Genomic DNA, 57,671 nt, shown 5'->3' with positions numbered 1-57,671 from the left:
CGTGCAGTTGCCGAAGGTCATCACGTGGTTATCTCGACCGGTGATAAAGACATGATGCAGCTGATTAATGATTGCGTCATATTAGAGGACAGCTTCACGGGGAAAATCACCGATAGCGCAGGCGTGGTGGAAAAATTTGGCATCAATCCTGAGCAAATGATTGATTTTCTAACATTAATGGGCGACTCCTCTGATGGCATCAAAGGCGTGCCCGGCATTGGTAAAAAAACCGCCAAAGACTTGCTTAATGAATATGGCAATATCGACAATATGCTTAAAAATGTCGCCGACATCAAAGGACGCGCTGGCAAAAATCTGGTCGAATATGTCGAAGACATTCCTTTTAATGCGCAGCTAGCGACTATCGTTACCGACTTAGAAATCGGTCAAGACTGGCAAGATTTGAAAATCAATACCGACCCGTGTGCCCATATCGATGAGCTACGCGCGCTCTATACTGAGCTTGAATTTAGAAACGAGCTGGCATCACTTGACCATCCCAATCATCCAGCTAATGGGAACGGCGCGCAAAGTGTTGCCGACAGTCAGGCGGATGCCGAATCACAAGCACAAATCGCCAAATCTCTACAATCAAGCAGCATCGATAATATCAAAGACAGTAAAAGTCATGATAAAGCGTGGCATACGATTTTAGATGAGCCTGCTTTTAATAGCTTGGTAAAACTATTAGAAGACGCACCACACTTTGTCATCGATACCGAAACCACCAGCGTTTATTGGCGTCAGGCTGATTTGGTCGGGCTATCTTTTGCTGTAAAAGCCCATGAGGCTTATTATGTGCCGCTGACTCATAGTTTAGAAGGCGATGAACTGATTACCAAGCAGCTTGACCGCGATACAGTTTTGACACGCTTAAAACCTATCTTAGAAAATCCAAAAATCGGTAAAATCGGTCAACATTTAAAATATGATGCCCATATTCTTAGCCTTTACGATATCGATCTGTTGGGCAATATTCATGAAAACCCTAATAACTGGGCGATGGACACTATGCTTGCCAGCTATGTGATTAACGCGGCAGCTACTCGCCAAGGTATGGATGATTTGGCACGCCATTATTTGCAAACCCAAACTATCAGCTTTGAGGATGTCGCTGGTAAAGGCGCGAAACAAGTTAGCTTTGATCAAGTGGCTATTGATATTGCTAGCGACTATGCTTGTGAAGATGCCGATATTACGTATCAGCTGTTTGATGTCTTTAGCGAAAAACTGGCTAATGACGAAAACAATTCTAAGCTGCTACACGAGTTAGAGATTCCAACGGCTGAGATACTCTGTCAAATGGAAGCAAATGGCATTTTAATCAAGCGCCCGTTTTTAAATGAGCTATCCAAACGTTTTGATGAAGAGATTATCGCACTTGAAAAACGCGCTTATGAAGTCGCTGGCGAAGAATTTAATCTTGGCTCACCAAAGCAGCTCGGCGAGATGCTGTTTGAGAAACTAGGCGTTCCGGGCGGTAAAAAAACCAAGTCAGGTCAATACTCGACTGGCGAAGCAGTATTGTCAAAAATTGACCATCCGTTGGTTGAAATTGTTCTTGAATATCGCGGCTTATCGAAGCTTAAAAGCACTTATACCGATGCGCTGGATAATGTAGCAGATGCGGATACCGACCGTGTGCATACCAGCTACCATCAAGCCTTGACCAGCACCGGACGCTTATCTTCAACCGATCCTAACTTGCAGAATATTCCGATTCGTACTGCGACTGGTCGACTGATTCGCCAAGCCTTTATCGCCCCAGAAGGTCGCGTTATTTTAGCCGCGGATTATTCACAAATTGAATTGCGTCTGATGGCGCATTTCTCAGGCGATGAAAACTTAACTCGCGCCTTTAACGAAGGCTTAGATATTCACACGGCAACGGCTGCTGAAGTATTAGGCAAAGCCGTTGAAGAGGTCAGCGCCACTGAGCGCCGCAACGCTAAAGCCATTAACTTCGGTCTGCTCTATGGTATGAGTGCCTTTGGTCTGGCGAAGCAGCTACAGATGAGCCGCGGCGAGGCGCAAGATTATATCGATATGTACTTTGAGCGTTATCCAAGCGTCAAAGACTACATGATTAATACGCGTGCCAGTGCTTATGAAAAAGGTTATGTCGAGACGATATTGGGTCGTAAGCTTTATACGCCTGATATCAATCATAGTAATCGCATGGTCAAGCAAGGCGCTGAACGCGCAGCGATTAACGCCCCACTCCAAGGTTCAGCCGCTGATTTGATCAAACTTGCGATGATAGCGGTCGATAAAGTATTGCCAAAAGAGCAAGCAAAAATGCTGCTACAAGTCCATGATGAATTGGTGTTTGAGGTTGATGCTGATAAAGTTTCTGATATTCGCCAACTGATTACCGACGCTATGCAAGATGTCCTGACCACAACGGCTGTTGCAAAAGGTTGGAGTGTTGACTTTGCGGTACCGTTATTGGTTGAAACCGATATTGGTAGCAATTGGGACGAAGCGCATTAATGATTAAAATATAGACTTTACTCTACGAATTTTTTGACAGAAAAGGCTGGGCATTTTGCCAAGCCTTTTTGTTGTTTTAAATTTACTGAATAATGACCGTATCTCAGCAGCACGCTAGATTAAATAGGCGTATTTCATATTCAGCTAACTGTATCAATAATAATCTCAGCATCGCATAATCCATCCATCTTCACTTGGCGAAAAAATTGAAACGCTCTATGACCAATCCATTTAAGCTTAATAACATTGCCTGTTATCTTATCCTTAGTCTAAGCCCATACACGCCAGCAATGGCTAACAATGCTCCTACTACGTCATCAGAGTCAGAGTCATTAAAAAATATAGAAGCTTTAGAAAACACAGAGAATAAGAAAAATATAGCAGCTGCCGCGCCGCTTGATAGTAATAAGTCAGATATTAATGACAAAAGCCTTAACCAATTTGGTTATCAAGCTACGGTTAAAACCAATGAGCAAACTGCTAACCAAAATGATGGTCAATCTATCCATCAAGATAATGAACAATACGCTCAAGCATCCAATACAGAATGGGGCTGGGCAGACGAAAAGCACCAAGAGGCTCAAGAGCAATTGAATGAATGGGCTGATGAAATGGATGGCTGGTTCGGTCAACCTGACCCAAAAAAGCCTGCCACCGCCAGTCTACGAGTAGTGTTAGATACGCGCTGGGCTAATGATCCGCAATCAGGTAGTGATGTTAGCATTGAACCAAGAATTCGTGGGCGCTTACGCCTGCCTATGTTAGAGAAACGTTTAAGCTTGATTATCGGTGATGAAGATTTGGATGAAGACGCCTTCTTGAAGCAAAGCGCTACAGGAAGGACTTATAAGACCAACCCAGACAAGCTCGTTAACACCAGAAAAACAAGAGAAGAAAATGCCTCCATTGCCCTGCGTTGGTCACGCTTTAGTGATGAGATCGAAAATAAACTCGGAGTAAAAACTGATGTCGATGTTGGTATTCGTTCTCTCGATGATGTTTATGTCAAACTCAGTATGGATAAAAACTGGTATGAGAGCGATAAATTGACGGTGAGCAACGACAATTTCTATCGCTATGGTCTCGATAGTGAACACTATGCTCGAGGCGGCATTACTTTGAAATACGGCAGCGATGCCAACCGCTTTATCAATAATCGCACCACCATCAGCTATCGCAATCAAGATGATGAAGAAAGTACCGATTGGGCCAATGACCTCAGACAAGTACACTATTTAGGTAATGAGAAGCAGCTGGCATACGGTATCTCTAGCAGTGGTTATTTTGATGAGGATAAGTCGTCTTTAAACAGCTATGGCCCTGCTATCACCTACCGTCAACCTATTTGGCGAGAGTGGTTATATGTGCAAACAGAGCTAAATTATTATAATGATAAAACTGAGAATAAAGACCATTACCTCGCTGCTCTACTGCGCATGGAAGCTTTTTTTTAGTGCTTATTTTTAATACTTAACAGTGCTCATAAATAGCTCATAAATAACTCCTAAATAAATGGTTATTAGTGATGATTAACGCGTTAAACAGTATCCCATATAAGCATTTAACTGATTAAACTTACTTTATTTATACTTGCGGCTGACCAGTTAGTATGAATTCATAACGATATTAGGCCAAATCTGGCGTTATAATAGCGACCAATCAACGTTAATGATTAAACGATTTTCGGTTTAAAGTGAGCCTTCGCGCTCACTTTTTCATTTGTAAAAACCAGGAGTATTTATTTTGACTTCAGATGGCGTAATCGAACTACCAGGTATCATTATATTATTCGCCTGCATATTCCGCTGTGCTCAATATATGATACAAAGCCAGCTCAAACTAGGTCAATATTTCTGGTTGGCATCCGTATTAGTATTTTTTGCTGTGATACGTCGTGAGTTAAATTACGTGCCTGAGCTCTTCATTCCCAGTGGTTTTTCATTTTTGAACCATTCTTATGATTGGTGGGAAGACGCTGTACTATTAACGGTCTATCTGCTGATTGTGGGCTTGTTGGCCTATAGCTGGCGTTATCTATGGACAGTATTAAAAAAGGTGCCAGTGTCACTATATATCGCTGTGGTTGCACTGGCATTGTTAGAGTATATGGGTGAAAACGCCATTTTCATCCCTGAAAATATGGGTGAAATCGTAGAAGAAATTGCAGAAACCAGTGTTTATGCAATCGCTTTAATTTACTTGTGGCGTTTTAAGCTTATTGATTTTGAAAGTCATGTTTCATATCAGCTACAGCCTCATGAACCCTGTAAAGCCAGCTAGAAAGATTCTTAATTAACTTTAATCAGTTAGAAAACGCTTCGATGAAGCTAAAAACCTATACACGGCTGCCTACCTAACTAATACTGCTGGCAGCCGTTTTTTTACTTTCTATCCTTACATTTTTTGCACATCCTGTGACACCTTACTACTATTAGTTGCGATTATAACGCGGCAAACTTGCATGTATCATTTTGATAATTAGTAACGATCATTTTCATAGCATTTATAACTATAATGAGGACATATCCATGGACAATGCAAAAACCCCACTACCAGAAGAGATGGATCATATCGAAGGCGATAGCAACATTGATGATAACGAAGACGGCAGCCAAGAGATTGATTTAAATAATCCTATGCTGCATATCTTTGATAATGACGATGTGATCGATAATAGCGCAGGATTTCATAATTCTGAAGTTGGTACGGATGCAACTCAAGGACTAACGCCGATACATCGCCAAAATATCGATGAATCTCGAATTGATGAAGTGTTGGTCGAAGACAATTTAGACGATAAAGATTATCCTAGTATCGTTGATATTGCTGATAGAGATGCGGCAAAGATTTCTAATGATGAAAATTTTTAGAAATTATATATTTGCAAAATAGAAAATAATTCAGAAAAAAATACCGAACATTATGTCCGGTATTTTTTTGACTTAAGAAGATAATTAAGCCCAACCATCCAACGTCCCAGCCCACCCTTTTACTAATGGCGCACTCATGGCTTCTAACAAATCTATGTGCGCCTCATCGGCATTCAGCGCTGGAATATAGTGGTATTCTTGCCCGCCAGCATGAAGAAAGTTCTCACGGTTCTCAATCGCCAATTCTTCTAACGTTTCTAAGCAATCCGCTGAGAACGCTGGACTGAGAATTTGTACTGATTTTACACCTGACTTTGCCCACTCATCGAGTATGACGTCGGTATAAGGCTTAACCCATTCCTGCTTACCAAAGCGTGACTGGAAGCTGATAATCCATTCATCAGGTCCTAATCCCAGTTCCTGTGCCACTTGCGCGGCGGTACATTTACAACGTCTAGGATAAGGATCGCCTTTATCCATATACGGCTGCGGAATACCGTGGAAGCTAAACATCAGTTTTTCAGGTTTGCCATGTACCGCTTGAAAGCGACGAATACTATCCGCTAATGCTTTGATATATAAAGGATGGGCGAAGTAGTCTTTAACTATCGTGATATTAGGCAAGTTACGCTGCTTAAGCGACCACTTGGTAATCGCATCGTACACTGCGCCAGTTGAGGTCGCTGAATACTGCGGAAATACGGGTAACATCACAAAGTGGTCAACACCTTCGCTACGCAGTTTGTCCATCACATCAGGCAAACCCGGATTACCATAGCTCATTGCAGAATGAACAGAAACGCGAAATGGCGCAGCCTGCTCAGCCAAACGTGTATCTAACATCACTACTTGTTGGTTCAGGATATTGCGCATTGGCGAGTCGCCATCCCAAATACTGGCATAGGCTGCGGCTACCCGCTTCGGGCGACTCGGCAATACAAACAAATTAAGGATAATCGCCCATAATAATTTAGGAATCTCAATCACTCGCGTGTCTGATAAAAACTGACGCAAATAGCGACGTACTGCAGGCGCAGTAGGTTCATCAGGCGTACCTAGATTGATTAATAAGACGGCAATACGTGGCGGCAATTCAGGTTTCATAATGGCATTATCTATTATTGGGATACGTTATGGTTGGATTCTAAGTCTTAACAAGCAAAAAATGCGTCAATTAATGTAAAAGAGAGTACTGCGCTAAAATAGTAAAGACTAAAATTATTAAGCAGCTAATTTAGCAATAGTACTATTAAGCCTTAATTAACCACGCTTGGCAATTATCAAAATATACTAAGCAGATGACAGTCAATCAAATACCAAATTATGGCTAAATACAAAGGCATATATTTGTCATCAGTGTAGCATTTTAACCATCAAAAACGCAGGGTAAAACGCTTGAGCTTTGGTATTGCTATACCGTTAATGCGCTAGCTATTTACACTTTACTTGAAAGACTGCGTATCAAGGTTGTACTCCTACGTGCATCGCCCTACAATAGACCAGCTTATAACAACAAACTAGTTAGACTAATGACTACCGCCATCCTATGTTCGTTTTATTTATAACCATTTTTTTATCCATAACTGTTGTTTTGTGAGGTAGCTTTGAGCGCACGTTCTGATAGTACCAGTGAGCATTCCACCAACCATTTCGCTAATACGACCGATATCGTCGGCTCGGTAGGTTCAGTTGGCATCGTCACGCCGCAGACTTTTCATTTCGCTGAGCCGTTGACCTTGGAGTGCAATCGCACCCTGCCCTCATTCGATTTAATCTTTGAAACTTATGGCACGCTCAATAGCGACAAATCAAACGCCATCCTGATTTGCCACGCCTTATCAGGTAGCCATCATGCGGCAGGTTTTCATAGTGACGACGATAAGAAAGCGGGCTGGTGGGATAATATGATTGGCACTAATAAAGCCATCGATACCAACCAATTTTTTGTCGTTTGTGTGAATAACATCGGCAGCTGTTTTGGTTCTACGGGTCCAACGACCGTCAATCCAGAGAGTATAAGCAATGAGGGTGAACCGCAGGTTTATGGCCCTGACTTTCCACTTGTTACCATCAAAGATTGGGTCAAAACCCAAGCCATGCTCTCAGACCGTTTAGGTATAGATGTTTGGCATGCCATTGTCGGTGGCTCTATGGGCGGTATGCAAGCGATGCAATGGTCGGTTGACTATCCAGATAGACTCAAACGCTGCGTGGTCATTGCCAGTACGCCCAAGCTCTCGGCACAAAATATCGCCTTTAATGAGGTGGCGCGGCAGTCCATATTGTCTGATCCTGATTTTAAAGACGGACGGTATTTGCAAGCAGGTACTTATCCTCGGCGCGGGCTTATTTTGGCGCGGATGGTTGGGCACATTACTTATTTGACCGATGATGCAATGAAGGCCAAATTTGGCCGTGATTTAAAATCTGGCAAGTTTATGTATGGCTACGATGTCGAATTCCAAGTTGAGAGTTACCTGCGCTATCAAGGCGAACGCTTTAGCGAAAACTTCGATGCCAATACCTATCTGCTCATGACCAAAGCCTTAGATTATTTTGACCCGACGCGTGACTATCCATCAGCAGCAGATTTATCAACAAAATCATCAGAAGCGTTAGAAAACTCTCTCGCAGAATCAGTAAAAGCCGATTCTACCGAGAATGAGCTTGAGAAAACTTTAAACAATAGCACGGATATTGAGCATATTAATATAGCCAATGCAAAAGAGCTGAGCGCGCTGAAAGCCGCCTTTGCTCATACGCAGTGTCAGTATTTAGTGGTGTCATTTACTACTGACTGGCGCTTTGCTCCCGAGCGCTCACAAGAAATTGTCGATGCGCTGATGGCGACCGGCAAACCGGTCAGCTACATCAATGTCGATGCCCCGCACGGTCATGATTCGTTTTTGTTTGATATTCCACGTTATATGGGGGCTGTTAAAGGCTTTTTGACCGCACCATTTATTGCTAATCGCTTAAAAGCCAAGGGAGCACGCTCATGAGAATGGACCATCAATTGGCTGAGCGTTGGATTGCGCCGCACTCACATGTGCTGGATTTAGGCTGCGGTAATGGCGAGCTGCTGGCACATTTACAGCAGAATCGAGGCGTAACTGGCTATGGACTTGAGATTGACGAAGATAAAATTAATGAAGCCATTACTAAAGGCTTATCTATCGTCGAGCAAGACCTCAATGATGGCTTAAGTCGTTTTGCAGATAATAGCTTCGATACCGTCGTTATGGCGCGAGCACTGCAAGCGGTAAAAGCACCTGATGTATTGCTGCTTGATATGCTACGCGTTGCCCGCGAAGCCGTCATCACCTTTCCCAACTTTGCGCACTGGCAAAACCGCCTACATTTGGGCTTAAAAGGTCTGATGCCGGTGTCAGAAGCGCTGCCTTATGAGTGGTATAACACCCCAAACATCCATTTGTGTACCTTTAAGGATTTCGAAAAACTTTGCGCGCAGCATGATATTCATATCATCAACCGCTTTGCGGTCAGTGATTCTGAAAAAGGTCATAGCCCACTGATGACAGCATTAATCAGACAAGCGCCCAACCTGCTAGCAGACGTCGCTATTTATCGGGTCAGTAAACAAAAACCTGATTAACAGCAGGGTTTATGCCCTTGTTATTAACGACAATTTAACTCAATAGGTAATAATTTTAACCTTAATAGAATGTTAATTTATCCTTACGCTAAAGTAACCCTATGATTTTATTGAGGACAATGGGGTATAGGTAAGCATTAAATCGTGTAATTAGTATTTGAGTTTCGTAAGTTTGGGTGTTAAGCTAGCAAAATAGTGTCAGTCGCACCCCGATTATGACCGTTTATCGGCTCGGTTAGCGCAACTGTCACACGACCATTATTAATTATATTGCTAATGATTAGGTAAGTTGGTACTGCAAGAATTCACCTAATTGTTATCGCCGTCTAACTGTCTTTAGCGAGACAATTTCTAGCGGTGCAACTTTTCTTTTGCTTATTAACTGCCTAATTTTGGAGCTGCTATGAAATTATTAAAAGCTGCGTTGTTCACTGCCCTGTTCTCTTGTGCGGGCCTTGCCAACGCTGAGTTAATATCAAACGTGCCACTTGACACTTCACGTTTTGAGCTAATGCCTATCAGTGAGCTGTCTGCCAGCGCTGCCCAAGGTAACAATCACGCCCAGTTTTACTTAGCTAAGCGTTTGCAAAAAGGCGAAGGTATAGCTAAAAACACCCAACAAGCTGTCCAGTGGTATACCAAAGCAGCTCAGCAAGGCGTTGCCCCTGCTCAGTTAAATCTTGCCATCATGTACTTGCGCGGTGAAGGTGTGCAACCAAACCTACAGCAAGCACGCGGTTGGTTAGAAAAAGCGGCAATGCGCGGTGATAACCGTGCCAGCTATACGCTTGCTCTGCTAGACGAAAAGCAAAAAAATCTAGTCGATGCTTATAAATGGTACGACTTGGCTGCCCGTGACGGCATGCTTGATGAAAAAGTCCGTAACAAAGCACGCGGCAAAATCGGTCAATTGGCATTGAACTTATCAAGCTCGGACATCGCTAGTGCTCGTAGCAAAGCCGATACTTGGTTTCAAAGTAAGTAACTTTAAACAATAAACTAAACTTCGATTTTACGCATTGAATATAAAAAAAGCTCAGTATCGTACTGGGCTTTTTTGTTTTCCGTTTTTATTATCTCTCATATCTCTGTGATAATTTAGAACGATAAACCTTCCAAAAATTTCTTAAAATTTGCTACACTACGCGCGCATTAGCCAATTCCACAATTACACTAGTGTTATGGGCTTTATCAATTTTTTAACCGTTAATTTCAAAAAACACCCTAAACCCAATGCACTAGGTTTGCGACCTAGCCAGCAGGAGAAAACATGAGTACCTCACAAATTACTGACATCAAAGCACCAAACCATGCCACCGAATACGATAGTGTCACCAATAATATTGTCGTTGCCGCACTCTATAAGTTCACGCGTTTTGCTGATTTTGAGCAATATCGCGAGCCAATTTTAAACAATATGGTTGAAAATGACGTCAAAGGCACTTTATTAATCGCGAGCGAAGGCATTAATGGCACGATTTCTGGTAGTCGCCAAGGTATCGATAATGTCTTAGACTACCTGCGTCGTATCGAAGCGATTGGCAGCTTTACCTTTAAAGAATCTTATACCGATGCGCAGCCTTTTTATCGCACTAAGGTCAAGCTAAAAAAAGAAATCGTCACGATGGGCGTAGAGAATATCGACCCATTACAATCGGTTGGTCGCTACGTCAAGCCAAGCGAATGGAATGCGCTTATCTCAGACCCTGAAGTTATTTTGATTGATACTCGTAATGATTACGAAGTTCAAATCGGCACCTTCCAAAATGCGGTTAATCCAAATACCGAAACCTTCCGCGAGTTTCCAGAATACGTGGCAAAAGAGCTAGATCCTGCTAAACATAAAAAAGTCGCCATGTTCTGTACCGGCGGAATTCGCTGTGAGAAATCGACAGCATTTATGCGCGAGCAAGGCTTTGAAGAGGTCTATCATTTAGAAGGTGGCATTTTAAAATACTTAGAAGAAATCCCAGCCAGTGACTCTATGTGGCAAGGCGATTGCTTCGTTTTTGACAACCGCGTTTCAGTCAATCACAACTTAGAGAAAGGCAACTATGAGCAATGCTTTGCTTGCCGCATGCCGATTACTCATGAAGAAATGCAAAGCGCCGCCTATATCAAAGGCGAGTCTTGTCCGCACTGTATCGATAAAGCGACTGAAGAACAAAAAGCCCGTTTCCGTGAGCGTGAGCATCAAATGCAGCTAGCAAAAAAACGTGGCGAAGTGCATATCGGTAGCGATGTGATTGATGTGATTGAAAAGCGTAAAGCGGCGAAAGTTGAAGCACGTCGTCAAGCGGAAGCTGCGAATAAAGCCAAAGCTTAATAAGTTAAGCGTTAAACTTTTAAATTATTAGCCATAAAAAAGAGATGCTCTATTAATAGAGCATCTCTTTTTTTATACCAGTCGTAAAATTAAATGATAGTGCTTAATTTTAGAACAAGATACGCACGCGAATCGTTTCTTCAACGTCTTTTAGCTGATCTAGCGCAGCGGTTGAATCGTTATAATCCACATCCATCACCAGATAACCAACATCACCTTCCGTCATTAAGCTTTGCGCTAAAATATTGATATGCGCTTCGGCAAACAGACGGTTAATCTGTGACAATACGCCTGGGACGTTTCTATGGATATGCAGCAGACGATGCGAGCCTTCTTTAAACGGCACAGAAACTTCTGGGAAGTTTACGGCAGTTGCAGTATCACCTTGGTCAGAGTAACGAACAAATTTATCGGCAACTTCAAGACCGATATTCGCTTGCGCTTCTTGGGTTGAACCACCGATATGCGGCGTTAAGATAACGTTGTCAAATTTACGTAGTGGTGACTCAAACTCTTCATCAGCAGATTTTGGCTCTTTCGGGAACACGTCAATCGCTGCGCCCAATACTTTACCTGACTCAAGCACTGCTGCCAAATCATCAATCTCAACACAAGTACCGCGTGCCGCATTAATAAAGTAGCTGCCGTCTTTCATATGGGCAAACTGCTCAGCTTTCATCATATAGCGCGTGCTTGGCACATCAGGCACATGCAAGGTGACGATATCAGCGGTTGATAATAGCTCTTCTAAGCTACTTACTTGCACGGCGTTACCAAGTGGTAATTTAGTCACGACATCATGATAGATGACTTTCATACCGAAGCTTTCAGCCAATACCGACAATTGAGAGCCGATAGAGCCATAACCGACGATACCGATAGTCTTGCCACGTACTTCATGTGAGTTGGTCGCAGATTTGCCCCAACCGCCGCGGTGTACAGTGGCATTTTTTTCAGGGATACCGCGATATAGCATAATGGCTTCGGCTAGTACCAGCTCAGCGACCGAACGGGTATTCGAATATGGCGCGTTAAAGACAGGAATACCCAAATCACGAGCGGCGTCCAAGTCTACTTGGTTGGTACCGATACAAAAGCAGCCAATACCGATAAGCTTGTGAGCGTGCTCAAGCACTTCACGTGTCAATTGCGTACGCGAACGGATACCGATAAAGTGAGCGTCTTTAATCTTTTCGATCAGCTCATCTTGATCTAAGGCGTGACTGATATTCTCGATATTATGATAACCGGCCCCTTCCAATACTTTTAACGCATTGTCATGTAGACCTTCAAGCAATAAAAACCGGATTTTATCTTTTTGTAGTGATAACGCCATGTGAGAACTGTCCTATAATTGTCTTATAAAAATCATCAGTGGGATAAGTCTGATGGATGAAACGAAAACAGTCTGGATATCTTACACAAAATTTGGCAGCGATGTTAGCAGATTAGATGAATTATTGCTTATCAAGCCTGAAAACTTTTTATGCTATAGTGAGTTACTGTATATAAACCTTATAGCCAAACCTTATTAAACTGTTTTTTAATGATTTAGGCTAGATAGCTACATACATAGACGCATGACAGCATATCTGTCTATCATTGCTCAACGCGCTCGCTTATACTTATATAAACCCAATTACTTATATAAACACAGTTAACACCGCTGAGTTATATCCATTTAGCGATATAATAATCCCTTTTATGCATAGCGCTTACGTTTCTACCGAGATTTGACCATGACTTCTTTAGCTAGCCAAAGCAACACTACCGCCCAAAACGACTCTACCACCCATACCGCTGCTGTCCAAAGTATCTTAAGCAGCTTGCTTGATGTGCATCAATTTGACGCCAGCCAAATCAAGACTGATAGCGAAAGTTTAGAACACTGGGGCAAAGACTGGACCAAGCATTTCGCCCCTGCGGCCGCTGCTATCGTCTTTCCAAAGACTACTGAGCAAGTACAAGCCATCGTGCTCCTTGCCAATGAGCACAATGTGGTTTTAACCCCAAGTGGTGGTCGTACCGGTTTGTCTGCTGGCGCAGTTGCCGCCAATGGCGAGATTGTCGTTAGCATGGATAAAATGAACCAAATTGGACAGTTCTATCCTGCCGACCGACTGGTTGAGATTGAAGCTGGCGTAGTCACGCAGCAGTTGCAACAGTTTGCCGAATCAAAAGACCTCTACTACCCTGTCGACTTTGCTTCTGCTGGCTCAAGTCAAATCGGTGGCAATATCGGCACCAATGCCGGTGGTATTAAAGTGATTCGCTATGGCATGACGCGTCAATGGATTATGGGGCTCACAGTTGTCACTGGTAAAGGTGATATCTTGCAGCTCAACCGCGGTATGGTCAAAAATGCGACAGGTTATGACTTGCGCCAATTGTTTATTGGTAGCGAAGGCACACTTGGTTTTGTCACCCATGCACAAATAAAGCTTGAGCGTCAGCCGCAAGACTTAAACGTCATGGTACTGGGTATGGACAGCTTTAATGATGTCATGAATGTACTTTCGGCATTTCAAGCACAAATTGATTTGACCGCTTTTGAATTCTTTGATGATGTGGCGATTGATAAGCTGATGGCTCATGGCCAAGTACAAGAGCCATTTGAGTCACGCACCAAGTTTTATACCCTGCTAGAGTTTGAAGCGCCGTATGAGCCTATCATGGATAAAGCCATGGCGATATTTGAGGATTGCATGGAGCAAGGTTGGGTCGTTGATGGGGTGATGAGTCAGAGTCTAGCGCAAGCGGAAGAGCTGTGGAAGCTACGCGAATATATATCTGAGACCATCTCGGTATTCACCCCTTATAAAAACGATGTCTCGGTATTAATCAGCTATGTGCCTGAGTTTATCGCTGAGATTGATCATATTGTCAGCAGTAACTATCCGGACTTTGAAGTCTGTTGGTTCGGTCATATCGGCGATGGCAATTTGCATCTGAATATCTTAAAGCCTGAGAACATGAGCAAAGATGATTTCTTTGCCGAGTGTCAAATCGTCAATAAACACGTGTTTGAGACGGTACAAAAATACGGCGGTTCGGTCTCTGCGGAACATGGTGTTGGTATGACTAAAAAGCCGTATCTAAATTATAGTCGCAGCGAAACTGAGATTGATTATTTACGCGAAGTTAAAAAAGTCTTTGACCCGAATAACATTATGAACCGTGGTAAGATTTTTGATATGTAATTGGTTCAATTTATTATTATCGTAATAATTTTAATTGCATAAAAAAAGACGCTAAATATTAAGTCTAGCGTCTTTTTTATAAGAATTCTTATCATCAGTCATAAAATGAAGCAGTATGCTTTACCATCGTAATCCTATGGCTTATAAATATAGCAGCACCAAACTAACAACTAACAACACACTCAAAAAACCTTGCACCACTAAAAAGGCTTGATGCGGCGCGGCGATATGGCGCACCATATTGCCAAGCGCATTATAGGTAATATCTGCCGCTTTGATATGTGGCGCGGTATCAAAGGTTTTGATAATTTGCAAAAATTGCTCGGTACGCTCAGCTGACCAACCGTGCGGCGCAAAGGGCAAATAGGGCGACAGTTGCGCTGCTTGTTTTTTGGTGGCAGGCGACCATAACCAACGCTCCAAAAACAGCAAACGCATCCGCCAGTCCGAGAAGCTACGCTGCTTAACCACTTGTAATACTAGCACTTGCAAGTCTTTATGGCGGCTATCAACAAAGATACGCTGCGTCAGCGCCGCAACTTTGGCTTTTTCGCCTTCTATACATTGTAAAAAATGACCATTGCCATAACATAGCGTACCTGTGATGCCGTGCTGCTCATTGTAATCACGCGCATGAGCCTCTACTTCATCAAATATCGCCGCATTTAAGCGCGAAGCAAGCGTCAGGGTGCTGACATAAACCAACTGTACCAATGCAGTGTCTGCTATTTCATCTAATTTGCTAAAGGCATTAGTATGAGTTAGAGGCATAATTAAAATCCTAAAAGGTTACCGTTAAAAGTAACCAAAAAATACGCCACATAAAATGACGCTTAAGCGAATAAAAACTTCGTTCACAAGTGATAGTAAGTCACAAAAACCTAGCAAATAGTTACGCCGTTTGACTGTGATTGACTACGAGACTTGCTATCATAACCACCTTGATAAAGGGCGTGATAAAGAGCATTATTAAATTGGTAGATTGCTTAAAAGTGATTTGTCATAATAAGCAATAGGAAATCGAGACAAAATACAGTGCCAACATAAGCACTTGTAAACAGGCTAAATCGCCTTATTAAAATAACAATGACAGATACAATGTTTATAGCTCATTGGCTATAACTCATTGTAAATGCAAAGATAATTGATTGTAACGATTATATCAGCCTATAGATATGCTTTTCTCGACATTATTAACTGAAAAGTTACCTAAAAATTGGGCGCCGGCGTTTACTTTTCGCAATTGCATCTATGCAAAAACATCTATTAAGAACCTTTTTTACGACTTTTAATAATTGCCTTTTTATAACTATTATTTTTTATCACTACCCTTTTTATCACTATTTTTTTATGAACACCCTTATCAAAATAACATTAACATCGATTGAATATTATTGATTTATTATCACTGATTTACAGAAACGACAGACAGGAACATTATGAGCAAGATAGAAAAATTAGACGACTTTCACCTCACCATTGCTGAGATTAAGAAAAAAGATTATCCGCAACTTAAAGCCTTGATGGATCGTGTCTATGTCAACTTGGGCGGCGCGTGGTCAAAAAACACCATTAACACCTTAATTGATGCCTTTCCTGAAGGACAGATTGCCTTGTTTGACCATGATGAGCTGATTGGCATCGTGCTATCGATGCGCGTTGATTACAACAAGTTCTCTAATCCGCATACTTATGATGACTTAATTGGTCATAAAGAAATTATCAGAGACAACCCTGAAGGCGATGCTATTTATGGCTTAGATGCGTTAATCGATCCTGAATATCGTGGTTATCGCTTGGGTCGCAGACTTTATGATGCGCGTAAAGAGCTGTGCCGCCAGTTAAACTTCCGCGCTATCTTAGCCGGTGGTCGTATTCCCAATTATCACAATCACCAAGACTTGACACCTGGCGAATATATTGAAGCCGTTGAAGCGCGTGAAATTCATGACTCCGCGCTGTCTTTCCAGTTATCAAATGGCTTTATCGTTAAACGTATTTTGACGGCTTATTTGCCAGATGACAAACAGTCTAAAGGCTTTGCGACGTTGCTTGAATGGGCAAACATTTATTATGAGCCGCAAGATTATAAGCCCAATACGCGTAAATCAGAGGTCAGAATCGGCGGTATTCAGTGGCAGATGCGTGAAGTTGAATCACCTGAAGAGCTGTTGCAACAAGTTGAGTTCTTTGTCGATATTATGGCTGATTACAACTCTGACTTTGCTTGTTTACCAGAATTTTTTAACGCGCCGTTAATGGGTCTGTGTGAATCGACTGACCAAAACGTTGCGATTCGCTTTTTGGCCGGTTATACCGAATGGTTTAAAAACGAGATTTCACATTTGGCGGTCAGCTATAACGTCAACGTCATCAGCGGCTCTATGCCTCTGCTCGATGAAGATGATACCTTATATAACGTCAGCTATTTATGCCGCCGTGACGGTACAGTCGAGGAGCAGCGCAAAATTCATATTACCCCGCATGAGCGTAGCGCGTGGGTGATTGAAGGTGGCGATGAAGTCAAAGTATTCGACACTGATGCTGGTCGTATCGGTATCTTAGTTTGCTATGACATTGAGTTCCCAGAGCTTGCGCGCTTGATGGCGCTTGATGATATGGATATTTTATTTGTACCGTTTTGGACAGATACTCAAAACGGCTATCTGCGCGTACGCCACTGTGCCCAAGCGCGTGCGATTGAAAATGAATGCTATGTGATGATTTGCGGTTCTGTCGGTAATTTACCGCAAGTTGAAAGCTTAGATATCCAGTATGCGCAGTCGTCTATTTTCTCACCATCGGATTTTGCTTTCCCGCATGATGCGATTATGGCGGAAACCACGCCTAATACAGAGATGGTATTCTTCTCGGATTTGAACTTAGATAAGCTGATTCATGTTCGTAATGAAGGCTCGGTGCATAATCTACTTGACCGCCGTGATGATTTGTTTAGCTTAAAATGGAAGAGAAAAGCCAAAATTCCAGCCAGCAAATTAACTGATGAAGAGCGCCGTGAAAACTCAGGCAGCGTCCTTATTGGCGATCCATTGCAAGACCGCGCACAAAAGCTTTAAGGGTTTATTTTAAGAAATAGGCATTAAAAATAAGAACGTAGCAATTAAAATAATACGGCTGACCATTCAGCCGTTTATTTTTATCTATCAAAAATTTTAAGAGCAAAAAAAGCAGCCACTATGACGACTGATTCTAATCTTAATATTAAAAATACTATTGATACGCCAAAAAAAACGCCAAAGCAAAAAGTATGTTCTGTTGCTAAAAATCTGTTTATATATGGCTTGGTATTTGCGGTCATTTATATTGCTATTAACTGGTGGCGACAACCCGTCATGCCGGCCAATCCGCAATTACAACTGATTGACTATCAAGGGCAGAGCGTTGACTTAGCAGCGCTGAGTCGCGATAAGCCAACGTTGGTATACTTTTGGGGAACTTGGTGTCCGGTTTGTCGGGTGACCTCACCGACCATAGATAAGCTTGCCGCTGCAAATGACTACCCTGTGGTGACCATTGCGATTAAATCAGGCTCTGACCAAGAGCTACACAGCTACCTTAACGAACATAATTATCGCTTTACCACCGTCAATGACCAAGAAGGTGAAATATTCACCGATTGGCAGGGTCAAGTAACGCCGTCTTATGTTGTCCTAAAAGATGGTGAGATGACGCAAGGCTTGACTGGTATGCAGCCACTTTGGTCGCTGAAATTGCGCTTGTGGTTATCAGAAGTTTTTTAGCGCTTAGCCAATTAGGTATAATCTAATAAATAGACAGTCAAATTTGTGAGACCTATGATTTAATAGACAAGGTATTTATATTGATACAAGTGACTGGTTTTGGTTAAAAATAGGACGATACTGGTCAGCTCTTTTTACCCTACTCGTTTTATCATATAATAGCTGCCGTTATCATATTCACTTTTCTAATTATTCTGCTATCTTTTAAAGATATTTTTTGTTGCAATCGTCTCATTAGTATTTATGATGGACGTGACTATTTACAATCAAGTTATAAGCAATTCATAAGAAACAAGTTGTAAGCAATGCTCTCTAAGCAACTTTTTCTAAGTGAAATACCAGCATCGATTATCAAATATTTGACCCCATATTATATTTAACCTTATGCCTAAATTTCAAACGCAACCTCTAACCACCATTTTATAAGACACCTTCTATGACTGATAAAAGTACTGATACACCAAACCAGGATTATAAAGATACCCTAAACCTTGCTGATACGCCTTTTGCAATGCGTGCAAACCTTGCCAAACGTGAGCCAGATTGGCTTGCTGCGTGGGAAGCGGATGACGTGTACGGCAAAATTCGTCAGGCGCGTGCGGGTGCGACCAAATATATTTTGCATGACGGCCCTCCATACGCCAACGGTCAGATTCACTTGGGTCACGCGGTCAATAAAGTATTGAAAGACATTATCGTAAAGTCAAAAACTTTATCAGGCTTTGATGCACCTTATGTGCCGGGTTGGGATTGTCATGGTCTACCTATCGAGCAAAAAGTCGAAGCCAAAGTTGGTAAAGTTGGTCAAAAAGTCTCTGCGACTGAATTCCGTGGTCTATGCCGCGAATATGCGAGCACACAAGTTGCATTGCAAAAGGCGGACTTTAAACGTTTAGGCGTATTTGGTGATTGGGATAACCCTTATCTAACGATGAACTTCCACCAAGAAGCCAATATCGTGCGCGCACTGGCCAAAATTTATGACAATGGTCATGTGACTCGGGGTATGAAGCCGGTTAACTGGTGCTTGGACTGTAGCTCTGCTTTGGCTGAAGCCGAAGTTGAATACCAAGATAAAGTATCTGACGCTATCTATGTGAGCTTTGATGTGCTTGACACTGACAAGGTTGCAGCATTCAGCGACATCGAAGGTAACATCGCCGCGATTATCTGGACCACGACGCCTTGGACTTTACCTGCTAACCAAGCCATTTCGGTACACCCTGAGCATGACTATAGCGTGGTCGCCACTACAAAAGGTAACTTCTTATTAGCGACTGACTTGGTCGAAAGCGCATTAAACGAGTTTAAACTGAGTAGCGATGGCATCCTAGCTACTGTATCAGGACGCGAGCTTGAAGGCCTGCGCGCCCAACATCCATTGATTACAGATCGTCAAGTGCCACTTATCTTAGGCGATCATGTGACCACTGACAGCGGTACTGGCCTCGTCCATACCGCACCCGGTCACGGTCTTGACGATTATATCGTTGGTCTTAAATATGACTTGCCGGTTGAAAACCCAGTCAGTGGTACGGGCGTTTATCTAGAAAGCGCGGCGGTATTTGCCGGTGAGCATATTTACAAAGCCAATCCGCAAATCATTGCCGCCCTGCATGATAACGGCCATTTAATCAGCCATACTAAAATTGAGCACAGTTATCCACATTGCTGGCGTCATAAGTCGCCGATTATCTTCCGCGCAACCCCGCAGTGGTTTATCAGTATGGAAACCAAAGGTCTGCGTGAGCGTGCCCTTGCTGACATTCCTTCAGTCAATTGGACGCCTGCTTGGGGACAAAACCGCATTGAAGCGATGATGACCGGTCGCCCAGATTGGTGTATCTCACGTCAGCGTACGTGGGGCGTACCAATTACTTTCTTTATGCACAAAGAAACAGGCGAGCTGCATCCAAATACGCTAGAGCTGATGGAAGTGGCTGCACAAAAAATCGATGCGGGCGGCGTAGAAGCTTGGTTTGATGCCAGCTGTGAAGATTTCTTAGGGGCGGAAGCAGCTGACTATGATAAAGCAACGGATACCCTAGACGTTTGGTTTGACTCAGGAACGACGCATTTTGCCGTTCTTGAGCAACGCGATGAATTAACCAACCCTGCTGATATGTATTTAGAAGGCTCAGATCAGCATCGCGGCTGGTTCCAGACGTCACTATTAACGTCTGAGGCGATGTACGAGCGCCCACCGTTTAAGCAAGTATTGACCCATGGTTTTGTCGTCGATGAAAACGGTCGTAAGATGAGTAAGTCACTTGGCAATATCATCACGCCGCAAGATGAGATTAATAAAACCGGCGCGGATATGCTGCGTTTGTGGATTGCGTCGAGCGATTATCGTTATGAGATGAGCGCGGGTAAAACGGTCTTTAAAGGCGCAATCGACATGTATCGCCGTATCCGTAATACCTTACGCTTCTTACTGGCGAATACAGATGACTTTGACCCAGCGACCAACAGCATTGATATTAATGAGCTGGTCAGCCTTGATAAATTCATCATTGAGCGTGCGCAAACGGTACAAGCACAAATCATCAGTGCTTATGATGCGATGGACTTTCACCAAGTCACCCAGCATGTCACCGCGTTTTGCTCGCAGGATTTAGGCAGCTTCTATTTAGATATTATCAAAGACCGTCAGTACACCACTCAGACTGATGGACAGCCGCGTCGCTCTGCGCAAACGGCGATTTACCATATCACCCATGCGTTGATTCGCTGGATTACGCCGGTTTTATCATTCACGGCACAAGAAGCATGGGAAGTATTGGAAGGTAAAAACGGCAACGAAGCAGGATATGTATTTACGGAAGAATGGTATACCTTCCCAGAATTTGAGCTCAGCGCCATCAGTACCGATGACTGGCAACATATCATGCAAGCAAAAGATATGGTTAATAAGCATATCGAAACCGCACGTGGTGAAAAAATCATCAATGCCAACTTGTCTGCTGGCGTTGATTTATATGCCAACGGTGCGATGCATGAAAGCTTAGCCAAGCTTGGTGAAGAGCTGCGCTTTGTGTTGATTACCAGCAATGCAACCTTGAAGCCGATGAGCGATGCACCTGCTGCTAGTCAGAATGCCACCACAGAGCAAGCCGAAAGCAGCAGCAAAGAAGCGGCAGACTTAGTGGTCAAAGTCAGCGCTGCAACAGGTACCAAGTGCGTACGCTGTTGGCATATCCGCGATGACATTGGTACCGATAGCGCACACCCTGAACTATGTGCTCGCTGCGTCACCAATGTCGCAGGCTTGGGCGAGGTGCGCCACTATGCCTAATTCTACGCCTAATCCGACAGACTCATCGGAACATAAGCAGCCGCAGGCTGAGGTTGACCATTCGCCTACTCCTGCTCATGCGACCACGGGCAGCTCAACCACGCCTAAGAGTCGCTTAAATAAGACCCCTAAAATGGTCGCTAATGGCAGTCGCGCCTTTATGTGGTATTTGCTGTCGCTGGTCGTCATTATTATTGACCAGTGGACGAAGTGGTTAGCTGAAACCAATCTGAATTTCCTCGAGCCAGTACCCGTGATTGAGCCTTTTTTAAACTGGACGCTTGCTTATAACTACGGCGCGGCGTTTAGCTTCTTGGCAGATCAAGCTGGTTGGCAAAAGTGGTTTTTTGCGGGACTTGCGCTTATCATGTCGCTGTTTTTAATCGGTTATCTGGTAAAAGCGCCACGTAAAGCTAAGCTGTTATCATTGGGTCTAGCCTTGGTGCTTGGCGGTGCTATTGGTAACCTAATTGACCGCTTGTTACATGGTCATGTGATTGACTTTATTCATGTACATTATGCCGACGTTTGGCATTACCCAATTTTTAACATTGCCGATGTTGGTATTTGTATTGGTGTGGCGCTGATTGTCATTGATATGCTGTTTTTAGAAAAGAAGCGTGAGGTATAGCGTTTTAACGTCTTAGACTGTCGTCGAAAATACGATATTTATACCTTGAAAAGTAACTCCTAATAAAATAGCCACTATCAATAGTGGCTATTTTTATGCGCTAACTTTCTCATTTATCAAAAAATACAAAAGATTTTAGCAATCAATCATCCGCATGTGTTTGTTCGAACTCAGCATGCTCAACTTGATATAAGGCCCCTAGACGTTGCTGCAGATCGGCATCCAAAATCTTTTTGGCTTGTTTAAAAAACTCGTTTTCTTCTTCTTTTAAATGATGATGTACTTTATGAATCAGGTCCGCACAAGTTGTATCCCACTTCTCTTGTCCAATACGCCCGTCATCCAAAGTTTCCATCATCTCATCCATTTCATGATGCTCAGTAATGGCGTGACGAGACAAATCAAGACCTTCGTCATGCTGCATAACCGGTATATATAGATGACGCTCTTCAGCGGCTGCATGCGCTTGTAGCTCTAGCTTAAGCGCTTCATAAACGGCTTTACGCTGTGCTTCACCCTTTGTTTTTTCGAGCTTGGCGCATAATCCCCGTTGAACCTCATGCTTTTCAAGCAGAGCCTCAAAAATATCTTGTTTTAAATCAACTTCATCGGCATTCTTATTGGCATTACTCATTATTTTCCTCTTTAAAATTGTTTATGGGTTAGGTAATCAAATGGTTTTATTCACTTTCTAAGCATTATCATAATAATAAAAACGCCTATTGTCATTTATCAGTTAGCAATAAGCTATTATTGCTAACTGATAAATGACAATAGGCTATTATTTGGTCAATCTTATCTATTTTAACTGGAGGAGGCAATTCAAATCCTATTAAGCCAACTACCCACAATCCTATCAAGCCATCTCCGAGAATCGATCTAAAAAAAGTCTTTCAAAACTTCTAACCCACCACCCGCCAATATAAACAATAACCCTGCCAAATTAATAATAACGGTTAAATAATAAGCGATACGAAATTCAGGCTTTTGTGACTTATGCAGCAAATAGGTTTGCGCCACCATCGCACCGACCCAGCCGCCAAGTGCACTTAACAGATGCAGCGTTGATTCAGGCGTTCGCCAATCGCCACTTTGGGCAGCGGCCTTGTCTTTAGCATACATGCCATAGGTAATGATGCCTAATACTGCATACCAAGCAAGTACCAGCCAGCTTAGCTTATTCATGACCGTCAATAAAACTAAAACCCCATAAAAGCCAATTCCAAGGAATAAACGCTTCTTCTGCCCTGCTTCAAATTCTGCTTGAGCGCTACGTTTATGATTTCGCTGGCGGATTTGACTGTTCTTTTGCGCCATTTTTTGTTGCACAAAGCTCAGTTCTTGCACATCCTTTGCTTGCAAGCGCCCCTGATTGTCTTGCCCTACTGTAAAAACCACTTGCTCGCCAACTTCGGGGCGACGCTGGGCTTTAAACGCGCTAACATGAAAGAATACCGACTCGCCAGCAGCAGTTTCGATAAAACCAAAGCCTTTATCGTCTTGCCATTTTTTAATATGACCTTGTTGTTTAGTGCTTAGGTTTTTCGTTTTCATATTCATAGTTTTTATCTATCGATTATTTTTACAACTATTATATAACTTTCCTGCACTCATAAAAAAAGCTAAGAGCTTTACTCTTAGCTTTTTAGTGACCATAAAAATACCTTAACAAGACATTAAGGTATTAACGGCATTTTTTCTGCTCATACAAGTTGGTCAAATTATTGTGACGATCTTTTGCCGCATTGATAGCTTCTTCAGTATTAGAATAGGTACCAATCAAAGCTGGCCAAAATAAAATTGCGGCAGCCACATTCTTACCAGTCGCTTTACGCTCAGCACGTGCTTTTTGCTCAAAGTCATCAGCTTCAGCTATTTCACTAAGAATTTGCTGACAAGATAGATTAACATCACTTACCTTTTTAGTCTGTACAACATGTGGCGTAGCACACCCTTGAGCCAATAATGCGAACATTCCAATTACCAAAACCGCTTTTTTCATAATCATCTCAGAAGTTGTTTAACTTACAATTATTAATATATAAGTTACTTAGCTTAAATTAAGTTTACATTTATATACATTAAGAAAGATAATGTCAACTTAATTTCATTCTTAGACAACTTTAATTATTTATAATTTTTAGTTGAGCTATTAACGCATTGTATTTATTAATTTTTTAAAAAGACATGTGAAGTAGATTGATAAAAACATCAGTAAAAGCTTATAAAAGTGGTCTAACACATATCTGTCACATCAAGACGTTTAGTATATAGGCTATGCTAAACTCTCTATTATAATTAACCCTCTTAATCCTATTCTATAAAAGACACATTACTATGACCGACTCTCAATTTATCACTCCTAACGAAGACATTCGTATCACCCACGGCAGCCTTGTTAAGCTCCATTTCGAAGTGTCGTTAGAAAACGGTACAGTGATTGACTCAACCTTTAACCGTGATGCGCCCGTAAAGCTGACGATCGGCGATGAGAGCTTTTTACCGGGTTTTGAGCAGGTGCTGATGAACCTAAGAGCTGGCGATACACGCACAGCTCACCTTGAGCCTGAGCAAGCGTTTGGCGAGTGGAACCCTGATAACATCCAGCATTTTAGCCGCACCCAATTTGCCCTGATCGCTGACAATCCTGAAATTGGTATGCTGGTCGAGTTTGAAGATAAAGGTAAAAATACTCTGCCCGGCACCATTAGCGCCATTGATGACGACGAAGTAGAAGTCGATTTTAACCATCCGCTTGCTGGACAGTCGGTACTTTTTAAAGTGAAGATATTCCAAGTCACCCCGCCGGGCGTCACAGGTATCAAGCTAATGTAGTATCAAAAATTGCTTTAGAATAAAAACCTTATTTAGAATAAAAACAGGGATAAACAGATGCAATATCACACACTGCCACAACTGAATGAAAAAGTCTCAAAAATTTGCTTAGGAACAATGACCTGGGGACAGCAAAATAGCGAAAGCGATGCTCATGCCCAGATGGACATGGCGCTTAACGCAGGCGTGAACTTTTGGGATACCGCTGAGATGTATCCGTCGCCGCCTGATAAAGACAAGCAAGGCGATACCGAACGCTTTATGGGCACTTGGTTTAACAAAACCAAACAGCGCGACAAGGTCATTCTTGCCAGCAAAATGTCACCGATGGATTTTTTGCGAGATGGTCAGACGCGCTATACCGCTGAGCAAATTAGCAGCGCTATCGATGGCAATCTTGAACGCTTGCAAACTGATTATATCGATATTTATCAGTTGCATTGGCCTGAACGTCAAGCGAACTTTTTTAGTCAACGCGGTTATAGCGAAGAGATGGCAGCGCAATCGCTAGATGATTTGACGCCTTTTTTAGAAACCATCCAAGCATTAAATGACGAGATTAAAAAAGGCCGCATTCGTGCTTATGGCTTATCAAACGATACCGCTTGGGGTCTAATGCGCTATCTATGGGAAGCGGATAAAAATAGCTTAATCGCGCCTATCACGGTACAAAATCCTTATAGTTTGCTCAACCGTTTATATGAAGTGGGCATGGCAGAGATTGCCCATCGTGAAAATGTTGGTCTACTTGCCTACTCGCCGCTTGGCTTTGGGGTATTGTCTGGTAAATACCTTGATGGCAAACGTCCTACTGGCGCGCGCCTGACGATGTATGACCGCTTTGCTCGCTATACCAATGAAGAAGCAAAAGCAGCCACCGCTCAATATGCCAAAATTGCCGCAGATGCTGGTTTGGACATGGCACAAATGGCATTGGCCTTTGTTAATTCGCGCTCGTTTGTCACCAGTAATATCATTGGAGCGACCACCACTGAGCAACTGCAATCGAATATTGACAGTATTAATGTAACCTTAAGCGCAGATGTGCTAAAAGCGATTGAGGCGGTACATACCCAGCATCCTAATCCATCGCCATAATTTTCCGACATTAGATTCTGATATTGTCCAGCTTTTAATAAGATGACGTTCAGGTATTTGCTTAATAAAGAAAAAGGCGCAAATTGTTAGTATTAATTACTAAGATTTGCGCCTTTTTTATGACTACTTTTCTATTTAAACAGTTTTATACTTGCTTATACTTTAGCTACTTTCGTTAAGACGCGCGAATGTAATTCAGCCAAGCCTTCTTGCATATGTGCTTGTAGTAAATCGGTGAGCTGGCTTTTATTCAAACCTTTAGGATCTATTGGCTCAAGCGGTAAGACAAAAGCCGTCACGTCTTTACTATCAAGCACCTTTTTTAGGCTGTCTTTCATCGTCAGCTTACCGTAGTAAGGCAATTCCTCACTTAAAGTGCCGTCTTTATTCACATAGGCAATTACTAGCGGGCGCACCGGTACATCAGCATCTATCGCCGCTTGTAGCAAAGTGCCATGGATACGCTTAATTTTTTTACCATCGGTAGTGGTCGCTTCTGGAAAGAAGATAACTGAAAAGCCCTTGGTTAAAAAATTGGCAATTTGGGCGGCGACCGTGCCAGCATCACCGGAACCACGCTCGATAAATACCGTACCTGCGGCATGCGCCAACTTACCAAATATTGGCCAATCGCCAATTTCGGCTTTCGATAAGAAAAAAGCTGGACTCACCGTACCAACCACGGGGATATCCATCCATGACACATGATTGGAAACCCATAAACCGTGGTGTTGCTCTACACGCTCGACTGCCACAACTTTTACGCCAAAAGAGCCTGCCATTTTTCGGCAAAAGGCTTGAATATAACGTGGCAGTGTTTCGCGTGGTGGCTGCTTAAAGGCACCGATACGTTGGGCGGCGCGCAGGCCGCCAGCGATGGTGGTGGTCATGCCAGCGATTTGTTTGCCGCGACCTAACTGCTGTTTGAGTGAAAAGCCTGACTTAGATTGGCTCATCTGTGTCCCTCGTGGTTAAAAACTTATGGGTTAAAAAATTCTTTATTAAAGAGCTTAGTGATTAAAAAGCCTATTACTTAAAAAGCTTAACGCTTAAAAAACGTATGATTATATCTCTTAAACGAGCGTCATGAGTATAACAAAATTTATTTACTCAGTGACTAATTGTTCACTGAGTTATGAGTAGCTTTTGTTAATATTTTGCAATAATTAGCTATCAGCTCATTTTTACGCAGTTCATTTTTACATTGTCACTACTCAATAGATTAGTACGTTTAAAAAAGCCAAGCTCGCCGTTAATTAATTTTTACGAGAAGCCTGATACTTCCTTCATTAGAATATTTAATAATAAACCCTGTAACATAAAAGCATGGCTAATTGCGTTAATACGCTTTAATATCAAGTGATAAGACCACATATAGAGGGTCATACGAAGGCTATATCGACAGTTAATAAATCGATAACCGCCATCTATTTACTTAATGACATAGGTGATACTCTTTGGAATATTTTGAAAGACATGAAGGTGGCGAGCGCGCCATTATCGTACATTTAGACATTCGCCAAATTCAAGATCCTGATGATCTGAACGAATTTGAGTTGCTTGCAGATTCGGCAGGCGCCGATCGCTTGGCACTAGTCACAGGCTCACGCGCACGTCCCGATGCCAAATACTTTGTTGGTAGCGGTAAAGCACAAGAAATAGCAGAATTGGTGCGCGAACACGACGCTGATATTGTCCTTTTTAATCACAATTTATCGCCATCACAAGAGCGTAATATTGAAGCACTGGTACAATGCCGTGTCCTTGACCGCACCGGCTTAATTTTAGATATTTTCGCACAGCGCGCCCGTACTTACGAAGGTAAGCTACAGGTTGAGCTTGCGCAGTTAAATCATTTATCGACACGTTTGGTGCGTGGTTGGACGCATTTGGAGCGCCAAAAAGGCGGTATTGGTTTACGTGGACCCGGCGAAACCCAGCTTGAAACGGATCGCCGTTTGCTACAAGTACGAGTCACCCAGCTCAAAAGTAGAATCGAGAAAGTCAGACAGACACGCGCACAAGGTCGAGCACGTCGCCAAAAATCAGACGTACCGACTATTTCACTCGTCGGTTATACCAATGCTGGTAAATCTACCCTATTTAACCGCTTAGTTGATGAAAACATTTATGCGGCTGATAAACTGTTTGCCACGCTCGACCCGACGTTACGTCGTTTAGACTGGCAAGGGGTTGGCCGCGTGGTTTTAGTCGATACCGTCGGTTTCGTTCGTCATCTACCGCATGAACTGGTTGAGTCGTTTCATGCGACATTAGAGGAAACCTTAGAAGCCGACTTATTGCTACATGTCATCGACTCTTCTAGTGAAGATATGCATGAGCAAATCGAGGCGGTTAAAGCTGTCTTAGCTGAAATTGATAACGATGTGCCAGTGCTCAATGTTTATAATAAGATTGATTTGACCGATGAGCCTGCACATATTGGCTATGCTAAAGAAGGTCAGCCTAACCGTGTATATGTTTCTTCTAGTAAAAACCTAGGTATGGAAGAGCTGTCATTAGCCGTCCAGCAGTTACTGACTGGCACACTGACGACGTTTGAATTGACACTACCTTATAATGCCGGTCAGTTAAAAAACTCCTTATATGAGTTGGGCGTTATTCAGGAAGAGAGCTATGATGACAATGGTCATGAATGCTTAACCATTCGCCTGCCAAGTGATAGGCTCAAGCAGCTATTGGGGCAAGCCAATTTAAAACCATTAGATGTCTTGCCGTTGGCACAAGCAACATTGCTGATGCCGATACTTGAAGAGTTTGAGCAGATTGATGAAGATGACAGTCATCATGAAGAAGCGTCCTTAACGGCAGAGGAAGAAAACGCCTTTGCTGAATTTGAAGCGTTAAATTCTGCGACAGAAGAATCTGATTCGAAAAGTTAAATAAACACTTCTTATATTATGTAATCTAAATGGTATTTAATAAAAGGACGCTATCAAACGATGGCGTCCTTTTTTATATTTATAGCGCTTAACATTCATTATACGAGATATTTAGAAACAGCTTAATAGCTGCAATCCGCGCTTAGGCTTTATTAGTCTGCCCACTCTCTATATAATCAGCCTCTATGCGTGCGTTTGAATACATTTGACCAATGATTGTCGTTAGTTAACTACTGAACGCCGTATTTATTAATAAGCTTGATCACTAACGCCTTATGGATTTTTCATATAAACAGCACGTTTTTGCGTCAATTTTATCAAAGACTAATTATATCTGACTTGGCTAGGATTACTTATGAACTCCACTTCTACTTCCAACATACCCTTATGGATGGCGTTAATATTGACGCTGATCATGGTCGTGGTGGTTCGTGAGTCTGCCGTCATTGTTTGCCAATGGGCAGGTATTGAAAAAGCCGCAAATATCGTTGGTTTGCTAACAATGTTTGTTATTTTGATTATTTGGCGACTGATAAAAGGGCTACCGCACTGGCTAACCCAAGCAAGCAACACGTTACTGGTTGATAGTGGTTTTGCCTTTTTGCCGGTTTCTGCCGGAGCCGGCTTACTGCTATTCGCATTAGGTGATGAGTTTTGGGGTGTGATGCTGACGATGATTATCAGTACGCTTATTCCGCTTTGGGGGCTGGCTATCCTTGCCAATCGCTCTCTTAATAATAGCGGCACTACAGATAACAGTGACATTGACAGTACGAATACGACCAACAAGCACAAGGGACAGCATTAAGCTGTAGGAACAAGGCAACGTTATGAGTTTTAATAGTGTGTTTACCGCAACCCTTGCTGCAATATTATTAACCTTGGCAGCCCACGTCATTGCCCGCGTCCTTGCGCGCAAGCTATCGTGGTTACCGATGGTCATCACCGCATTGGCATTGGTACTGCTGTTTTTGTTTATTTTGCAATGGGATTACAACCATTATTACAGCGTGGCAAAACCCGTATTTGACCATTTATTAGGTTATGTGACGGTATTATTGGCTGTACCATTGGCAGCGATGAATTTTAAAGGCTTACCAGTCAAAAAGCTCACCATGATTGTAGCGCTAGCCAGCGTAGTTGGCGCCTTGCTACCCATGTCATTAGCCTATCTATTTTCACTAAGTAATGAGACTATTTTGGCATTTGCTACCCGTTCAGTGACCACACCGATTGGTCTCAGCGTCGCTGATTTGATTAAAGCCCCGCTGGCGATGGCAAACTTGATTATTATTGTTTCAGGGCTTATTGGTGGTACGTTAGCGCGCTTCTTATTTCGCGGTATTGATGATGACCGCGCCAAAGGTTTAGCCCTTGGTTTAGCAGCGCATGCATTTGGCACCGTAGAAGCGTGGCAAATCAGTCATACGGCTGGACGCTATGCCGCCTTTGGCTTAGCAGTCAACGGGTTGGTCACCGCTGTTTGGGTGCCTATTTTTATCAGTGCGTTATCCTAATAAAATGCTTTAAGTTAAATGTAAATACCTTAGCCCATCCTCCTTGATGGGCTTTTTTCACCTGAATCAATTTCATTTGATATAATTTCTAGCGGTATCTCTTACTTATTTTTAATGCAAAGATAAAGGCAAAAATATTGCTCTTATAAGCCCATTAACCACCCTTATTCTGTTACCATCTTGATTTCATTGAGCTTTTTTATAAATTAAAAGTCCTTTTGACTGCGCGTGCACGCATTCAGATATGGCAAAAACTTATTTTGTGTTATAGTAAGCAACTATTATTTTTTGTATCTATTGCAAGTGGTTTTGTTAGACGTGAATTCGTAGGTAGTCGCCATACTGATATTGGCTCACTATAAAATCCTACAAACGCGATAACCGCTTTGACGCGCGACATCACGCGCTTATAGGCAAAGCAATTTGCTATTACTCGATAAAAAGTGATAACCCTATGATAAATATTGCACCCCTAATGACACGTTGCTTGTCTCCCGTTTTACTTACTGCCATTGCCTTCTCTAGCCTACCTATCGCCGCTCAAGCAGGCAATATGTATATCTACAAAGACAAAGGTGGACAAGTTCTCCTCACTAACGTCAATCCTAGTGGCAATTTTGATAAATTTAGTAAAAAAGTAAAAACGACTTATTATAAAGATTCTGGTGCTTACAATGCTGGTAGCAATACTAATGCAGATTATGGTAGCAGCGCGGCGAGCAGTAGCGGCAGTCGTAACTCTTACGATAGCTATATCCGTGCCTCTGCTGATCGCCATGGCATCGATCCTGCGCTGATGAAAGCCATGATGCATACGGAGTCTGCCTTTAATCCCAATGCTCGCTCACCTGTCGGTGCGCAAGGTTTGATGCAGCTGATGCCAGCGACTGCTCGCCGATTTAAAGTGAGTAATCCTTGGAATCCTGCTGATAATATCGAAGGATCTGCGAAATATATCGCTTGGCTAATGAAACGTTTTAATAATAATGTTGAATTTGCCGTGGCTGGTTATAATGCTGGCGAAGGGAACGTCGATAAATATAATGGTATTCCTCCGTTTAAAGAGACCCGTAACTATGTAAAAAGCGTGATGAGCCGCTATCATAGTTTATATAAAAATGATTCAGCACTATCGGGTAATACCATGAATGCTAATAACAGTAATACTGCCAATACCAGTAATAGTGGTGGCCTCCAAAACGTCAGTTATGGCACCAGTAGCAATAATGCAAGCTATGCTAACTCTGCTTATTTAGCATTGCGCTAATTCAAAAGACAACAGCCACGAAAAAGCCCATTAAATTAATAATGGGCTTTTTTTTGCGTTCAAACAAAGCTACTTTAAAAGCTTTGAGCACTTTATTAAGTTATTAATATTAAATAATCAATAAAGCACTCACTGCATTTTAAAACTTACTTATTCGCTAGTGCTTGGGTTGCAGCAACTTCAGCAGCAAAGTCTTCTTGCTTCTTCTCGATGCCTTCGCCGACTTCTAGACGTTTGAAACCAACTACTTTTACGCCTTCAGATTTTAATACGTCACCAACTTTTTTCTCGTTGTCCATGACGTATGGTTGACGAAGTAACGTGACTTCGTCTAGGTACTTACGTAAGCCACCTTCAATCATTTTTTCAACGATATTGTCAGGCTTACCAGACTCTTTCGCTTTTGCTTCGATAATGTCTTTTTCGCGTGCTAGTACGTCAGCCGCTACGTCTTCATCATCTACTGCTACAGGGTTGAATGCTGCAATGTGCATGGCAAGGTTTTTGCCGGTGTCTGCACTGCCGCCTTCATAAGAGACCACTACACCGATACGGAGACCGTGACGGTATGCAGCAATGTTAGCGCCTTCAAGTACTTCAACACGGCGGATTTGGATGTTTTCACCGATTTTTTGTACCAATGATACGCGAGCTTCTTCAACGGTTTGACCTTCGCCATAAGGTAATGCAGCGATAGCAGCAACGTCAGTCTCATTGTTTTCTAAGGCGATGTTTGCTACTTTTTCTGCAAAGGCAGTGAAGCTATCATCTTTTGCCACGAAGTCAGTTTGGCAGTTCACTTCTAACAAAAATGCTTTGTTTTCGCCTTGAGCAATAATGATCGCGCCATCAGCGGCGATATTACCCGCTTTTTTAGCCGCTTTCGCTTGGCCTGATTTACGTAAGTTATCAATGGCAGTTTCAACATCACCATTTGACTCTTCTAATGCTTTTTTACATTCCATCATGCCAAGACCAGTACGGTCACGCAATTCTTTTACCATTTTGGCAGATACTTTTACTTCTGACATAAGAGTTACCTTTTATTATGTACATGAATATTGTTATGTAGGGGTGTGCTTAAAATCTATTCGATAACTTGATTAATATTAAGTCAACATTGCTCTTAATATTAAACTTAAGCCTTCATATAACCACTCATCGTTAACGATTATTTATATCATCAAAAAAGCAATATGGCTCGTATAGACGATAATACTCGCCCAATCATGACACGCTTATTAATTTTGACCATAAACCATTAACAGTAAGGCATGACGAGTAAAACTACATCATGCCTTTTATGAGCTTATAAGCTGTTAATAACCTTATATGAGTGCTGATAAGACAACTATCAAGACACCTTTACAAAGTTAAACCTTTGCGGTCAGCGATTTATTCTGCTGGAGTAGCAGCTTCTTCAGCTTTAGCTTCAACTGGCGCTTCTTCAGCAGCAGCAGGTGCTTCTTGCTCAGCTTTACCGCCCGCTTGAGTTTGTGCGTATTCTTTACCAGCGATGATTGCATCAGCCATAGAAGTTACATACAAAGTCACGGCACGGATAGCATCATCGTTAGCTGGAATGATGTAATCAACGTTATCTGGGTTAGAGTTAGTATCAACGATACCGATAACTGGGATACCTAGGTTTTTAGCTTCTTTGATAGCGATTGCTTCATGATCTACGTCTACAACGAAGATTGCGTCAGGTAGACCGCCCATGTCTTTGATACCGCCCAATGAACGCTCAAGTTTTTCCATATCGCGAGTACGCTCTAACGCTTCACGCTTAGTTAGCTTAGCGAAAGTACCGTCTTCAGCTTGTTTTTCTAGCTCTTTTAGACGATTAATTGACTGGCGAAGTGTTTTCCAGTTAGTCAACATACCACCTAACCAGCGATGGTCAACATATGGCATGCCAGCGCGTGCTGCTTGCTCAGCGATAACGCCGCTAGCTGCGCGTTTAGTACCAACAAATAATACTTTGTTTTTCTTAGCAGCTAGGCCGTTTACGTAAGTCAATGCTTCATTAAACGCTTTTACCGTGTGCTCTAAGTTGATGATGTGAATCTTGTTACGGGCGCCAAAGATGTATGGTCCCATTTTTGGATTCCAAAAACGTGTTTGGTGACCAAAGTGAGCGCCGGCTTGTAGTAAGTCGCGCATTTCGATTTTGGTTGGATTGTTTGTAGCCATGTGAAATTCCTATTGGTTGGGTTATGCCTCCACATCACAAAAACTGCCTATCTAGCGACACGCATTTGCTGATAGTTGATGCTTATAATGCAGCACCGTGACTATCTATTAGACGCAAATTAATCAAGTCGCCAAACACCCAGCAATTTTTTGCCATGATGTGTGTGTCATTGGTTGATGGGTTGGTTTGAAAAATAAGCTATGATTTGAACGCATAGAGGACTATTTTATAAAAAAGAGTACTCTATGATAAAAAATAGCTGGGCTGTATTTTATCATATAACGCTAAGTAACCGCTAGCGCTATTATAAGACTTAAGTGGATGATAACGCATAAAAAAACGACGTATTAACGTCGTTTTCACTTCTCATCGTTATTTACAGCATTATTCACTATCTATACAGCGGATTAATCTATACGGCAGGTTAAATTAAGCGATAGAAATACCGATGACTGCCTTGTATCCGCGCCATGTAAAAGGCGTGACATAGCTCTGGCGGTCTTTTGGTAAATAAGGAATGCTGGGTATGCCTTCGATGATTTTAGGCGGTGAGATAATAAAATCAGCGCCAAACTCAGTACGGGCGTTACCTGAAATGGTATTGGCTATCTCACCCAATAAGTCTTTCATCATCGTAATAGAGGAATCAGGCTCGCCCATTACTTTGATGATTTCACGCAAAAGAGTGCTCGGAGCGCTGACATAAACGCAGCCTTCAAGCGGTCCTGATATTTTAATCATACCGCTATAATCATAACCGACAGCATTTTTATTGCTATTCAAATACGGCGTATCAATCACTACTGGCTCGCCATCAATCTGTGCAAAAAACGCACTGATCGAGCTTAAAAAGACGCCTAATTTATCTACATTAACCATAATCGTTTATCGTCCATATTGATCTTCATGAGGGATTGTATTCAATCTTGCAAACAAACCACAATCTCGCCAATTTGACCGCGCCAACTGACTGGAATGATAAAAGAACGCCCATTTTTAGGCAAAATAATGCTTTGTGGTGAGCCTTTAAATACCAGCGGTACAGAGATATGAAACTCCGCGCCAAACTCGTTGCGAGCATTACCGGATATGGTATTCGCAACCTCACCTGCAAGATCGACCAAATTATCTTCGCTTTTATCCGTTTCGCCCATACTATCTAGAATACTATCCAATAACGCGCTGGTGGCAGAAAAATAAACCACACCTTTTTGCACCCCCGAGATACCAATGACGCCGGTATAGTCATGGACTTTTGGCTGTTGGTTTTCTAGTAAATAAGGGGTATCAACGACCAGCTCTTCGTTGCCAAACTGATTAAAATAATTGGTAATGATACTCACAAAAATTTGTAACTTTTGCTCTTTCATAATATGTGTTCTTTCATAATATATTTACTAAATTGATTAGGGTATGTCTTCATTTTAAACATAGTCATACAAACGAACTAAGTTCATGAGTTAAATTGCGGACACACCCTAGAGGTTAGTCTTGTACAAGCTCATACAAAGACTCTACCAGCTCTTCTTCTGAAAAAGGCTTGCACAAGAATCCGCTCGCGCCCAGTGACAAAGCTTCAATACCAGTCGATTTATCAGACAACGCAGATACCACTAAAATCCGTACTTCAGGATCTATCGCAATGATTTTTGCAATGCATTCAAGACCATCCATTTGCGGCATGGTTAAATCCATAGTAATCACATCTGGACGATGAATATTAAATTTCTCAATCGCTTGCACACCACTGGTCGCCGTCGCAACTAGCATAAACTTACCTGAATCGTAAGCACGCTGAATACGGTTTCGAATGATATTTGAATCATCAACAATCATTAATTTGTACATAATGTCTCTTTATCCTCAATTACGCAGTCGGTAAGGTAATGACAAAACGGGTCATTTTGCCAAGCTCACTGTTTACATTAAGCTTACCGTCATATTCTTTTACTAAAGCCTTGATGACATCTAAGCCCACGCCGCGTCCACCATCTTCATCCGCATGATCTTTGGTCGAGAACCCTGAAGAAAATAACGTTTTAAGCAAATCACCCTCAGTAAGGGCGCTTGCCTCTTCATGACTGAAGCGACCATCGGCGATTAATTTATTACGGATGCCTTCGTAGTTGATACCCTGACCGTCATCTTGTAACACGATGATTAAGTTTTGAGCGTCACGCTGCATCTCTAAATCAATATTACCTACCGCAGGCTTACCAGCAGCCTGACGCGCTTCAGGAGACTCAACCCCATGTACCACCGCATTACGTAATAATTGAATGCTAATTTCTCGAACCGGTTTTTTAAGACTTTCAGGGATAGTAACGTGCGCTAAACTATGACCATTTAGCTGTACTTGTTTGCCTTGTCTAACCGCGATATCTTGCGCAAAATCTTGATAGTAGGCTAACTGCTCATCCGCTGAATCATCACTCAAATCAATGTTATTGCCGCCGGCAAAAGACGAAGTCTCAATTGATTTATTTGATGCTGGCGCATGGGTAGCGATTGATGAACTCGCGGCCACAGGTGCTTTTGTCATCGGCTGAGTGCTAGCATTATTCTTTGGTGCGGCTTGGTTGATGCGCTCACCTAATGTCTCAATAGTATTCGAGAGGCTGAGTAAGTCGTCTAAATGGACAGCCAGTGGTAAGAAATTATTACCTGATAGTTTGCCCTGATTTTGCAATGCATCAAGCTTGTCTTCCGCGTCTGAGGCGATTTTAGTAAAGCTGTGCAGCTTAAGTGCCGACGCTTCACCTTTTAAGCTGTGCATTTCACGATAAATCGCATTCAGCTTACCTTCAAGCTCAAATTGCGAGCTACCAGGGTTTTTCAAAATGTTGTTCATCTTATCGATATGAGCTTTGGTGTTATTGATAAACTCATTAATAATTTTTGGATTGACGTTTAAGATAGTGGTCAACATCTCAATTTGCATGTCATTTTGCGAACGCTCTTTTTCTAAGCGCTGCTCTAGATAAACAGCATCTGAGACGTCATTAACGTTGACCAAAATGCGGGCAATGTCTTTGTCTTCATAAACACGTGAAAACTTAAAGTCTAGGAAGCGGCTTGTGGTGCTCTCTTCGCCAGAGGCATTGTGCAGCATGACTTTATGCAATGGGTTTAAAGAATCAACCAATTTCTCTTTGACACGTGGGTTGTACAGCTGCTCGATAAACTGACGCGTGGTTTTCAAATCTTTGTCTGAGATACGACCGCGCAGTACATCGGCAAAGTTTTCTCCTGCCAATCTATCTTCACCAATAATGCCATTTAGTGCACGAGAATGCTGCTGACCAATATTTAAATCTTTATCTAACAGGAATAGACCAGTATTGACGGTTTCCATAATCTCTTGTGTTTCGCGGCGAGCAGCCAATGCTTCAGCATCGGTATCGCGCAAACGGCGCACAAAGAAGAATACAAAGATTAGGAAGTAAGCAAAAATAGCCGCAACACCCAATATCTGAATCAGACGAATGGTGTTTGCTTGGTGTTCAGCGTTAATAAACACTTCATCGGTGAGCTGGTCTAACGAGTCATTAATGAGCAAACTTGAGGTCTTTGCTTGCTCTACTGCTTGAGTCAATTCATCAGACGAATCGACCATGATATTATCAGCGTCTTTTAGATAAGCTTGGATCTTAGGTTCTAAAAGCTGCCATTGCTCATTAGCCGCCGTAATCTGGGTCTGAGACTGACTATTAATCTTTGGTAAATTATAACTTTTACCATCAACGTCGGTGATTTCGCCACCTTGCTCGATGGCATTAATGGAGCTAGTAATCAGAGTTGCATTTTGCTCCAAACGCTCTAAAACTCGTTGGATATGTGGAGAGTTAGTATCTTCTCCATAACTACTATCTAAATCGAATAAATCTTTAATTACCGCTTGCGCGCTGTTGGCGACTTGGTTGGTTTGATCAATTAAGACGGTATTTCTTTCAAGCAAGCTTGATGTATAGAAAGTAAATGCCAGCAATGCGCCAATCAAGGATAAAAACAGTGCAATTGAAACAATTAGACTGCGATAGCGTTTATTGTCAATATTATGTGGGGTTGCCATCTTCTTTAAGCTCCTTTATTCGTTTGCTGAGTGGTCGTATTGCTAGTAGTAGCAGAAGCAGGAGCCGTTCCGCCCAACCATTTTTGCTCAATCTCTTTAAATATGCCTTTTACTTTCAGCTTAGCAATCCCTTCATTAACGTTCTTGATAAGCTTAGCATTACCCTTTGCCATCAATATCACTTGCTGGGCTGAAGGGTTGTCTTCACCTTCATAAGGCACGATAGTCACTTTATGTTCAGGGTGGTTTTTTGCCGTATATTGTAAAATAGGTAAATCATGCAAAATGACGTCAACCTTCCCTTGCATGAGGTCTTCAAATAGCAGAAAGGCTGTGCTTTTAGTGGTCATTTGACTATATTTGCCCATGGCTTTGAGCTGATCCTCTTGCTTTGAGCCTTCCATAGCAGCGACATGCATACCTTGTAAGTCTTCAATGCCATTAATTGTCACATTGCTTTTTGCATACATGATTGAAGAGGGATTAAAGAAATAAGTATCAGATAAACCATACTTTTCAGCACGATCATCTTTGTAAGAAATGCCTGATATCGCTAAATCACGACCACCTGATGCCACGCTATCAAACATGTTTTGCCAAGTCTCTTTATAAAACTCGACCTTAAAACCTTGCTCCTCACCGATAGCACGAATCGAATCAATGTCAATGCCTTGCATATTGCCGTAGTCATCTTGGAAAGAAAACGGAGGCATTGTGCCTGTAGTCGCAACTTTTATCACTGGCGCTGTATCAGGTAGCTGACTGACGAAGTTGTCTTTATTATCGGTCGCACCGTTGGCATTGGCATTAGCATTGACACTTTCTTGAGTAGAAGAATTACCACATCCAAATAAACCCACACTCAACATAATCGGTAACACTCGATATAACTGCTTCATATCCTATCCTTATGCCTCGGCGTTATCTTACAGATCAAAGAAAATCCTCTTAAAAAACGTTGTAATACTTATACAACAATCTATTACAAGAAGTTACGATGGATAATAATTGAGCAATTCTACTATTGCAATAATTTTGTTTGGCTATAGCGTACATATTTTCATATATGGCAATAAACTTATATAGAATGGTAGGTGCGAACGAAGTCATTACTTAAATATTTAACAAACAAATATTCATTAGAAATGTATTTATTGAGTAAAAAATCGATAATGCAGGAAAAACCAAAGGAAATGACAGACATAAAAAAAGTATCCAAGCGTTTGCGACGCACTGAATACTTTTTTACGAAAACTAAAATTGAATGAAATTTATCGATTAATCAATCCGCATTATCCAAATTCAAATTACGGTCTATTTGCCAAATTAAATAAGTGCCAAGACTCATCAGCGCAAACATCGCGATACCTATCTTTAGCACCGGATTGACGGGGAATAAGTTTAATAATAGACCGCCAAAAATACCAACCGAAAACATCAAAGAGCCTTGCATCGCACTTGCCATGCCAGCGCGGCGCTTTTGAAAAGCGAGTGCAATCGCCGAGGCGTTTGGCTGCGTCAGACCTAAGCCCGCAATACAGAAGAAAATACAGGCTAAAACCAGCGGCAACCATGCATCCGTACCAAAGACTATACCTGTTACAAATAACGCCCCCGCAGAAATGACCTGCATCATCGCCCCAAACCGTAGGATACTTAAAATACGAAAACGATTGGTTAACCATTGATTCAGCTGGGTTAGTCCTACAAACCCTGCCGCATTCATCCCAAATAACCATCCAAAATGTGTGGCTGAGACACCATAAGTATCCATGATTAATTCAGAAGCCGAGCTAATATAGACAAACATAGCCCCCATTAATAAGCCGCCGCCAATCGCTGGATAGTTAAAAGTCGGGTCTTTTAATAAGTCCCAATATTGACTGAGTACTTCTTTGGCAGGACGAACATTTCGGTTTTCTTCAGTAAGCGTCTCAAAAAAGAAGAACTTGGTGAGTAATAAGTTTAGCGTGCCAAAAGCCGCCAAAAACCAAAAGATAGAATGCCAACTAAAGAACTGTAAAAATAAGGCACCAAGGGATGGCGCTAATATCGGTGCTAAGCCCATCACTAATATCATAATAGAAAAAGCTTTGGCCGTTTGTTTGGCTGTCAGACGATCCCTGATTGCCGCGCGAGTCACAACCGCACCAACGCAAGCACCGAGCGCTTGAAAGGTACGACCGACAAACAATACGTATTCATTATCGGTAGTTGCACAAACAATTGAGGCAATCACATATAAGGTCATACCGATATATAAAGGTTTGACGCGACCGACGCGATCACTAAAGGGACCATAAAACAGCTGTCCAAATACCAAACCAACAAAATAAGCCGGAACAGAGTTGGCCATAAATGCGGTCGATACACCAAAATCATCTGCCATCGATGGTAATGCTGGCAGATACATATCAATCGATAATGGTCCGACTGCTACGATAAGCCCAAGCATCATAATCCATGCAACGGGTAAATCAGCAGAGCGCACTCGGTCAGCAGCATTTGGTTTATTGGGCAGGGAGGATTTTGGAGCAGACATAGTTAGACCATATGATAGAGTGATGATTATTTTATTATTGATGCGGGGTTTGTTTTGTAATTTTAATAGGCTTTTATTTTAAACCAAGCTTTTTTAAAAATAACTTCTACAAACAATCATGCATACTGATAGGTAGCGACGCAAGCAGACATTTAGGTAGCGACGCAAGCCGTCTACAAAAACAGATAATGCTATATTGCACTATCTGCTTGTAATTCAATAGATGCTTGATGTGAATAAAATAAACCTGTATCACTCAAATACAGTGGCTAAATATGGCTAATTTTTTAATGGAATTGACGTTTGCCAAAAGCGGTACTGGCTTGCTTGGCTTTTCTAAGCGCCAGCTTACGGTTGCGACCGAACATCATTTTTAATTGCCAGAATTTTTCTTTATATAGCGTCGTAGCTGGCTGCTGGAACATGGCATTAATAACGCGTTTACTTGCCAGCACTGCATCGGGTGAACGCTCAGCAAACTCAGCGGCAAGCTTTTGCGCCTCCTCAAGTGGCGTCTCACTACAATGGCTGACCAATCCAAGCGCTTTGCCTTCTTCGGCATTCACGGTACGAGCCGTCATTGCCAGCTCTTTTAAGATATCAGCGCGTACCACGCCAAACCCTGATTGCGTTAAGCCCATGTCAGGAACCAGCCCCCACTTGGCTTCCATAATAGACAATTTGCAATCAGGATGGCTGATACGCACATCACATGCCAGCGCCAGCTGTAAGCCTGCGCCGATACAGTAGCCTTCTAAAACCGCAATCACTGGCACAGGGACATCACGCCAAACCAAGCAGACGCGTTGAAATAGACTTTGCCAAGGTTTAACCAGCTCCCATAGCGCAAAGGCTTGATTTTTAGGATGGTTTAAATCGCCCAAATCGATACCAGCACAAAATGTTCCTTCCGCGCCATTAAGAATCACCGCGCGTACGCTTTTATCTTTACTGATACGACCAGCGACCGCTATCAACTCTTGCACCACTTTAAAACTCATGGCGTTCTTTTTTTCCGGTCGATTGATGGTCACCGTTATTATATTGTCGGTCGCGCTGACTTGTAATGTCTCATACTGGTAAGTGGCAATAGCGTGCATAATCATCCTTAATAATAAATAAAACAACTGTAATGGTTGGTGCTCAGATTAATATTAACAGCCTTGCACGAACCCTTCCTTATCAATAACTGACTGCTAGGGTATCCTTTACCGTTCGCACCCTTTAATCTCTGTCTAAGTACTGTATCGGTTTTAAAGTAAATTAACTATAAAACCAACTGTCCTAAATCATTTTCCACGTCATATCATTTTCACTCAAACGATGATAATTGAGCTGCGGATAAGCCGATAAATCCAGTGTTTGTAAGTTATTTAACGCGGTCAATAGCGCGTTAAAATAAGGTTCAAGCATCGCAAATTGGGCGGGCGTGGTATGTTGGATATTTAATAAGCATTTATCCTCTAAATCTTGGCTGGCCTGACGTAACTGCGGCACGCCTGTATAACGACTGCCACCTAAGATACGATGGGCAATTTGCGCAAGCGTACTGCGGTTACGACTTTCCCATGCTCGCATCAACGCTTGCTTTTCATCATTGATAGTATCAAGCATCATAATAATCAGTTTAGCAGCCAAATCAGGTTTATTGGCTGAACGCGTCAAAGCATCTTGCCAATTTAAAATCTCCAAAGTATTAAGAGAGTTTGCGCCCAAGCCCGTATTATTTTGACCTTGCGTTGTTTCTACAGTTTGCTTATCTTTAGCACTATCTGTCATTTGATAGGGCGGATAAATTAATGGTGCTTGACCCTGCTCTTGATAGCGCAAATTCTCATAGCGTGGTTGGGTCTCGCGCGGTGTCTCACGTCTATAATCTTCACGTGGCTGACTGTCACGCAAGTAATCATCGCGAATTTTCTTCAGGGATAAAGGTCGGGTGATTTTTGGTGGACTCATCGCTTCAGCATCACTATTAGAATCAGCACCTCGATTACCCTTATGTCCTTTAACCATAGGATAAGTCGGCGCTGTCAGATCTGTATACGCCGTTAAAGAGTCTTGCATTAATGCATTATTGAAATTAGAACTTGGTAAATCCAAGCTAGGCGAATTTTCAGCGTGTAAATCATCATTAGCAAGGGCATTCAATGGCGGTACTGAAGTGGTACGACCTAGCCATTTTTGTAGCACTTGTAGTAATTGTGGCTGGCTAATAGGTTTACCCACATAATCATTGATGCCGCTCGCAATCAACTTATCGCGCTCATCAGCTAAGCCATGAGCGGTCAAGGCAATAATTGGAATATGATTATCAGGGGTTTCGATATTACGGATTTGCCGCGCCGCTTCATGCCCTGACATGCGCGGCATTTGAATATCCATAAATATCAAATCGATGCTATTTTTGTCCGCCACATTGCTTTTATCATCTGTCGTAGCATCGTCAAGATGTAGTGAGCCAACCGTCGATTTACTAACATCATCGCGGGCCTCAGCTTTAGATATTTGGGTCTTTTTCGACAGACTTTGCTTTTCAGTTTTAGCAGTTTTGATATGTTTGGTTTGCTGTTTACTGATGATTTCTATCGCATCAAAACCACTACTGGCAGTAATCACATGGATACCAAGCTCACTCAACAGCGCATCGAGCACTAGCAAGTTTGGCAGATGATCGTCGACGGCTAAGACAGTAACGCCCTTCCAGCGTGGCTCTTGAATCCCACTTGGAGCGCTGCGCTTTTGCGTATCAAGCATCGCATAGAGCTGTCTTTTATCCAATGGCTCATACAAAATATTGGCATGATAACGATTGAGCAGCGCTTGGTCAGCGGCAACTTGATAACCAAATACCGCCAGCTTACCCTGATAATGCAGGCGAATCTGTTTGAGGAGCGCCATCATATCGTCTTGCGTATCGTCATCAACGATGACCCAATCCCAGTAATTGCCGCGCTCTTTGAGCGACTCAAGTACGCCCGGTAAAGAGTTCGCTTGGGTCAGAGTAATCGGTAAATGTTGCAAGCTGGCTTTAAGCACCTGTATCGATGCCATATGATTAATCCAAACCAACACATTAAACTCGTCCGTATCGCTGGCAAGCGGTGCGAGTACTGGCAGCTCAATCGTTTGTCCAGTCGCCGCTTCTAAGACATCGACATGCGCTGGCATCCGAAACCAAAACGTCGCTCCCTGATTAGAGATATTTTCTTGCACATTGTCATAAAAGCCAATATCGCCGCCCATCAGCCGCGTTAATTGCTTGGAGATGACCAGACCCAAACCGGTACCGCCGTATTGACGCGTAATCGATGGATCGCCTTGGCTAAAGCTTTGAAAAAGCATTTTTTGGTCAGATAATGAAATCCCTTTACCGCTATCTTGCACGCTAATCATCAAATAATTGTCACGATGATCATCCAAGCTGACGCGTACGACCACGTCCCCACTGTCCGTGAATTTAATCGCATTACCGACGATATTGGTCAGTACTTGTTTAAGGCGCAAAGCATCGCCGTTGATGCGCATCGGCACATCGTTATAAAACAGCACCGCCATGCGCAGACCTTTTTCTGCAGAAACCGGCGATAGCATATCGACCACGTCATAGATGGTGTCATAAAGGTCGAACTCGTGACGATCAAGGACCAATTTACCTGCTTCAATCTTAGAAAAATCGAGCACATCATTCACGAGTGCTAACAGATGCGCCGACGATTTACGAATCGTTTGCACGTATAAATCTTGTTCAGGATTAAGCTCACCGTGACGCGCGAGCAAATTAATAAAGCCATCGATACTGTTTAAGGGTGTACGCAATTCATGACTGATATTGGCCAAAAATGCAGATTTTGCTTGGCTGGTTGAGATTGCGGCATCACGCGCATTACGGATAGAGATGTTTTGCATTTCCATCTCATCAAATGCCAAGCGCAAATCATCTTCGGTTTGCTCGGCATGGTCTTTCAAATCTTGGAAGCTGACATGTAGACGACGTAAGGTCTTGACCAAATCTTGCTGTAATAAATTCAGCTCACCATTCGATTCAACCGGAATAGGTTGATAAAGATTGTCGACATGGGTACGTTGTAATTGTAGGCGCAGCTCGTAAATTGGCGCAATCCAACGTTTTGAATAGATATTTAAGCTTAATAACAAAATTAAAATTGTAAATAAGCCGGTAATCGCCAATGCCATGGCGATACGATAACGGGCGATATAAAGCGGCTCGTTATCCATATCGATCATTAACCACAATTGCTGCCCATCAAACTCACCCAAGCTACTGCCGTAAGCTGTGCCAATGGGCGTTGGTTTTTGCGACAAAAACCGCTCTGACGATTCTATCAGTGGCCAAGTTTCATCAATACCATAACCGACGCTTGCTAGCACTTCATTATCCTGATTAATAATGGCAATACGCTGGACATGCTGCTCAGACTGCATGCGCCCTAGCCTATCTTGAATACTTTCCAGGGTTTCTATCGCCGCTTGCGACTTAGTATTTGTCTTGCTTTTACTATCGCCTTTTTCTGCTTGCTGCTTCTCTTTCTCTACTAATAGCTCAGGAACCAGCTCCGCAATCGTTGGCGTATAACGAATCAGCACCGCCTCTGCTAACGCTTCTTGCTCTGAATTGCTAGCACGCATGGTTTCATAAAACACCAACATGCCACCGACCGCTGCCAATAAACAAATCGGCAAAAACACCAATATAATCAGCTGACCATAAGCACTACTGGTATCAAAACGTTTTTTGTAAGCCATGCTGGGTTTACTCTCCACTGATATTGGCAATAAATACTATTGGTGATAAGTATTATTGTTGCGGTTAGGTGCTCATTACTTACTAATCACTAAAGGCAATCTATTAACGATAGCTTGAGATTATCTTAGCAGGATTCTAATGAAGGCGGTTAACGATTCATTGGCAAACTTTTACTGCTTCCCTTACTAATGCACGTTCATTGTTCCAATGCTATTACTAAGCAGTCATCTCTTAATAGTTCGTTTATAAGTATAAACAAACTGGCTATCCTCAATAAAAATTTATGCATTAAGCGCAGCCGAAAACAAAATGATATAATGACGCAACTTTTTATTGACCACAATAAACCTCTAACAGTTATAAAGTACTGACCTATCATTTAAACAGGTTCAATTAATAAACAGTGCCAATTAAAAACTTAATCATTAATAAGGATACCTTATGTCCGCTACGGCCCAGTCAAACGCCAATTTTATTACGCAAATCACTGACCTTGCCGATTGCGTGGGTAAGACGCCCTTGGTGAAGTTAAACCGCCTGCCTGAGCAAGAGCAGATTGCCAATGGCGCGGTATTACTCGCCAAGCTTGAAGGCAATAATCCTGCTGGTTCAGTAAAAGACCGTCCTGCATTTAATATGATTTATCAGGCTGAGCAGCGCGGTGATATTAAACCTGGCGATATGTTGATTGAAGCGACCAGCGGCAATACGGGCATTGCTTTGGCCATGGTGGCGGCGATGCGCGGTTATCCAATCACTTTATTTATGCCAACCAATTCGACCCAAGAGCGTAAAGACGCGATGGCAGCTTATGGCGCCACGCTTATCGAAGTAGACGAAGGTATAGAAGCCGCGCGTGATATGGCACTGCAAATGCAAACGGACGGTAAAGGTATTGTGCTCGATCAGTTTAATAACCCTGATAATAAACAAGCGCATTATTTGACCACTGGTCCTGAGCTTTGGGCGCAAACGGACGGTAAAATCACCCATTTTATCAGCTCGATGGGCACCACAGGTACTATTACTGGCGTCGCGCAATACCTTAAAGAGCAAAATCCTGAGGTCAAAATTATCGGTTTGCAACCTGACGAAGAAGCGTCTATTGCTGGTATTCGCCGCTGGCCGGCTGCTTATATGCCGGGTATTTTTGAAGCAGATTTGGTTGACGATATTATGGATGTTGATCAACGTATTGCTGAGGTTTATATGCGTAAACTGGCGAAAACTGAAGGGATTTTTGCTGGTGTGTCATCAGGCGCAGCAGCATGGGCAGCCACCGAAGTCGCAAAAGAAAATCCAGATGCAGTTATTGCCTTTATCGTTTGTGATCGCGGTGATCGTTATTTATCGACGGGCTTATATAATGTTGACGACAGCCTAGATAGTGCACAATAAAAAGTGAGCAGTAGAAAGCAAGAAATACGCTAAATACAGTAGCATAAGCTCATAAATCTTATTTTAATCAATTATAAATTTACCAATCATCATTCAAAGCCAATAGCTAGGTAAGATTATTTATGTCAAACGCCCTTTCGTCCAAACCTCTATTGGTCTTTGATATTGAGACGGTTGCCGATACCGATGCTGCCCGCCGCATTTATCCGCAATTGGCTGAGCTAAACGATGCCGATGCCTTAAGCGCATTGACGGCGCTGCGACTCCAAGAAGCAGGGCACGATTTTATGCGTTTGCCATTGCAGCGCATTGTCTGTATTTCTGCGCTCTATATTAAAGATGGAAAATTTTCTTTATTTTCTCTGACTGCCGATAAATTTAGCGAAAAAGAAATACTTAGCAAATTTTTTCGTGCGTTCAGTGACCTTGAAAAGCTGCCACAGCTGATTAGCTGGAATGGCTCAGGCTTTGATATTCCGGTGCTTATTTATCGCGCGATGCAGTATGACTTATCCGCGCCGTGGTTATTTGAAGAAGGCGAGCGTATCAAAAACATGCGCTTTGATAATTACGTCAATCGTTTCCACAGTCGCCATCTTGATTTGATGGACAGGTTTAGCCAATACGGTGCCAGCCGCCGCGAAGCCATGGATGTGGTTGCTAGTCTTTATGGCTTGCCCGGTAAAACCGATGTCGATGGCAGTATGGTTGGTGAGCTAGTTAGTAATGGTGCTTGGCAAACGCTGTCAATATATTGCGAATCTGATGTGATGAATACTTGGCTAATATATTTGCGCTGGTTACGGTTGACCGGTCAGTTATCCGCGCCAGATTTTGATGCGTGGCAGCAGCAAAGCCGTGATTATTTGGCACAATATACCCAAGCAGATGGCAGTCCACGCCATCATGAATTTATTGCCGATTGGTCATCTGCGCCTGCACCATAGCAGACATTTTTATCTAACGGCTGTCTTCATAGAAGCTTCTTTATAAGAACGTTTTTATAGAAATGACGTTTTAACAACTAACGGCTCACCCTCATTTATCGTTATTTATCATTTATTACTTACTATTTATTATTAAGGCAGGTTTATGCAGCCCACCGACTCAAAAGACTCTACCAACTTAAACGCCAACCAACAGCCTAACGAGACTCAGACCATTACTATACCGCCAAGCAAAAAAAAATCTAAGCCCTCATCAAAAACCCGTCGCCGTTTAAAGGATGCCGAGCCGCTACCTTTTAATATCGATGGCCTGTCACATGATGGTCGCGGCGTTGCAGTATATGGCAATGGCTTTGGTGAAACCGACGGTCATATCGAAGACAAACATGGCAAAAAGATTTTTGTCAGCTTTGCATTACCAGGTGAAAGCGCCTTAGTCAAAATCACCAATAGCCGTACCAGTTTTGAAGAAGGTGATGCGGTGAGCATTACTGCCAATCCAAATCCTGAGCGCGCTGTACCGCCCTGCCCGCATTTTGGCGTTTGCGGTGGCTGTAATCTACAACATTGGCAGCCAGAAGGTCAAATCAACTTTAAGCAATCTGTACTTGCTGAGATGCTTATCCATCAGGCCAATGTCGAACCGGATCATTGGCTCGCGCCAGTGGTTGGCGATCGCTTAGGTTACCGTACCAAAGCACGACTCGGCGTCCGTTATGTCGCCAAAAAAGAAACCGCCTTGGTTGGTTTCCGTGAGCGCTCAAGTAACTTTTTAGCGGAGTTAAATGAGTGTCATATCTTAGATCCGCGTATTGGTTTTGAGATTGAAAATTTAAAAGCACTCATCAGCACCCTAGAGAGCCGTGACAAGATTGCTCAGCTTGAGCTAGCCATGGGCGAAGCAATGCCAGAGCTACCCGATGGCAATCAGCCGGTAGCGCTTATTGTGCGTAATTTAGCGCCATTATCAGATGCCGATATTGAGAAATTAAAAACGTTCTTTGCGGCGCGCAATTGGCAGTTATATTTACAGTCAAAAGGCGCCGATAGCATTCAGCGTATTGCCTTGACTGAACATGATGACATGAGTGAGCAGTTTGGGCGCTTATATTATCAATTACCAGAGTATGATTTGACCTTTGAGTTTATCCCAACGGACTTTACTCAGGTCAATTTATCGGTCAATCGTCAAATGACCAAACTTGCTTGCGACTTGCTAGACTTAAAAGCAGGCGAGCGCGTGCTAGATTTATTCAGTGGTTTGGGCAACTTCAGCTTACCACTTGCGCGTTTAGTCGGCGAAACTGGCTCGGTGGTTGGTGTCGAAGGCAGTGAAGCCATGACTGCCCGTGCTGCCGATAATGCGCGTCGCAATGGCATTAATAATACTGAGTTTTATAGCCAAGATTTAACCCAAGATTGCACCGATAAACCTTGGGCGAATCAAGGCTTTGATGCGTTATTGATTGACCCACCGCGTTCAGGCGCATGGGAAATTATGCAGTATCTGCCGAAGTTTAATGCCGAACGCATTGTTTATGTATCCTGTAACCCCGCTACCCTTGCGCGTGATACCAAAGCCTTGTTAGAGCAAGGTTATCGCTTAACGCATGCGGGCGTGATGGATATGTTCTGTCATACAGGTCACGTCGAGTCAATCGCGCGTTTTGAGAAAATCCCAGCTTAGTATTAATTTTAATAATACCAATATTAACGCATGGTTTTTTTGAATATGACATTTTTTAGCATAACGTTTGCAAGAATCATAAAGCTCATTTTTAACCGCATTGCTTTATGCAAAAAAGGATTAAGCGATAAGGTTAATAAGGCGTTATGTTATCGAAACCGACACGATCATTACAGAGCCTTGCTTGATTTGTCATTTTAAAATGAGATAATAATAACCAATATACTGAAGCTTTCTTAATCAAGATATGATGAGTGCCCTTACTCATCGCTTTATATATTATTTATCTCTATCATTTTATAGCTGCTAAAAAAGGATTTTTTAGCGGCTGAATTGATTTATAGCTAACCGCTTACTTATCGAAAATTTATATTTTTCTAAATATATATCTTTCTAAGTAACTATGCTTTTAATCAATTCTGAATAGCTAAGAGGAGTGGGCTATGGTAAAAATTCGTGAAGGATTACCGCTGGTAGATGGACAAACCACGCAAGCCGATAGCGCAACATTGGCAGCACAACTGGTCGCAAGTCAGCGTTCTCATCAGTCTGCCAATAGCTATGCCCAAATTCCACACGATATCAAATACCAGCTGTCTACCCATAAGCTACACACTACCTTTGATCGCTCTGCTCAGTATGCTTATCACAGTCATGACCCCAACCTCAAAGATGAGTATTTAGACAATCAACTGCTTGATGATACGCATGCGCTTTCAGCAAAAGAGCTAGAAGAGATTGATTTAGACCAAATAAATATCGACGTGCCTACTTGGCTTGATAATGTCGCCAAGCGTATCGGTCAAGAATCTGTACCCAATCTTGCCGCTGCTTGCGAGTTTATCCGCAGTCACATGAATACCAGTGAATCTGAACGCTCAGGCGCTTACGTCACCGGTATTGCGATGACCGATATCCTAACCTACCTGTATCAAGATGAAAATGCGCTCGTCGCAGCGATGCTTTATCGTAGCGCCCGTAAATCGATTATTAGCTTAGCGGAAATTGAAAAAAAATTCGGTGCGGATATCTCAACCTTAGTTAAAGATACATTGGCGATGGGTAAACTGTCGGAGATTATCGAAAGCAATAAGCGCTTAGAAGACCATTTCGTCAATAATCAACGTGACCAGCTATCCAACATTTATAGCATGCTCATCTCTGTTACCAATGATGTCCGCGTCGTGCTGATTAAATTGGCGGAGCGTACTTTTGCCATGCGTGAACTGACCTTTTCTAGTGAAGAGCGGCAACATCGAGTCGCGCGCGAGGTCATGACTATTTATGCACCATTAGCTCATAGGCTCGGTATTGCCCAATTAAAATGGGAGCTTGAAGACTTAGCGTTTCGCTATCTTGCGCCTGAGCGTTATAAAGAAATTGCCAAATTACTATCAGAAAAGCGTAGCGAACGTGAGTCCTATATTCAGCGCGTACAAGATAAGCTTAATGCAGCCTTAGCCGAAGCTGGTATTGAGGGTGAGGTTTCAGGACGCGTGAAGCACATCTATTCTATTTACCGGAAAATGAAGCTCAAAGGTTTATCTTTTGATCAGCTTTATGATATTCGCGCGCTGCGCGTACTGGTCAATAGTCCTTCAGATTGCTATCACGTTTTAGGCTTGGTGCACGGTTTATGGCGCTACATTCCTGAGCAATTCGACGACTATATTACCAATCCTAAATCTAATGGTTATCGCTCGCTACATACCGCCGTTATTGCTGAGAATAAATCGCTAGAAGTTCAGATACGCACCCAAGAAATGCACTTTGAAGCAGAGCTTGGCATGTGCGCGCACGTCAATTATAAAGAAGGTTTGAAGAATAAAAAGGATAATTACCTTAACCAAAGAATCAGCTCACTACGGCAACTGCTTTCTATCAATAATGAGACGCGCAATCAACCGCGCTCAACATTATTAACAGGCGAAGAGCTAGAAGAAATCGAGTTTGACGAAGAAGAGCAACTGGTTGATTTTGATGAGCTTGAGCGTATTTATATTTTTAGTCGTGATGGCGATATCACTGAGCTGCCCAAAGGTGCGACGGTACTGGATTTTGCCTATTATGTGCATACGCAAGTCGGTAACCGTGCGCAAGCGGCGCGTGTCAATCAGCGCTATGTGCCGCTGACTTATCAGTTAAAGACGGGCGAACAAGTCGAAATTATCACCAAAGCATCGCGCGAACCTAACCGTGATTGGTTGGTCGCCTCGCTCGGTTATATTCATACCAACCGCGCGCGCTCAAAACTGCGCCAATGGTTTAACAAGCAGGACCGTGATAAAAATATTGAGATAGGTCGCCAAATGCTCAGTAAAGAGCTTGAGCGTTTATCGGTGCATCCAAACAGTATCGATTTAAACGACTATACGCAGCATTTTAATGTTAATAATACTGATGATATCGTGGTCGGTTTGGTAACTGGCGACATTGGTCTCAATCAGCTTACCAGTCATATTTCTCGTCAATTGCATCTAGAGCCTGAAAAACCTGAAGAAGATTTTGCCCCTACTATTAATGCAAAAGACGCAGGAAAACTTGATGCTTATAAAATCCATATCGATGGCTTGGACAATATCGAGATTAACCTAGCGGGCTGCTGCCATCCTGTCCACGGTGAGCCCATCGCCGGCTACATTACTTTGTCGCGTGGCGTTAGCGTACACAATCGTGGTTGCCCCGAATATTTGCGCTTGATTGAAAATGACCCAGCACGTGAAATTGACGCCGCTTGGACAGTTAAAGCTGGGCGTTATCAACCGGTAGATATTCATATAGAAGCGTATGATAGACGTGGGCTACTGCGTGATTTGACCCAGATCATTGATAAAGAAAACGTTAATATTCGCCAAGTTGAAACGCTGAGTAATGATGATAACATCGCTTTTTTAAAGTTTCATATTGAAGTTTCAGGGCTTGCACATTTATCTAAGCTGCTTGCTAAGCTTGAGCAGCAGCACGGCATCTTACACGCTCGCCGCGCCGTTGTTTGATACATTTTTGACACTGCAACCATTAAAACTATTCTCTCATACCGTTAATCCATAATCATAATAGAGTGTTGATAAAAAATACTATGCCTGAGTTGCCTGAAGTAGAAACCACTAAAACCAGTCTCAACCCCTTATTAGGTCAACAAGTGGTCGATGTCAAAGTTTTCCAACCCAAACTACGCTGGTCAATGCCTGATGATTTAAACCAACTGATTAATTATATTTTGGATAGCGTCGAGCGCCGAGCAAAGTACTTGATATTGAATTTTATACCGATCATTTCTGCCAATAATAGCACTCCTATTCAGCCTAATGCTTTGGCACCGCGCCAACTGTTGATTCATTTGGGTATGTCAGGTAGCTTGCAGCAGCACAGCTATGGCACTGATAAACGTAAACACGACCATTTGGTGGTGACATTCAGCGGCGCTGATGACACCCAAACACAGTTGCATTACTATGACCCAAGGCGCTTTGGCTCGGTGTTATGGTTTGATGATTATGGTCATAAGCTATTAGATCATTTAGGTCCTGAACCCCTATCAGAAGCATTTACCGCTGATTATTTATATCATTTAATTCAGCGCTCAGATGACCCAAATCAAAATTCTGATAATGCTTTAACCAATAATGTCAGCACCACGACAGCTAATGCGCGTAAAGCCAATACTATCAAACAGCCTATCAAGCGCGCTATAAAATCAGTCATTATGGAACAGCAAATCGTCGTCGGTGTTGGTAATATTTACGCTACTGAAAGCCTTTATTTATCAGGCATCTATCCAGCAACGCCCGCTCATAAAGTTTCATACGAGCAAATAATGACCTTGGTTGAACATATCAAAGCAATTCTAAAAAAAGCGATAACGCTAGGTGGCTCCACATTACGCGATTTTACCGTCGCCAGCGGTCAAACCGGTTATTTTCAACAAACCTTAAATGTCTATGGCAGACAAGGCAAAACTTGTCCACATTGCGGCACAGCATTAGAAAACATCAAGCTTAATGGACGGGCTAGCGTTTTTTGTCCTGATTGTCAGCCTATTAATATTAACTAATCAATGGTCAATATCAATAAGCTATAAAAGGTTAAGACGATAATCTTAATATGGTTATTCTAGTCACGTATCTGATATCTAGGATTCTTCATAAATTTCTTTATAATTAAGAGCTGTTCTAGATAAGCAAAATAGTCTAGAGTAACTCCTATAATTATCTATATTGAGAAATATCCTGCTAATACCAATATAGTGCGCATTTTTGTTGCTTATTAGCTGACATCTTGCTTTAATAGCGCTAATATTTACATAAATAGTGCAAAGCGTTTATTTATCTGTAATAATAAAAAATACCTATCGTTGTCGCCTTGTTCTATAGAGAAATTGTCTCTGTATGCAAATAGCAGCAGCTATTAATCATACTACTTATGAGTTTTAGGATATTATTATGAGTGCTCCAACTAAACTAAAACGTACCGCTAAATATAAGCTACTGACCATAATGACAAGCGTAAGCTTAATTTGTGCTAGCATACAACCGGCTTTAGCAGCGATAGAAATCGATGAGACTGATTTTGGTCCCTCTTATGAGACTATGGCAGTCGATACGATTGTCGGTAAGCCATTACAATTAGTAGCCGCTGTAGCAGGCACAGCAGCGTATCTTGTAAGTCTGCCTTTCTCACTTATCGGTGGTAATGCTGATCAAGCACAGCAGAAGTTATTCGTTGAGCCATGGGATGCGATGGGACGCTGCTTAGGTTGCACCGTTGCTGAAGATAATTTTTACAAATCACAAGTCATTGATAATAATGTCGTGCGTATCGTAGTCGATGGGCCTTCGGAAATCCTGATTAATACCAATGACTATGTGGTAGTTAAGCCATAAGTTATACGCTTCAAGCTTATCAATCGACAATAAAAAAGGCTAACTTATCGTTAGCCTTTTTTGATTCTGGTAAGCAAATTATATGACTTTATTTCGTCATGTGAGTATTGCTCAGCTTTGCGCTAATCTCACGCAGTAATTGCACCTCTTCTGACGGCTCTGCTACGGCTTCTTCCACCTCATCTTCACGGCGTAATCTATTAACCATTTTGACCATCATAAAGATGATAAACGCCAAAATCAGGAAGTTGATCAACACCGTGATAAAACTACCATAAGCCAACACCGGCACACCTGCTGCCTTGAGTGCATCATAAGTCATCGCAACGCCTTCGGGTGCATCTCCTAGTATAAAAAACATATTTTTAAAGTTAATTTCGCCGCCAGCAATAAAAGCGACGATTGGCATGATAATGTCTTCAACTAAAGAAGTCGTGATAGTCGCAAAAGCGCCACCAATGATGACACCGACTGCTAAGTCCATCACGTTACCTTTTAAAGCAAATTCCTTGAACTCAGATACCATACTCATAATGTCACTCCTTGAAGGTTTTACCTATGGTCAGGTAAATAATTAAATGGTTATTGTTACTTAAGGATAATACAATTTATTCTAAATAGTACAGTTAGATTGATTATCTTTTCTATTATATAAAAAGACAGACACAAAAAAAAGCAATATAAAGTGAACCATATTCAGCTCACTTCATACTGCCAATTATATCTCTCAATGCTAATAAACAATAACCAGCATTGCGTGCTTCTTTAATAATAATATAAATTACGAAGTAATTTACATATCGATATTATGCACCTTTCTTACGACCAAAACGCTTACGCTCACTTTCAGTCAAGTAACGCTTACGCAGACGGATAGATTTTGGTGTTACTTCAACCAGCTCGTCATCTTGAATGAATTCAAGCGCCTGCTCAAGAGTGAACTTAATCGCAGGCGTTAGAGTCAACGCTTCGTCAGTACCACTAGCACGAACGTTGGTCAACTGTTTGGCGGTTGTTGGGTTAACGGCCATATCATCGTTACGTGAGTTTAAACCAACAATCATACCTTCATAAACTTCAAGCTGTGGCTCAGCAAACATCTTGCCGCGCTTTTGTAGGTTAAATAGTGCGAAGCCTAAGCAAACGCCTTTGGTCATAGAAACAAGTACACCATTAGAGCGAGCACCGACATCACCAATTTTTTGTGGACCGTAATGCGAGAAGCTTGACGTTAGGATACCTGTTCCTGAAGTCAATGTTAAAAACTCAGAACGGAAACCAATCAAACCACGAGCTGGCATGGTTGCTTCAATACGCATACGACCTTTACTATCAAGCTCCATGTTAGTCATCTCGCCTTTACGCAAGCCAACCTGTTCCATGATTGAACCTTGATGCTGCTCTTCAATATCAAAGACTACATTTTCATACGGCTCTTGTAGCTTACCATCAACTTCTTTAACAATAACTTCTGGACGCGACACACCAAGCTCATATCCTTCACGGCGCATGTTTTCAATCAATACAGACAGATGTAGCTCACCACGACCTGATACTTTAAATTTATCAGGAGATTCTGTGTCTTCTACACGTAGCGCAACGTTATGAATCAATTCACGCTCAAGACGCTCACGAATGTTGCGTGAAGTAACAAACTTACCTTCACGACCAGCAAATGGAGAGTTATTCACTTGGAAAGTCATAGATACGGTTGGTTCGTCAACCGTTAACGGTGGCAAAGCTTCAACATGATTAGGATCACAGATGGTATCTGAGATATTAAGCGCGTCAACACCAGTAATACAGACAATATCACCTGCTTGTGCATCATCTACTTCAATACGATCAAGACCATGATAACCCATAATCTTCAATATACGACCGTTACGTGTTTCGCCGTCTTTATCGATGACAGTTACTTGCGTATTCGTAGATATGCGACCACGTTGAATACGACCAATACCGATAACACCTACAAAGCTATTATAATCGATACTTGATATTTGCATACGGAACGGAGCATCAGCATCAACCTGTGGTGGCTGTACGACATCAACAATAGTTTTGAACAGTGGTGTCATGTCATCAGCTAAGTTATCAGCTTCTAAACCGGCAATACCATTCAATGCTGAGGCGTAAACAACTGGGAAATCTAATTGCTCATCAGTAGCGCCTAAGTTGTCAAACAAATCAAAAATTTGATCCATTACCCAATCAGGACGTGAACCAGGACGGTCGATTTTGTTAATAACAACAATCGGCTTCAGGCCTTGCTCAAATGCTTTTTGAGTCACGAAACGGGTTTGTGGCATTGGGCCATCAACACCGTCAACGACTAATAGTACACAGTCAACCATTGACATGACACGCTCAACTTCACCGCCAAAATCGGCGTGACCAGGGGTGTCGACAATATTAATACGATACTCAGTGCCATCAGTATCATCTGTCCAGCGGATAGCAGTATTCTTCGCTAAGATGGTAATACCACGCTCTTGCTCAATATCACCTGAATCCATTGCACGCTCAGCAATGTTTGCACGATCGCCAAAAGTACCAGATTGATGTAATAGCTTGTCAACCAAAGTGGTTTTACCGTGGTCAACGTGGGCAATAATTGCAATGTTACGCAGGTGTTTGATATCGTTCGCCATATAAAATGCTCGTTTTGTCTTAAAAAAATGCAGTAGCAGTAAGCGCCGCTGGATAAACTGTTAACATCAACCAGATAGACATGATTGGGTTAGGATTAAATAACTGTACAATACGTACAGCGATTTAATATTAACGAAATCAAATACCTATGCTGATAAATCCATCGTACAGATAGCTATGCTAATGTACACCTTGTCAATTTACAAAGTGTTTGGGTCGCTAGTATAACATTATTGCATCATAAATTTATGCAATAACTTAATTTTCTCACTGCCTAAATAAAAAAAAGCCACCCAAAGGATGACTTTTTTTGTAATTAGTTACTTTATAAGATAATTAGCAGCTATTACTTATTGAACAACCATATCTTTAGTTTGTTCAACAGTCATGGTTTTGTCACCAGTGATGATGGCATATACACGACGGTTCATAGCGCGACCTTCTTCAGTATTGTTATCAGCGATTGGTTGGTCATAACCATAACCAACTGTTGATAGACGGTTTGGAGCAATACCAAATTCGTTAGTCAACATAGATTTCACTGCAACAGCACGGGCTTCAGATAGACGTTGGTTATAACGAGCTGAAGGACCAGTTTTAGAAGCATGACCTTCTACACGTGCTGTAGAGTTAGGATACTCACGCATCTTCTCTGCTACTTTAGCGATTTCTGGTTTGTATTGGTTTTTGATAGCTGATTTATCGTT

The 57,671-nt window shown here is 42.3% G+C and carries 45 protein-coding genes (2 of these 45 running past the window's edge); 25 read left to right on the top strand and 20 right to left on the bottom strand.

Translation table 11 applies throughout. The features are described 5' to 3' along the window. The 4 genes from polA to AC2FA3_RS04995 form a co-directional block, all read left to right on the top strand. Positions 1 to 2,493: the 3' portion of a DNA polymerase I gene (polA, locus tag AC2FA3_RS05010; RefSeq protein WP_490508601.1), read on the top strand. 468 nt of this gene lie to the left of the window's left edge; only the last 2,493 of its 2,961 coding nucleotides appear in the window; its start codon lies off the left edge, out of view; it ends in the stop codon at positions 2,491 to 2,493. Positions 2,494 to 2,711: 218 nt separating this feature from the next. Then, positions 2,712 to 3,947 carry a hypothetical protein gene (locus AC2FA3_RS05005; protein ID WP_490508600.1) on the top strand — a complete coding sequence of 412 codons (1,236 nt, stop codon included), beginning with the start codon at positions 2,712 to 2,714 and terminating at the stop codon, positions 3,945 to 3,947. A gap of 289 nt (positions 3,948 to 4,236) precedes the next feature. Continuing rightward, the gene (locus AC2FA3_RS05000; RefSeq protein WP_490508599.1) at positions 4,237 to 4,773 is read left to right on the top strand and encodes a hypothetical protein; all 537 of its coding nucleotides are present in this window, start codon (positions 4,237 to 4,239) and stop codon (positions 4,771 to 4,773) included. A 248-nt stretch (positions 4,774 to 5,021) separates the two neighbouring features. Further along, positions 5,022 to 5,363, top strand: a complete 342-nt coding sequence (locus AC2FA3_RS04995; RefSeq protein WP_490508598.1) for a hypothetical protein — start codon at positions 5,022 to 5,024, stop codon at positions 5,361 to 5,363. 84 nt (positions 5,364 to 5,447) lie between these two features. Here the strand turns inward: AC2FA3_RS04995 and hemH are convergent, their stop codons facing one another. Then, a complete protein-coding gene (hemH, locus tag AC2FA3_RS04990) occupies positions 5,448 to 6,467 on the bottom strand; it encodes a ferrochelatase (RefSeq protein ID WP_490508597.1) in 1,020 nt (339 codons plus the stop codon). 500 nt (positions 6,468 to 6,967) lie between these two features. On the opposite strand from hemH, the gene metX reads away from it, so the two are divergent. The 4 genes from metX to trhO all read left to right on the top strand — a co-directional run bounded on the left by metX (position 6,968) and on the right by trhO (position 11,305). Then, a complete protein-coding gene (gene metX / locus AC2FA3_RS04985; RefSeq protein ID WP_490508596.1) occupies positions 6,968 to 8,365 on the top strand; it encodes a homoserine O-acetyltransferase MetX in 1,398 nt (465 codons plus the stop codon). Beyond that, positions 8,362 to 8,979: a methionine biosynthesis protein MetW gene (metW, locus tag AC2FA3_RS04980; RefSeq protein ID WP_201546276.1), complete on the top strand. Its 618-nt coding sequence runs from the start codon at positions 8,362 to 8,364 to the stop codon at positions 8,977 to 8,979. Before metX ends, metW begins: the two co-directional genes overlap by 4 nt. 403 nt (positions 8,980 to 9,382) lie before the next feature. After that, positions 9,383 to 9,964 (top strand): tetratricopeptide repeat protein, encoded by a 582-nt coding sequence (locus AC2FA3_RS04975; RefSeq protein WP_201610370.1) that lies wholly within the window; start codon positions 9,383 to 9,385, stop codon positions 9,962 to 9,964. Between the two features lie 285 nt (positions 9,965 to 10,249). Further along, positions 10,250 to 11,305 (top strand): oxygen-dependent tRNA uridine(34) hydroxylase TrhO, encoded by a 1,056-nt coding sequence (trhO, locus tag AC2FA3_RS04970; protein WP_490508595.1) that lies wholly within the window; start codon positions 10,250 to 10,252, stop codon positions 11,303 to 11,305. Between the two features lie 109 nt (positions 11,306 to 11,414). On the opposite strand, the gene serA is transcribed toward trhO, so the two are convergent. Further along, positions 11,415 to 12,641: a phosphoglycerate dehydrogenase gene (serA, locus tag AC2FA3_RS04965; RefSeq protein WP_201610354.1), complete on the bottom strand. Its 1,227-nt coding sequence runs from the start codon at positions 12,639 to 12,641 to the stop codon at positions 11,415 to 11,417. 403 nt (positions 12,642 to 13,044) lie between these two features. Between serA and AC2FA3_RS04960 the strand changes: the two genes are divergently transcribed. Next, complete coding sequence (locus AC2FA3_RS04960; RefSeq protein ID WP_490508594.1) at positions 13,045 to 14,505, top strand: FAD-binding oxidoreductase; 1,461 nt, start codon at positions 13,045 to 13,047, stop codon at positions 14,503 to 14,505. A 141-nt stretch (positions 14,506 to 14,646) separates the two neighbouring features. Here AC2FA3_RS04960 and AC2FA3_RS04955 read toward each other — a convergent pair whose 3' ends face one another. Beyond that, positions 14,647 to 15,276, bottom strand: coding sequence for a BLUF domain-containing protein (locus AC2FA3_RS04955; RefSeq protein WP_490508593.1), 630 nt, complete (start codon positions 15,274 to 15,276; stop codon positions 14,647 to 14,649). 668 nt (positions 15,277 to 15,944) lie between these two features. On the opposite strand from AC2FA3_RS04955, the gene AC2FA3_RS04950 reads away from it, so the two are divergent. From AC2FA3_RS04950 to lspA, 4 genes are all read left to right on the top strand, one after another. Continuing rightward, complete coding sequence (locus tag AC2FA3_RS04950) at positions 15,945 to 17,582, top strand: carbon-nitrogen hydrolase family protein (protein ID WP_490508592.1); 1,638 nt, start codon at positions 15,945 to 15,947, stop codon at positions 17,580 to 17,582. Between the two features lie 120 nt (positions 17,583 to 17,702). Beyond that, complete coding sequence (locus tag AC2FA3_RS04945) at positions 17,703 to 18,266, top strand: protein disulfide oxidoreductase (protein WP_490508591.1); 564 nt, start codon at positions 17,703 to 17,705, stop codon at positions 18,264 to 18,266. 436 nt (positions 18,267 to 18,702) lie between these two features. Next, complete coding sequence (gene ileS, locus AC2FA3_RS04940) at positions 18,703 to 21,564, top strand: isoleucine--tRNA ligase (protein WP_490508589.1); 2,862 nt, start codon at positions 18,703 to 18,705, stop codon at positions 21,562 to 21,564. Then, the gene (gene lspA, locus AC2FA3_RS04935; protein ID WP_490508588.1) at positions 21,557 to 22,195 is read left to right on the top strand and encodes a signal peptidase II; all 639 of its coding nucleotides are present in this window, start codon (positions 21,557 to 21,559) and stop codon (positions 22,193 to 22,195) included. The genes ileS and lspA overlap by 8 nt, the downstream gene beginning before the upstream one ends. A gap of 142 nt (positions 22,196 to 22,337) precedes the next feature. Here lspA and AC2FA3_RS04930 read toward each other — a convergent pair whose 3' ends face one another. From AC2FA3_RS04930 to AC2FA3_RS04920, 3 genes are all read right to left on the bottom strand, one after another. After that, positions 22,338 to 22,829, bottom strand: a complete 492-nt coding sequence (locus tag AC2FA3_RS04930) for a hemerythrin domain-containing protein (RefSeq protein WP_490508587.1) — start codon at positions 22,827 to 22,829, stop codon at positions 22,338 to 22,340. Positions 22,830 to 23,074: 245 nt separating this feature from the next. Continuing rightward, positions 23,075 to 23,755, bottom strand: coding sequence for a DUF1294 domain-containing protein (locus tag AC2FA3_RS04925; protein WP_490508586.1), 681 nt, complete (start codon positions 23,753 to 23,755; stop codon positions 23,075 to 23,077). 124 nt (positions 23,756 to 23,879) lie between these two features. Continuing rightward, on the bottom strand, positions 23,880 to 24,197 hold the full coding sequence (locus AC2FA3_RS04920) for a hypothetical protein (RefSeq protein ID WP_201546266.1): 318 nt from the start codon (positions 24,195 to 24,197) through the stop codon (positions 23,880 to 23,882). Between the two features lie 335 nt (positions 24,198 to 24,532). On the opposite strand from AC2FA3_RS04920, the gene AC2FA3_RS04915 reads away from it, so the two are divergent. Next, positions 24,533 to 25,030 carry an FKBP-type peptidyl-prolyl cis-trans isomerase gene (locus tag AC2FA3_RS04915; protein ID WP_490508585.1) on the top strand — a complete coding sequence of 166 codons (498 nt, stop codon included), beginning with the start codon at positions 24,533 to 24,535 and terminating at the stop codon, positions 25,028 to 25,030. A gap of 57 nt (positions 25,031 to 25,087) precedes the next feature. Beyond that, positions 25,088 to 26,128, top strand: a complete 1,041-nt coding sequence (locus AC2FA3_RS04910; RefSeq protein ID WP_490508584.1) for an aldo/keto reductase — start codon at positions 25,088 to 25,090, stop codon at positions 26,126 to 26,128. 155 nt (positions 26,129 to 26,283) lie between these two features. Here the strand turns inward: AC2FA3_RS04910 and AC2FA3_RS04905 are convergent, their stop codons facing one another. Further along, the gene (locus AC2FA3_RS04905; RefSeq protein WP_490508583.1) at positions 26,284 to 27,084 is read right to left on the bottom strand and encodes a lysophospholipid acyltransferase family protein; all 801 of its coding nucleotides are present in this window, start codon (positions 27,082 to 27,084) and stop codon (positions 26,284 to 26,286) included. 501 nt (positions 27,085 to 27,585) lie between these two features. Here AC2FA3_RS04905 and hflX point away from each other — a divergent pair. The 4 genes from hflX (at position 27,586) to AC2FA3_RS04885 (ending at position 31,815) form a co-directional block, all read left to right on the top strand. Next, positions 27,586 to 29,031 carry a ribosome rescue GTPase HflX gene (gene hflX, locus AC2FA3_RS04900; RefSeq protein ID WP_201610331.1) on the top strand — a complete coding sequence of 482 codons (1,446 nt, stop codon included), beginning with the start codon at positions 27,586 to 27,588 and terminating at the stop codon, positions 29,029 to 29,031. Positions 29,032 to 29,386: 355 nt separating this feature from the next. Next, on the top strand, positions 29,387 to 29,839 hold the full coding sequence (locus tag AC2FA3_RS04895; protein WP_490508582.1) for a hypothetical protein: 453 nt from the start codon (positions 29,387 to 29,389) through the stop codon (positions 29,837 to 29,839). Between the two features lie 22 nt (positions 29,840 to 29,861). After that, entirely contained in the window at positions 29,862 to 30,548 is a 687-nt protein-coding gene (locus tag AC2FA3_RS04890; protein ID WP_490508581.1) for an LrgB family protein, read from the top strand. Positions 30,549 to 31,002: 454 nt separating this feature from the next. Beyond that, positions 31,003 to 31,815, top strand: a complete 813-nt coding sequence (locus AC2FA3_RS04885; protein ID WP_490508580.1) for a lytic transglycosylase domain-containing protein — start codon at positions 31,003 to 31,005, stop codon at positions 31,813 to 31,815. 146 nt (positions 31,816 to 31,961) lie between these two features. Here the strand turns inward: AC2FA3_RS04885 and tsf are convergent, their stop codons facing one another. The 10 genes from tsf to AC2FA3_RS04835 form a co-directional block, all read right to left on the bottom strand. Then, entirely contained in the window at positions 31,962 to 32,846 is an 885-nt protein-coding gene (gene tsf / locus AC2FA3_RS04880) for a translation elongation factor Ts (protein ID WP_490508579.1), read from the bottom strand. Positions 32,847 to 33,210: 364 nt separating this feature from the next. Next, positions 33,211 to 34,011, bottom strand: a complete 801-nt coding sequence (gene rpsB, locus AC2FA3_RS04875; protein WP_490508578.1) for a 30S ribosomal protein S2 — start codon at positions 34,009 to 34,011, stop codon at positions 33,211 to 33,213. Between the two features lie 430 nt (positions 34,012 to 34,441). Continuing rightward, complete coding sequence (locus tag AC2FA3_RS04870) at positions 34,442 to 34,891, bottom strand: chemotaxis protein CheX (RefSeq protein WP_490508577.1); 450 nt, start codon at positions 34,889 to 34,891, stop codon at positions 34,442 to 34,444. A 41-nt stretch (positions 34,892 to 34,932) separates the two neighbouring features. Further along, positions 34,933 to 35,382 (bottom strand): chemotaxis protein CheX, encoded by a 450-nt coding sequence (locus AC2FA3_RS04865; protein ID WP_201546255.1) that lies wholly within the window; start codon positions 35,380 to 35,382, stop codon positions 34,933 to 34,935. Between the two features lie 115 nt (positions 35,383 to 35,497). After that, entirely contained in the window at positions 35,498 to 35,860 is a 363-nt protein-coding gene (locus AC2FA3_RS04860) for a response regulator (protein WP_201610307.1), read from the bottom strand. Positions 35,861 to 35,879: 19 nt separating this feature from the next. After that, positions 35,880 to 38,084, bottom strand: a complete 2,205-nt coding sequence (locus tag AC2FA3_RS04855) for an ATP-binding protein (protein ID WP_490508576.1) — start codon at positions 38,082 to 38,084, stop codon at positions 35,880 to 35,882. Positions 38,085 to 38,089: 5 nt separating this feature from the next. Next, positions 38,090 to 38,983: a substrate-binding periplasmic protein gene (locus AC2FA3_RS04850; RefSeq protein ID WP_490508575.1), complete on the bottom strand. Its 894-nt coding sequence runs from the start codon at positions 38,981 to 38,983 to the stop codon at positions 38,090 to 38,092. Positions 38,984 to 39,366: 383 nt separating this feature from the next. Next, positions 39,367 to 40,626, bottom strand: coding sequence for a multidrug effflux MFS transporter (locus AC2FA3_RS04845; RefSeq protein ID WP_201610286.1), 1,260 nt, complete (start codon positions 40,624 to 40,626; stop codon positions 39,367 to 39,369). A 287-nt stretch (positions 40,627 to 40,913) separates the two neighbouring features. After that, on the bottom strand, positions 40,914 to 41,726 hold the full coding sequence (locus AC2FA3_RS04840; RefSeq protein ID WP_490508574.1) for a crotonase/enoyl-CoA hydratase family protein: 813 nt from the start codon (positions 41,724 to 41,726) through the stop codon (positions 40,914 to 40,916). 184 nt (positions 41,727 to 41,910) lie between these two features. Then, positions 41,911 to 45,393 (bottom strand): ATP-binding protein, encoded by a 3,483-nt coding sequence (locus tag AC2FA3_RS04835; protein ID WP_490508573.1) that lies wholly within the window; start codon positions 45,391 to 45,393, stop codon positions 41,911 to 41,913. 442 nt (positions 45,394 to 45,835) lie between these two features. Between AC2FA3_RS04835 and cysM the strand changes: the two genes are divergently transcribed. The 6 genes from cysM to AC2FA3_RS04805 all read left to right on the top strand — a co-directional run bounded on the left by cysM (position 45,836) and on the right by AC2FA3_RS04805 (position 54,309). Continuing rightward, a complete protein-coding gene (cysM, locus tag AC2FA3_RS04830) occupies positions 45,836 to 46,792 on the top strand; it encodes a cysteine synthase CysM (protein ID WP_490508572.1) in 957 nt (318 codons plus the stop codon). A gap of 122 nt (positions 46,793 to 46,914) precedes the next feature. Further along, on the top strand, positions 46,915 to 47,739 hold the full coding sequence (locus AC2FA3_RS04825; protein WP_490508571.1) for a 3'-5' exonuclease: 825 nt from the start codon (positions 46,915 to 46,917) through the stop codon (positions 47,737 to 47,739). Between the two features lie 145 nt (positions 47,740 to 47,884). Then, positions 47,885 to 49,426, top strand: a complete 1,542-nt coding sequence (gene rlmD / locus AC2FA3_RS04820; protein WP_490508570.1) for a 23S rRNA (uracil(1939)-C(5))-methyltransferase RlmD — start codon at positions 47,885 to 47,887, stop codon at positions 49,424 to 49,426. A 443-nt stretch (positions 49,427 to 49,869) separates the two neighbouring features. Beyond that, entirely contained in the window at positions 49,870 to 52,422 is a 2,553-nt protein-coding gene (locus AC2FA3_RS04815; protein ID WP_490508569.1) for a RelA/SpoT family protein, read from the top strand. 83 nt (positions 52,423 to 52,505) lie between these two features. Next, on the top strand, positions 52,506 to 53,480 hold the full coding sequence (gene mutM, locus AC2FA3_RS04810) for a bifunctional DNA-formamidopyrimidine glycosylase/DNA-(apurinic or apyrimidinic site) lyase (protein ID WP_490508568.1): 975 nt from the start codon (positions 52,506 to 52,508) through the stop codon (positions 53,478 to 53,480). A 388-nt stretch (positions 53,481 to 53,868) separates the two neighbouring features. Beyond that, complete coding sequence (locus AC2FA3_RS04805) at positions 53,869 to 54,309, top strand: hypothetical protein (RefSeq protein WP_490508567.1); 441 nt, start codon at positions 53,869 to 53,871, stop codon at positions 54,307 to 54,309. 88 nt (positions 54,310 to 54,397) lie between these two features. On the opposite strand, the gene mscL is transcribed toward AC2FA3_RS04805, so the two are convergent. From mscL to AC2FA3_RS04790, 3 genes are all read right to left on the bottom strand, one after another. Further along, positions 54,398 to 54,841 (bottom strand): large conductance mechanosensitive channel protein MscL, encoded by a 444-nt coding sequence (mscL, locus tag AC2FA3_RS04800; RefSeq protein ID WP_490508566.1) that lies wholly within the window; start codon positions 54,839 to 54,841, stop codon positions 54,398 to 54,400. A gap of 274 nt (positions 54,842 to 55,115) precedes the next feature. Then, complete coding sequence (gene typA / locus AC2FA3_RS04795) at positions 55,116 to 56,963, bottom strand: translational GTPase TypA (RefSeq protein WP_201546241.1); 1,848 nt, start codon at positions 56,961 to 56,963, stop codon at positions 55,116 to 55,118. A gap of 351 nt (positions 56,964 to 57,314) precedes the next feature. Further along, a protein-coding gene (locus AC2FA3_RS04790; RefSeq protein ID WP_201610259.1) for an OmpA family protein crosses the window boundary here: on the bottom strand, positions 57,315 to 57,671 show its end. 828 nt of this gene lie beyond the right edge of the window; only the last 357 of its 1,185 coding nucleotides appear in the window; its start codon lies beyond the right edge, outside the window; its stop codon occupies positions 57,315 to 57,317.

The organism is Janibacter sp. CoH_79_TC_3 (assembly GCF_058197955.1).
This window is presented reverse-complemented; position numbering and strand designations above follow the sequence as displayed.

Coding starts and splice junctions, on each gene's coding strand:
- AC2FA3_RS05005 (WP_490508600.1), top strand. CDS start 2,712: ATGACCAATCCATTTAAGCTTAATAACATTGCCTGTTATCTTATCCTT.
- AC2FA3_RS04995 (WP_490508598.1), top strand. CDS start 5,022: ATGGACAATGCAAAAACCCCACTACCAGAAGAGATGGATCATATCGAA.
- hemH (WP_490508597.1), bottom strand. CDS start 6,467: ATGAAACCTGAATTGCCGCCACGTATTGCCGTCTTATTAATCAATCTA.
- metW (WP_201546276.1), top strand. CDS start 8,362: ATGAGAATGGACCATCAATTGGCTGAGCGTTGGATTGCGCCGCACTCA.
- AC2FA3_RS04975 (WP_201610370.1), top strand. CDS start 9,383: ATGAAATTATTAAAAGCTGCGTTGTTCACTGCCCTGTTCTCTTGTGCG.
- trhO (WP_490508595.1), top strand. CDS start 10,250: ATGAGTACCTCACAAATTACTGACATCAAAGCACCAAACCATGCCACC.
- serA (WP_201610354.1), bottom strand. CDS start 12,641: ATGGCGTTATCACTACAAAAAGATAAAATCCGGTTTTTATTGCTTGAA.
- AC2FA3_RS04960 (WP_490508594.1), top strand. CDS start 13,045: ATGACTTCTTTAGCTAGCCAAAGCAACACTACCGCCCAAAACGACTCT.
- AC2FA3_RS04955 (WP_490508593.1), bottom strand. CDS start 15,276: ATGCCTCTAACTCATACTAATGCCTTTAGCAAATTAGATGAAATAGCA.
- AC2FA3_RS04950 (WP_490508592.1), top strand. CDS start 15,945: ATGAGCAAGATAGAAAAATTAGACGACTTTCACCTCACCATTGCTGAG.
- AC2FA3_RS04945 (WP_490508591.1), top strand. CDS start 17,703: ATGACGACTGATTCTAATCTTAATATTAAAAATACTATTGATACGCCA.
- ileS (WP_490508589.1), top strand. CDS start 18,703: ATGACTGATAAAAGTACTGATACACCAAACCAGGATTATAAAGATACC.
- lspA (WP_490508588.1), top strand. CDS start 21,557: ATGCCTAATTCTACGCCTAATCCGACAGACTCATCGGAACATAAGCAG.
- AC2FA3_RS04930 (WP_490508587.1), bottom strand. CDS start 22,829: ATGAGTAATGCCAATAAGAATGCCGATGAAGTTGATTTAAAACAAGAT.
- AC2FA3_RS04925 (WP_490508586.1), bottom strand. CDS start 23,755: ATGAATATGAAAACGAAAAACCTAAGCACTAAACAACAAGGTCATATT.
- AC2FA3_RS04920 (WP_201546266.1), bottom strand. CDS start 24,197: ATGAAAAAAGCGGTTTTGGTAATTGGAATGTTCGCATTATTGGCTCAA.
- AC2FA3_RS04915 (WP_490508585.1), top strand. CDS start 24,533: ATGACCGACTCTCAATTTATCACTCCTAACGAAGACATTCGTATCACC.
- AC2FA3_RS04910 (WP_490508584.1), top strand. CDS start 25,088: ATGCAATATCACACACTGCCACAACTGAATGAAAAAGTCTCAAAAATT.
- AC2FA3_RS04905 (WP_490508583.1), bottom strand. CDS start 27,084: ATGAGCCAATCTAAGTCAGGCTTTTCACTCAAACAGCAGTTAGGTCGC.
- AC2FA3_RS04895 (WP_490508582.1), top strand. CDS start 29,387: ATGAACTCCACTTCTACTTCCAACATACCCTTATGGATGGCGTTAATA.
- AC2FA3_RS04890 (WP_490508581.1), top strand. CDS start 29,862: ATGAGTTTTAATAGTGTGTTTACCGCAACCCTTGCTGCAATATTATTA.
- AC2FA3_RS04885 (WP_490508580.1), top strand. CDS start 31,003: ATGATAAATATTGCACCCCTAATGACACGTTGCTTGTCTCCCGTTTTA.
- tsf (WP_490508579.1), bottom strand. CDS start 32,846: ATGTCAGAAGTAAAAGTATCTGCCAAAATGGTAAAAGAATTGCGTGAC.
- rpsB (WP_490508578.1), bottom strand. CDS start 34,011: ATGGCTACAAACAATCCAACCAAAATCGAAATGCGCGACTTACTACAA.
- AC2FA3_RS04870 (WP_490508577.1), bottom strand. CDS start 34,891: ATGGTTAATGTAGATAAATTAGGCGTCTTTTTAAGCTCGATCAGTGCG.
- AC2FA3_RS04865 (WP_201546255.1), bottom strand. CDS start 35,382: ATGAAAGAGCAAAAGTTACAAATTTTTGTGAGTATCATTACCAATTAT.
- AC2FA3_RS04860 (WP_201610307.1), bottom strand. CDS start 35,860: ATGTACAAATTAATGATTGTTGATGATTCAAATATCATTCGAAACCGT.
- AC2FA3_RS04855 (WP_490508576.1), bottom strand. CDS start 38,084: ATGGCAACCCCACATAATATTGACAATAAACGCTATCGCAGTCTAATT.
- AC2FA3_RS04850 (WP_490508575.1), bottom strand. CDS start 38,983: ATGAAGCAGTTATATCGAGTGTTACCGATTATGTTGAGTGTGGGTTTA.
- AC2FA3_RS04845 (WP_201610286.1), bottom strand. CDS start 40,626: ATGTCTGCTCCAAAATCCTCCCTGCCCAATAAACCAAATGCTGCTGAC.
- AC2FA3_RS04840 (WP_490508574.1), bottom strand. CDS start 41,726: ATGCACGCTATTGCCACTTACCAGTATGAGACATTACAAGTCAGCGCG.
- AC2FA3_RS04835 (WP_490508573.1), bottom strand. CDS start 45,393: ATGGCTTACAAAAAACGTTTTGATACCAGTAGTGCTTATGGTCAGCTG.
- cysM (WP_490508572.1), top strand. CDS start 45,836: ATGTCCGCTACGGCCCAGTCAAACGCCAATTTTATTACGCAAATCACT.
- AC2FA3_RS04825 (WP_490508571.1), top strand. CDS start 46,915: ATGTCAAACGCCCTTTCGTCCAAACCTCTATTGGTCTTTGATATTGAG.
- rlmD (WP_490508570.1), top strand. CDS start 47,885: ATGCAGCCCACCGACTCAAAAGACTCTACCAACTTAAACGCCAACCAA.
- AC2FA3_RS04815 (WP_490508569.1), top strand. CDS start 49,870: ATGGTAAAAATTCGTGAAGGATTACCGCTGGTAGATGGACAAACCACG.
- mutM (WP_490508568.1), top strand. CDS start 52,506: ATGCCTGAGTTGCCTGAAGTAGAAACCACTAAAACCAGTCTCAACCCC.
- AC2FA3_RS04805 (WP_490508567.1), top strand. CDS start 53,869: ATGAGTGCTCCAACTAAACTAAAACGTACCGCTAAATATAAGCTACTG.
- mscL (WP_490508566.1), bottom strand. CDS start 54,841: ATGAGTATGGTATCTGAGTTCAAGGAATTTGCTTTAAAAGGTAACGTG.
- typA (WP_201546241.1), bottom strand. CDS start 56,963: ATGGCGAACGATATCAAACACCTGCGTAACATTGCAATTATTGCCCAC.